This is a genomic window from Peribacillus simplex, from assembly GCF_001578185.1.
In the GTDB taxonomy this organism is placed as follows: domain Bacteria; phylum Bacillota; class Bacilli; order Bacillales; family DSM-1321; genus Peribacillus; species Peribacillus simplex_A.
In genome coordinates, this window is record NZ_CP011008.1 from 433,701 (window position 1) to 491,371 (window position 57,671).

The window sequence follows — 57,671 nt, forward strand, 5'->3', positions numbered from 1 at the left end:
AGAGATCAGTGTCACTGATCTTGTTAACGAATCGTATGAGCGAATTGGACAGGTAGAGGACAAGGTAAAGGCATTTTTGACACTTGATGAAGAAAACGCCCGCAAGCAAGCAAGGCGATTGGATGAACAATTGGTAAAAGGTGAGAACAAAGGCGCTTTGTTTGGTCTGCCAATCGGAGTGAAAGATAATATTGTCACTAAAAATTTACGGACGACTTGCGCGAGTAAAATCTTGGAGAACTTTGATCCGATTTATGATGCAACCGCCGTTCAAAAGTTGCAGCAGGCAGAAACGGTTACGATCGGGAAATTGAATATGGATGAATTTGCAATGGGTTCTTCTAATGAGAACTCCGCATTTCAGGCGACACGCAATCCCTGGAATACGGATTATGTACCAGGCGGTTCTTCGGGTGGTTCAGCTGCCTCTGTCGCTTCCGGTGAAGTCCTATTCTCTTTAGGTTCCGATACGGGTGGATCAATCCGCCAACCAGCGGCATATTGTGGAGTTGTCGGCTTAAAACCTACATATGGACGGGTTTCCCGATTCGGACTTGTAGCTTTTGCGTCTTCTCTTGACCAAATTGGACCGGTTACAAGAACGGTCGAAGATAACGCCTATTTGCTTGAAGCGATTTCAGGTGTAGATCCAATGGATTCGACCTCTGCTAATATTGACGTACCGAATTTTGTTAATTCATTAACAGGCGATGTAAGAGGATTGAAAATAGCGGTACCTAAAGAATATCTTGGTGAAGGCGTTGGCGAAGAAGCACGTAATTCCGTACTTGAAGCATTAAAGGTATTAGAAGGACTTGGGGCTGAATGGGAAGAGGTTTCCTTGCCACATTCCAAATATGCTTTAGCTGCATATTATCTGCTTTCTTCATCTGAAGCTTCAGCTAACCTTTCACGTTTTGATGGAGTGCGTTTCGGCCATCGTACAGATAATGCAGAAACTCTTATAGAAATGTATAAGCAAACTCGTGCAGAAGGATTCGGTGACGAAGTGAAGCGCCGTATCATGCTTGGAACTTTCTCCTTAAGTTCCGGATATTATGATGCATATTATAAAAAGGCTCAAAAAGTACGTACTTTAATCAAAAAAGACTTTGAAGATGTCTTTGAAAAATATGATGTCATCGTTGGGCCGACGACACCTACGCCTGCATTTAAAATTGGTGAAAAAGTCGACGATCCATTAACGATGTATGCGAATGATATCCTGACGATTCCAGTCAATCTTGCTGGCGTACCGGGTATATCCGTGCCATGTGGATTCGCAGCGAATGGGCTTCCGCTTGGACTGCAAATGATTGGAAAGCATTTTGATGAAAGTACGATTTACCGCGCGGCTCACGCATTTGAGCAAGCAACAGATTTTCATAAACAATTTCCTAAGCTGTAAGGGGTGAAAAAAATGGACTTTGAAACGGTAATTGGTCTAGAAGTACACGTAGAATTAAAAACTGATTCTAAAATTTTCTCAGCGAGCCCGAATCATTTTGGTGCCGCTCCAAATAGTAACACGACTGTAATTGACCTAGGCTACCCAGGCGTATTGCCTGTCGTCAATAAAAAGGCTGTTGATTTTGCAATGAAGGCAGCAATTGCTCTGAATTGCGAAGTGGCGGAAATTACGAAATTCGACCGAAAAAACTATTTTTACCCGGACAATCCTAAAGCATACCAAATTTCACAGTTCGATCAACCGATCGGTGAGCATGGTTGGATTGAAATTGAAGTCGATGGCAAGAAAAAGAAAATCGGTATTACCCGCATTCATATGGAAGAGGATGCTGGAAAGCTGACACATAAAGGGAACTATTCACTTTGTGATTATAACCGCCAAGGTACCCCTCTTGTTGAAATCGTATCCGAACCGGATATCACTTCCCCTGAAGAAGCATATGCTTATTTGGAAAAGTTGAAATCCATCATTCAATACACAGGCGTTTCCGATTGTAAAATGGAAGAAGGCTCACTTCGCTGTGATGCTAATATTTCCTTGAAACCTGTCGGGCAAAAAGAATTCGGAACGAAAACTGAATTGAAAAACTTGAACTCATTCAACTTCGTTCGCAAAGGATTGGAGCATGAAGAGATCAGACAAGCGGAAATCTTGAATGAAGGCGGGATAATCGAACAGGAAACCCGCCGGTTTGACGATGCTACAGGCAGAACGGTACTAATGCGAATTAAGGAAGGTTCCGATGATTACCGTTACTTCCCGGAGCCAGACTTATTGACAATCCATATTGATGAAGAATGGAAAGCACGCATTGCTGCTGAGATTCCAGAACTTCCGGATGCCCGGAAAAAACGTTATGTCGAGGAATTTGGCTTACCGGAATATGATGCCGCCGTTTTAACGGTAACGAAAGAAAGTGCTGATTTCTTTGAAGCGACAGTCGCTTCAGGCGCAGATGCAAAACTAGCATCAAATTGGATCATGGGTGAGGTTTCTGCTTTCTTGAATGCAGAAGGAAAAGAGCTGCATGATGTCAAATTGACTGCTGAATCGTTGGCAGGAATGATTAAGCTGATTGAAGATGGTACAATTTCTTCTAAAATCGCTAAAAAAGTTTTCAAAGAATTGATTGAAAACGGTGGGGACGCTGAAACGATCGTCAAGGAGAAGGGACTAGTCCAAATTTCCGATGAAGGCGCGTTGCGTACGGCTGTTGAAGAAGCGTTGAATAATAACCCGCAATCAATTGAAGATTTTAAAGCCGGGAAACAAAAAGCAATTGGCTTCCTTGTCGGGCAAATTATGAAAGCGACAAAAGGACAGGCTAATCCACAACTTGTTAATAAAATTTTGGTTGAAGAAATCAATAAACGTTAATATTGACCGTATCACTTTTAAGGTGGTACGGTTTTCTCATGATTAAGGAAAGCAAAAATGAGAAAAATAATCGGAATTTCAAGCGGGAAAAAAATTTTGATTTTTTGGGAGTTATCTGTAGGGGTAACTCCTTTTTTTGTCGTCTATTACATGGATGCTTAACAGGAAAGGAGGAAGAGAATTGACGGATGAGTTAGTTGAGAAGGTGCTAGAGGGGGTTGAGGAACTTGAAGGACCTGAGGATATCTGGAAGGTGACGGAAGTGAATGAAGAAGAAACAGGTGAAGAAGGCATTGTAAAAAAGAATGGGATATTCAATACTGGAAAAGGGAAGCATACTTTGACGGTCACCGATACATTTAACGTAAATGTTCAATATCAATGATTGAAATCATTTACTAGAATAAAATTGTAAAAAGCATTATAATTTCCCTGATAAGATTTCTAGTAAAGTGGATATAAAGATATGGACCGAAAAGCGGTCCTCTTTTTTCGAATATTGCTTTTCATGTAATGAAGGATTAAGATGTAAATTATGGAATCAATATGTATAAGGATGATGGGAAATGAAGAGAGCAAGGTTGATTTACAACCCGACTTCGGGCCGGGAAGCCATTAAGAAGAGCCTGCCAGGTGTGCTAGCAAAACTTGAAGAAGCTGGTTATGAAGCTTCTGCACATGCGACTACCGGTGCTGGGGATGCGACGAAAGCGGCTAAAATTGCGATTGAACGAGGCTATGATATTGTCATTGCAGCAGGAGGCGACGGAACGATTTATGAGGTTGTTAATGGACTGGCCACTGCAGAGAAACGTCCGAAACTAGGAATCATTCCGACGGGAACGACAAATGATTTCGCGCGGGCACTGCATTTACCGAAGTCAATCGAAGGGGCAGCCGAAATTATTGCCGGAGGGCATACGATGCCGATCGATATTGGTAAAATGAACGATAGGTACTTCATCAATATTGCTGGTGGGGGCCGATTGACTGAATTGACTTACGACGTGCCCATCAAGCTGAAAACGATGCTTGGGCAGCTAGCGTACTATATTAAAGGAATTGAAATGCTTCCTTCAATTAAACCGACGGAAGTCTCTATTGAATATGATGGAAAGCTTTTTGAAGGAGAGATCATGCTTTTCTTGGTGGCTAACACGAATTCGGTCGGCGGCTTCGAGAAACTGGCTCCTGACGCCTCTCTGAATGATGGTATGTTCACGTTGCTCATTTTAAAAAAGGCCAACCTTGCTGATATTGTGCGTGTCGCAACATTGGCAATGCGCGGTGAACATATCCATGATAAAAACGTCATTTATGAAAAAGCCAATCGAATTAAAGTACAGGCCAAAAAGGACATGATGCTTAATTTGGATGGGGAGTTTGGCGGGATGGCCCCAGCTGAATTCGTAAATCAGTACCGCCATTTTGATGTATTCATCCCACAAGGAATACTGCCGGACGATCCGGCAAAATAGGGTGAAAAGGCCACTGAATCTGGTGGCCTTTTCAACTTTAATTAAGCAAGGAGAATGTGAGAACATGTATATCAGGAAAGCGACACCGGAAGATGCGGACAAGGCAGCAATATTGACCCGGTTAGCGATTAAAGAAATTGCAGAGGTATTGACAGGTGAAACGGAAGAAGAAAGAATACTTTACGTTCTTGCCGATTTGTTCAGGAAAAGCGGAAATCGGATTAGCTATGAAAATACGTTCGTAAGTGAACATGATGGACAAGTATCGGGATTGATCATTGCCTACCATGGCAAGGATGCCGAGAGCTTGGATGAACCGATAGTGAAACGATTAAGGACGAAAATGAAAGATCCAAGCGTTACGCTTGATAAGGAAGCAGAAATGAAAGACTTTTATTTGGATACATTATGCGTTGACCCGAATTTTCAAGGAAAAGGGATTGGTAGTGCACTGATTCAATATGTTGAGGGGTACGCTAAACAGAAGGGGTATCCAAGGGTTTCTTTAGTCGTTGAAAATGAAAATGAAGGGGCGAATCGTCTCTATAGCAGATTAGGATATAAAGAAATGAAAACCATTACGATTAGCGACCATGAATTTGGCTATATGGTAAAAGAAATAGAAGAACCTCCTGTTTAAACAGGGGGTCCTTTTTCGGTGTTTTTTGAACTTGGCGCTTGTTGCAACTACATTTGCTGACCATTCATGGCGGCCCAATCGGCGTAAACTCCGGTACCATTACAGCCGGGACAGTCGTGTATATCGGAAAAATGATATTCCGTCGGTACGAAGGAGCTGTATCCTCGTCCGTAACAATCCGGACAGAAGCCTTTTTCCTCCATGCTTGCTCGATGTTTTTCTAGCCTTGTAGCGTTCCAGGCTGATATAGAGTTAAATAAACTCATTTCCTCACCTCGTTTATTTTTCCTTATTTTTCTTTTTTTGTTGAACTTTTATACATGGAACTATGAAAAATCGTAATTCCTTCCCCTATATTTTTATGAAAACTAAGGTAAATTGGTGAGTGGTTTTGTGGCAAGGGCTCGATTGTGGTAAAATACAGGCTAGCATAAAAAAGAAAAGAGAAGATGATATGAAAAAAACAGCACCTGTTGCTAAAAACGATATTATAGAGGTTTTATTTGAAGATTTAACACACGAAGGAGCTGGAGTGGCTAAAGTCGATGGCTATCCTATCTTTGTTCAGAACGCCCTTCCTGGTGAAAAGGCAAAAATTAAAGTGATGAAGGCTAATAAAGGTTATGGCTTCGGACGCTTGATGGAGATTATAGAAAATAGTCCATACCGGGTTGAGGTCACTACTGAAGACTTCCATAAATACGGTGGATGTCAGCTGCAACATATGAGCTATGAAGGACAGTTGGAATTCAAGGAAAAGCAAGTACGTGATGTGATGACACGCATCGGGAAACTTGAGGATGTGAAGGTTCACCCAATCATCGGGATGGAGAATCCAACTCATTATCGCAATAAAGCTCAAGTGCCTGTTGGTGAAAAGGATGGCAGGCTAATAGCTGGATTCTTCAAACCGCGGACACATGAAATTGTTGAAACGAAAGAAAGCATTATCCAAAATCAAGCGATCAGTGAAGCCGTTCAAGTTGTTAAAGAGATTTTCAGTAAACTTGGTATCCCTGCTTATAATGAGGAGGCACATAAAGGTGTATTGCGGCACATCATGGCCCGTTATGGCAAGCAAACAGGGGAATTGATGATTGTTCTTGTTACAAGAACAAATAGTATCCCTTTCATCGAAACTATCGTAAAGGAAGTCGTTGAACGTCTTCCACAAGTGAAATCCATCGTTCAAAACGTGAATTCCAAGAAAACGAATGTTATCTTAGGCGATAAAATGACTTTATTGTGGGGCGACGAAGTGATCCATGATATGATCGGTGATGTTAAATTTGCGATTTCAGCAAAATCATTTTACCAAATAAATCCAGATCAAACGAAAGTCCTTTATGATAAAGCCCTTGACTATGCAGGGCTAACGGGTGAAGAGACGGTGATAGATGCCTATTGCGGCATAGGAACCATTTCTTTATTCTTAGCTAAAAAAGCGAAAAAAGTAATCGGTGTCGAAGTAGTGGAAGAAGCGATAGAAGACGCACGCCGCAACGCTGAATTGAATGAAATCTCAAATGCCGAATTCATTGTTGGCGATGCAGGCAACGTTATTGCTGAATGGTATCAAAAGGGCAACACTGCTGATGTCATCGTAGTGGATCCTCCTCGCAAAGGTTGTGAAGAATCCCTTCTAAATACGATCATCGAGATGAAACCGAATAAAGTCGTATACGTGTCATGCAACCCAGGCACTTTGGCTCGTGATCTTCATATCTTGGAAGAAGGCGGATATAAAGCAATCGATATCCAACCTGTTGATATGTTCCCAATGACGACACATGTTGAAAATGTAGTGTTATTAGAGTTGAAATAATGAGAAGGAGCCCGGTCACTTATGACCGGGCTCCTTTTTAAAGTGGAGGATATGTTTTTTTTCACATGTATATTCTTGACTCCCTAACTTGGACATATATTAGGATTATCAAAAGGGCGGCAGGTGATTTTATTAATTTTCAAAAAGCGGTGGCTGTAAGTGTTGGAAGCTTTATGATGGGTATTGGAATCAATGGTTTTTTAGTTCCTCATCATTTAATAGATGGCGGAGTTATTGGAATTGCACTCATCCTTCATTATTTCTATGGTTTTCAAACGGGGATATCGATGTTGATCCTTAGCTTTCCCCTATTTTTATATGCCTGGCATTATGAACGGCCCTTTTTCTACAGCAGCATTCACGGATTATTATTGACATCCCTTTTTATGGATTGGCTCAATCCATTGAAAAAGGTCTTTTCCATTTCGATACTAGCTAGCTCTTTGATTGGCGGTGCCATCATCGGGGTGGCCATAGGGCTCATGCTTCGATATGAGACTAGCAGCGGAGGAACGGATATGTTAGCCAAAATCATTTCCAAATCTACCTCTATAGACATTGCTTTAGCCATTATCCTCATAGATACATTAATCATTTCCGCCGCCGCCTTCACCTTAGATATAGAAATTTTCCTTTTTTCATGTGTGACGATCTTCACCATTGGGCTAATCACCTCTCTTATGAAAGTGAGGAAATCAATACGGTAATCAGTTTCTTAAAATATGGGCTACGTTATCTATTGCCTTTTGCAGTTTTTCGCTATTTTTGCTATACATCTCTTTAGCTTCGTTTGATTCAGTTCCAAGGGCAAATAATTCTAAGTCTGCTTGGCATTTTTTCAAGGTTGCGAGCATTAAAGGTTTTTCTAGAGGAGATGGCACTTTAATTTTATCATCAAAAAGGTCCACGTTTAATTCTCCATTAGAGTTTGCTTGTCCGAGAAAGACATTCTCGATGGTTACACCTAACTTATCCAGTTCAGTTTTCAGCCAATTTCGGTTTAGGCCAATCGTGGATAGGGGTTCATCTAGAATTTGACCATCCATTATAACAGTCTGAGCCTCCTTGACAGAAGCAACTGTCATTTTTAAATCTTTTGCCGTTAGAGGTTGGTCTTCTTTCTTTAACAGTACGGAAAAATCACCGTTTGCCTCTAATAAGGCAAACTCGACTGTTGATATATCAAAGACATCCTTACTTCGGAGTAACCACAATAATTCATCGGTTGTATACTTTTCCTTTTTTAAATTGTCCTCCATGACTTTTCCATCTTTAATAAAAATTGTTGCTTTCCCTTCGACTAAATCACGAACAATTTTGCTTTTCATGGAAAGTAATCCTGCAATGAAAGGAGCAAATGCAAAAACGAGAATGGAAAGAACACCGTGAACAATATTTCCTTCAACCTTTGTGGCTAACTCTGCGCCAACGTTCCCGATGGTTATGCCAGTGACGTACTCAAAAAAGGAAAGCTGAGATATTTGTTTTTTACCTAACCATTTTGTGATTAAAAAAAGAACAATTAAGAAAAATAGTGACCGTAAAACGATTTCTAACCATTCAGGCATTACTTAGCACCCCCTGCAATTCATAGGTATTTAAAACCCCTTATATTGTGGTTCTTCCCGTTCTAACTCACCCACTCGCTTTTGTACATCCTTCAGTATTTCATTCACCACCAGCATCGTTTCATGCAAGGTGCGTTTGGATTCATCATCTTGAGTCCGGAGTGCTAGGCTCGATAAGCCTGCCTCAACTCCTTTTAGGCTAGAGACACATTGTTTTACATCAGAAGCTATCGTCATGGAGCATCCTCCTTATCCTTTAGGTCTAAAAATAATGGCTCCGATCATACCAAAAATGATGGCAGCTGATATCCCGGCACTGGTTACTTCGAACATGCCAGAAACAACACCGATCAAGCCATGCTTTTCCGCTTCGGCTAACGCTCCGTGTACAAGGGAATTTCCAAAACTGGTAATGGGCACCGTCGCTCCTGCACCCGCAAAATCAATGAAAGGTTCATATAATCCAAAACCATCCAAAAGCGCTCCCGTAACAACAAAAGTACATAAAGTATGGGCAGGCGTGAGTTTAAATACATCAAACATTATCTGCCCGATTACACAAATGGAGCCCCCGACTACAAAAGCCCAAAAGTAAATCATAATTGTGGTTCACCGCCATATTCAATTGATACGGCATGGGCAATGCATGGAATCGTCTCACTTTGTTGAAAGGAAAGGGGAGATAACAAGGCACCGGTAGCCACGACGAGCATTCGTTTTATTTCACCCTTTTTCATGCGATTTAATAAATGACCATACACAACGGTTGCGGAACATCCAGGTCCGCTCGCTCCAGATAGGACCGGTTGATCATTCTTGTATATCATTAAACCGCAATCTTTATATTGATTTTCCTCAATGGGAGTTCCATGTTTTTTAAATAATTCCAATGAAACTTCATGTCCAATTTTTCCTAAATCCCCGGTCACTATTAAATCATAATAAGATGGGGAGAGGTTCCGTTCTCTTAAATGGGCTTCAATCGTATCCACAGCGGCCGGGGCCATGGCACCTCCCATATTGAAAGGATCAGTCAATCCCATGTCGATGACACGGCCTATCGTAGCTGAAGTGACTCTTGGGCCTTCCCCGGCACTGCTTAATAAAGCCACACCTGCCCCCGTAACGGTCCATTGGGCTGTTGGAGGTTTTTGCCCACCGTATTCAGTTGGGTAGCGAAATTGCTTTTCAACTGCTGTGTTATGACTTGATGCTCCTGTCAATAAGTAATCTGCCCCTTTGGTATTGACAAGGTATGCTCCGAGAGCCAGTCCTTCCATAGAGGTTGAGCAAGCTCCAAATAAGCCGAGGTAAGGTGTTCCCAATGTTCGGCAGGCAAAACTCGTAGGGGTTATTTGATTGATAAGGTCGCCTCCGAGGAAAAATTGGATTTGTTCCTTTTGAAGACCCGCCTTTTCGATTGCTTTTGTACTCGCCTCTTCTATGAGGACTTTGTGAGCCTTTTCATAGGAATCTTGATTTAGCCATAAATCGGAATGAAGTAGATCGAAATCATCAGCAAGCAAACCGTTTGCTTCAAATGGACCACCAACGGTTCCGGTTGAGATGATGACAGGCTTTTGATCAAACACCCATGTGCGATGTCCCGTAAGCATTATAAACCACCCCATTGTATGAGTATTGTTTTTATCATTGCTACGATAAAAGCGGAAAATACACCGAATAAGATAACGGATCCAGCTAATTTGAACATATTGCCGCCGACTCCTAAAACGAAACCTTCCGTCCGGTGTTCAATCGCTGCCGATATAACGGCATTCCCGAATCCCGTAAGCGGCACAGCAGAACCAGCACCGCCAAATTGGGCGATTCTGTCATACACCCCAAATCCGGTGAGAAGCATGGCGACGAAAATTAATGTGCCTGCAGTTGGGTTTCCAGCTGTCTGGTCCGTGAAGTCAAAGTAATGGATATAAAAGTTCGAAATGACCTGTCCGATCAGGCAAATTATACCGCCAGTCATAAATGCTTTTACGCAATTCAGCAGTATTGGCCTTTTGGTTTCCAGTTGTTTTTGAAGTTGCTGATATTCCTGTTGGACAGGTGTCAGTTTTTTCTTTTTATTATTTGACATCTTCGTATCACTTCTTTCAATTGTTACGTTTTTTCATTCAATAAGGCTTTTATCCTTTTGAAATCCCTATTTAAGGAGTCCATTTTAGTATGGTCTTTCTCAAGTTCCTGCTCCAGCTGCTCCAGTTCTATAAATATTTTTTGATCTGTCGAGACCAGGACTTTATAATCAGGAAACATGTCTTCCAGTTCTGTTTGCGATTTTTTTTCAATCTTTTTTAAGCGTAGTCGATCGAAGTTTTCCACTTTAATGGCCACTAGCAGTTCCTTATTGGAATTCACGGCTTTTACATCCGCGACTTCGTCCTGATTCATTAGCTTATTTTTAGCTTGATTGGCCGCCATTTGGTCAATTGGCTTGTTGGTATGTACTTTGGATATATTCAAGCCCCGCTCCTTATTACTATCTGTTTGACTGGAATTTGCCGAACATCCTGTCATAAGCAAAACGATTAATATGAAAAAAAAAGGAATGAAACAGTTTAGCTTGTATGGCAAGGTATCGTCTCCTTATAGATGGATTAAAGATATAAAAAAGGTTGGTTGCCTCAACCAACCTTTTTATATGATTTCTTATTGCTTATATTGTGGTTCTTCTTGCTCAATCTGATCAATACGGGGAGAAACGCTGTCAACAATCGATTGTGTTTGTTGAGCAGCTTGTTGATAAAGTTGTTTTGCTTGCTCGTTGTCTGTTGAAAGGGCAAAGGTCTCGAAGCTTGCTTGAGCACTTTTTAGCCCGGCTAAAGTCGTCTTAACATCACTAATTACTGTCATGGTGTTACCTCCTTGGTTTTTCACTGCCTTTTTAGAGTAAGGAAAAAATGATTAAATATACCTTCCAAATTTCTCAAGGTTTTTTTAATACCTTCTTTTCATTAATCAAACGTTTGATTAATGGAAGGTATCAGGCATATGGGGTACGATAGCGATAGGGTTTTTCTCCACTGAAAATGGATTGTTTACAGGAGGGAGATGGCATTTGCTCGGAGTTCAATCATTTGGATTAGCGGTGCTGTGCATATGGGGCTTTTCATTGACATGGTTTCATTTTTAAAGTTGTAAATGTTGGGGTGCCTATAAAATCAACTGTTGAAGAAGAAGAAACATGCATTACCGGAGTTCATCAAGGTGGATGACTACTTAAGCAGGACGAAGAATTGACAAGGTAAGGTCCATAATTATATTAATGGTAGAATCAAGTAAGAGGTGAATTTTAAATGGGAGCATGTAATCTTAACCATTCGCAGCAAGATGTCAGGCAGAAATTTGAGAGTCAAAAGGCATTTTTACCAACCGCATTGAGTCAAACAATAGATTGTTATCTGGAAAAAGGGAATTCACAGGAAACATTGAATGAACTTTTTCATCTATTGAAGAAGTATGACTTGTCTACTCAGGAGGAACAGGAATCAAGAAACGAAAAATTGAAACAGGTCATGTTGTAATCGAGAAAGAACGGGAGCGTAAGGGATGGCTCACGTTCTTTTTTTGTTTTTTCATTATGGAATAAATTTTTTAACTTTAGGAGGACTCACATTATTTAAGGGATTTTTGTGATACTATCGCATGAACTATTGTTGGGGGGCCCTGTTGATAACATTGAAGGATTTGAGGGTAGGAAAAAAGCCGCAGGGATGTGGCTGGCTCCTATTTTTTTTATTGGGAGCATCATTTAAAAAAGAGAGCAGGGCTCAGCCATTTAATATGGCGGTCATCAATTGAAGATTCTTGGAAACAAGGCTCGTCGTTGACAGCTTACAAGATAGGCCACATTTGAATGGGATCTTGACAACGCTGGAGGTCGGCCAAAAAGAGGCTGAAAAGGGCTTATCAGGCGGTATGAAACGGAAACCTAATATCGCGTTAGGTACGTGCCCCTGATATCCTTTTGATGGACGGACCAACCGAGGGCATCGATCTTCAATCCAAACTCGAAATTAATCAATATGTAAAAATACTGGAAAGGCAAGGAAAAACAATTGTGTATATTTCACATGATATGAATGAAATCGTAAAGCTCTATGACCGAGGTGTTCTTCAAAATGGTGTGTTTAAATTCAAGGACACTTAAGGGAACAGCTGAAAGTTTTTCGGAAGAAATGGATATTATAACATATTTAGGTATAAATTGGCACAGGGGCTGCTAAGGGTGACCGAGGATGGTTTTAAGGATTGATTAATCAGTTAAAGTACGCCAGACAAGGGTTTGGTGATCCTTTAAAAATTTAATCAATCGTTTGATTAAATTCATTTATTGGTCTGATTATCAAACCCTTCCGATAAAAGATACAAAAAGCAGGGCCCATAATGAGCCCTGCTTTTTGTATTAAAAGCCATCCTCTGTTGCGGTGAAGGGGATGTTTAGGTTTCTTTCGACGGCACGAAGTCTTTGATTTAGTCGGTTCAGCCTATTCGAATGGCGTTGATCAGTTTGACTTAGCCTGGTTATTTCCTGGTTAACACGGTTCACTTCTCGATTTATCCGTGTGATTTCTTGGTTCTGCCGAGTGAGTTCCCTCGTTTGACGCTCATTTTGACGCTCAAGTTCCCGGACTCTTCTTTCAAGTTGTTGAGGCTCCCTTTCAAAATCGAACTGTTCGGGCACGTGGCTATATGAATTTTCTTGAATCTGCTGAAGGTTCCAATCTTGCTGTGGTGCATATTCAAATCTTTCTGGCTGTTGGAAATAGGGGTTAAAATTAGACTGATAGTACTGTTGATTTCCATTTTGTTGTGGATAAGGATAAAATCCGTATGAATTCATAGTCAACTCTCCTTTTTAAAATCAGGATGGATACGTAATAACTTATGTAAGTTCCGGTGAAGTGTCTAGGCGTTTGCCCATAATAGTGGGAAGAAGAGATAATTTTACCGAAAAAATTTCAATAAATTTGCAGAAACCATGCTGTTCCTATATCGTTTAGTATAGGAGAAAATCTTTCATCCATCTTGAAACCAATCTTAAAGATAATCCGTATATATAGAAAAGAGTGTAAGTCAGGAGTGTAAAGATAATGAATCGATTTCTTGCTGGTTTTGTTCCAATATTGATTGCATTTCCAATGGTTTTGCCGTTTTGGATGATTAGCTATTTTGGATTGAATCAACCGTTTGTCCTATCTGTTGTCATATCCTTAGCAGGAGGAGCGCTTTCCTATTGGTTAAGTTCCGTTTATTTTTCATCAAGATTCCTGAAAAAGCATGAATTGACGAGAAAAGAATACCAATATATAAAGAAAAATTTAATTGAAGCAAAACCGAAAATATGGCGGGTGCAAAAGGCACTAATCTCGGTCAGGCATATCTCTTCTTTTAAACAGAGGAAGGATATGATTAAAATGATCAGGAAAATATATAGTCTCACGAAAAAAGAACCGAAGCGCTTTTACCAGGCGGAGCAATTTTATTACTCGCATCTGGATTCAGCTACGGAGCTCGCCGAGAAATATGTTTTTTTATCACAGCAGCCAAAAAAGAATAAGGAACTTGAACTTTCCTTAACAGAAACTCGTAAAACCTTAAAGGAACTCACTAAAACGATAGAAAAGGATTTATATAAAGTGATTGCCGATGATATCGATAACCTTAACTTCGAATTGGACGTTGCTAAACAATCCATTAAAACTAGAAAAGAGTCACAAGTAATTGATGAAAGCAGGAGGTTAAAATGAATAACAATGATTCAAACCTGTTGAATAAATCGAATAACGCCAGTTTGATCGATGATCTTTTAGCCAATCCATTCGATGGGGTGCAGGAACTTGAGAAAGTATCTTCCCAGGAAGCGAAACCGGTTAAACTGATTGATGTCATTCCTGAAGAGAACAGGGCAAAGGCTTATCAGCTCGCCGAACAAATCGATCCAACGAATCATCAGGCGATGATATCCTATGGTACACCCGCCCAATCAAAGCTCCTGACCTTTTCAAACTCGATGCTTGAGCATGTCCAGAAAAAAGATGTAGGTGAAGTGGGCAACATTATCAGTGATTTAATGAAGAAGTTAAACGAGCTGAGCCCGGATGAGCTTAAACCGGATAAGCCCTCATTTTTTGCACGCATGTTCGGGAAGCTCTCGGGATCTGTACAGGAGGTGCTCTCCAAGTATCAAAAAACAGGGGCCCAAATTGATCGAATCAGTGTAAAACTCGACCGGAGCAAGAATATCCTGTTATCGGATATTGTAATCCTTGAAAAGCTATATGAAACGAATAAAGAATATTTCCAGGCTTTGAATGTTTATATTGCAGCAGGGGAAATTAAACTCGAAGAAATCCATGAGAAAACGATTCCGGAACTAAGGAAGTCCGCTGAATTAAGCAATGATCAAATGAAATTTCAAGAAGTCAATGATATGCGGCAATTTGCTGAACGGTTGGATAAAAGGCTTCATGATTTGAAATTAAGTCGTGAAATCACGATTCAAAGTGCACCGCAAATCAGGCTGATCCAAAACACGAATCAGGCACTAGTCGAGAAAATACAATCTTCGATCATGACGGCCATTCCACTTTGGAAAAATCAGGTTGCGATTGCATTGACCTTAATCAGGCAGAGGCATGCTGTAGAAGCGCAAAAGCAGGTTTCCAAGACTACAAATGACTTGTTATTGAAGAATTCTGAAATGCTGAAAACGAATACCATTGAAACGGCTAAGGAAAATGAGCGGGGACTTGTCGATATCGAAACATTAAAGAATACGCAAGCTAACTTGATTTCCACGCTTGAGGAGACCATGCGGATTCAAGAAGAAGGCAGGCATAAACGCCGACAAGCCGAACAGGAATTGGCGTCAATGGAAAATGAACTGAAACAGAAACTATTAGAAATAAAGGGATAAGGGGAGATAAAATGGAAACTATTGAAGCTATAAAAACGAGAAGAAGCATTGGAATCGTCAAGCAAGATCCGGTACCTAAAGAAATGATCGAGCAAATCATAGAAGCTGGAACATATGCACCTAATCATCACCGAACGGAGCCCTGGCGTTTTTTTGTATTGACAGGAGAAGGAAGAAATGAACTTGGGCAGGTATTCGAAGAAATAACAAGAATTGAAAATGCTGATGATACCCCTGAAAATTTAATCAGTAAGCTTGAAAGGCAAAAAAAGAATCCCTTAAGGGCTCCTGCCATTATCGCAGTGGGCATAGAGCCTAGTGATAAGAAAAATGTCCTCGTTTCCGAGGAATATGCGGCAGTGAACAGTGCCATCCAAAACATGCTTCTTGCTGCACATTCCCTAGGGCTGGGAGCAGTATGGAGAACGGGGAAAATAACTTATCATGAAAAGGTCCGGGAATATTTCAAGCTATCCTCAAAGGGGGAAATACTGGCTTTCATATACTTGGGTTATCCTGACATGGAGCCGAAACCTGCTAAGAAAACACCGATTAATGAATTGACCACTTGGATCGGATGAAAGATTAAGGATTAGGGGCAGCTGCAGCAGTGCAAAATCACTGCTGCAGCTGCTTTTTTGCCTTCAATAAGGCTTCCATATATCTGCTTTAACGAAAGGGATTTGGCCTCATCAGGCTTCGTTTCAAGTGACGATTGATGAATTAGGTTGTACAATACATAGGAAGAATAAACTTTGATGAATTAGGATGTGTCTATAGATGAGAACGATTGATCCATTTGAGATCCTTGATGGAAAAGCGATTAAATATTTGGATGTTTTTGGCGTTGAGGATGGCATTGCTTTAAAGAGTAGGTATGAAGATAAAACGTATTGGATATATGATTATTATTGCATGCATCAGACTTGTGATTGCCAGGAAGTATACCTTGAATTCGTTGAGGAGCGCAAGACCAATAAACAGGCTGGACAGCATTTTGGAGTTAGGGTTTCTTTCAGGGATAATCAATTTGCCCTGGAGGATTATAATATATCCAAGCAAAAGGCGATGGATATCGCGGAAGATACGTTAAAGTACAGTAAAGATGTAATGGAGTTATTTAAACAGCGGTATCAGCAAATGAAGGAAAAAGGCACGCAAATTATCATGGAAAGTGCCAAGGCAGCTAAAATGCCGCACGTCCATGAAAATCCAGTAATTGGAAGAAATGAACCTTGTCCATGCGGAAGCGGGAAAAAATACAAAAAATGCTGTGGCGCAGCTTAACATCCATGGAAGCTGACTCTATTCGGGGTCGCTTCTTTTTTAGTTGCGAAAAGCGCTTAGCTTTAAAATGAAATTTGATAATTGAAAAAAAACATGTAGAATAAACGGAACACTTGTTCTATAATATGAATTACCAGATAATTAAAGAATAAGAAATAAAAAGTAGTTATTTAGACGGAATTTTCCGAAAACTTCTTTTTTATTTTTAAAAATCTGGTATATATAAGGGAGAAGAGTTTTTTGATCTCATCTCTTTCAACGGTAGACGGCAACCAGACGGGATGAAAATCCCCACACTGTTGGCAGTTTAACTTATTGAACGAAGGAAGGGGTAATCAAATGACAAGAGAAAAAAGATTAATACCTTACAAAGTACTAGAAGTAATGGACACGGTGAAAGAGAAGATTCCCGAGGGTGTCGAGCTTGTGAAGGCCCCGGCAATTTGGGAAAAAGGCAATTATGGTGAGGGTGTGGTAGTTGCCGTCATCGATACAGGCATTGATAAAGGACATCCAGATCTTAAAGAAAGAATCATCGGAGGGAAGGATTTCACCAATACCGGGGATTATCAAGATGATAACGGACATGGGACACATGTGAGCGGTACAATTTTGGCTGCCGTTAATAATGCTGGTGTAGTTGGAGTGGCTCCTAAAGCAAGCGTATTAGCGTTAAAGGCCTTAAATGGTCAAGGGCAAGGCGAAATAGATTGGATTAATGGAGCTTTAGAGTATGCAATCAATTGGCGGGGACCTAATGAAGAAAAGGTTTCTGTTATTTCACTTTCACTAGGCGGTCCAGCGGATGAAGCTGAACACAAACTCATTCAAAAGGCTCTTCAGAACGATATCCTTGTCGTTTGCGCCGCTGGAAATAGTGGCGATGGGCGTCATGAAACGGATGAAATGGATTATCCAGGAGCATATCCCGAGGTAGTGGAAGTAGGAGCTGTGGATTTAAACAGAAATTTAGCTGATTTTTCAAATACAAATGATGAAATTGACTTGGTGGCGCCAGGGGTTGGTATTCTTTCTACGTATCCGGGAAATAAATTTGCAAGGCTGAGCGGAACGTCGATGGCTACGCCTCATGTAAGCGGTGCAGCAGCCCTCTTGAAAGTGATTGCGGAAAAGGAATTTGACCGCGAATTAACTGAATCGGAATTATATGCACAGTTAGTGAAAAGTACGGAAGACCTGGGAATAAGCAAAAAGGCACAGGGCAATGGAATGCTTAACCTAACGATAACGGAACAAAGAGTGGAAAATTCCATTAATACTACCATAAAATCAGAAAACCTTCAGTTTCCGAGTAAATCGGTAGTCATGGAAAATTAGAAGTGAAAAAAGGTGCCCCATGATTCTTGGGGCACCTTCCATAATGATTATTTTTTATTTTTCCTAAGAGCTGCAAAAAGCGCTACAATGGAAAGAATTAGTGATATGACAGCCAGAGTGATGATCAGCGTCTGATTGCTATCACCTTCTGTTGTTACGGAATCCTTTGCATTGTCAGTAGTCTTGGAATTATTAGTGTCTGCTTCATTTTTGTGACCATGGTCCGTAGATCCGGCAGCATCCTTGGGAGCTACCGAAATTTCCGTTACAGAATGCGGTAGGTCTGAGCCTTCATCACCGCTCCATTCAACAATTTCACCATCTTCGTAATATTGAAATGCATCCCAGGCCACTTTCGTTTCTTCTTTAGGATTTTGGGCAACGAATGAGAATTGCTGGAATTGTCCAGCGGTTATTCCTTCTTCAGTTGCTGACCAAGTTACCGTTTTTACATGCCCATCTTTGTCAGCCTTGGTTGTCACTTTCCATCCTGGTACAGGCTGATAGCTTTCAAAAGTAACCCCTTCAGGTACTTTTAAAGTCACCTTTGTGGTGGCAGTCTCTTTTTCAACGGGCACTTTGAGTGTATAAGTTTCCCACGCCTCAGGTGCAGATGAGGTTGGCTGGACCGTAACGTGTGCATACGCAGAACTAGAGAAAATGAATAATGCAGCAAATGTGGAAATAAGAAGCTTTGAAATGTTTTTCATTTGTATTTATCCCTCCTGTTATGAATTCCCTATGAAAATTGTAAAATCAGCATTGATTGAATCCAGGCTATCAGTTAATCCGTGAATATGGATATTCCACTTTCCTGGCATGGTTAATATAGACTTTGATGCAAATGTACCTGTGCTTTTTTCCTTCATTTGCAGCTTTATTTCACCGCCTGGCGTATCTACGGGCTGCATAGTGATTGTAAGCTGTTCTATTTCAGCTATCGGCTTGCCTCCATTGGATAGATCTACTTGAATCAGGTTATCCCCGACTTTATTCGGAGTCACCATTAATGTGACCTCATTATTTTCGTCAGTCAGTAACGTTTTCTCTATTGGACCGGGAGAAGACATGGCAGTTTGGACATTTGTCAATAGAGCCGCAACAATGAGTACGACGATTCCTAAACCAAACTCCATTCCCACACTATAACCAAGTTTTTTAACCCGCTTTTTCCCCCTTAAATAATGAAAAGCCCCTAAAACGATCATGACTAACATGAGACCAATTTTCGCAAGTAACAATTGTCCATATGTTGTATTTATCAATGAATAGATAGTCGGTACATGCTGTAAACTGCTATAGATCCCGCTAATGATCAGTATGATTACAAACAGAAACGACCATCTGGAAAACCTTTGAATGATTGACCAGTAAAAGGTTTTCTTATCGTCTGCCTGCCGATTAGCAAGTCCAGGCAAAATAACCAATAAGGTCAAAAGGCCGCCAAGCCATAAAGCCATGGACAATAAGTGGAGGAAATCCATCAAAACGGCCAGAACCTGATTAGGAACAGCTGCCGTATGTCCAGTTAAAGCCTTACAAACCATCAAGATTGCTATTATGATGAAAGAAAGGAAGGGTAGTGATTTAATCAGTGTGTTCTCGAGCATGAAATAAATAACTAAAAACAGAAGGAGCAACAATAGAATTTCTATGATCCAGATGGTACCGAAGCTTGTAGCATTCAATACTTCTTTTATAAAAGTCCCATTAAACGCATCCGCCCAACCTACACCAGCGTCAATCGTCACTTTTAAAGGCAGACTGCAGAAGATGGAAAATGCTAGACCTGCATATGAAAGCCAAAGGTATAGACGAGCCCTGCTGCTGGCTTCAAAAAGACGAGAACCCTTCATTAAAGATAATTGGAAAAAAAGGATTCCGGTAAGGGCCGCGAAGCATATGTATTGAAGACTTTGCAGGAAAACGGTGATGGAATCCGGAAAACCTGCGTTCACTTTGGAAATTTCTTGATTTGGTAGGACCGTTGAATCTCCAAATTGAAAGGGGATTGTCCCTTCAATGGGATGGCCATCGCTGGAAACCACTCTCCATTTTATGTAGTAAATCCCTTCATCAATAGTGCCTTTCCACTTAGCTTCCAGTACTTTTTCACTTTGTTCCGAGATTGCACTATCTTGAATTTGAATTTTGTCCCCATCTTGGCTGAATACCTCAAGCGAATGGAAAGCTGGTTGTATATTCTCACTGAATTGAATGCTGATCTTTTCAGGAAGAGTATCCATCACTTCATTCGGGCTAGGATTAGAGCTTATTACTGTAGCATGACCAGAAGCCATTGCCGGGTATAAAAGCAAACTGAATAGGCTGACTACCAGCCATAAATAATTCTTCATCTTGGTGTGCCATCATCCTTTCATCAGATTATGTAAGCTTATTATAAAGGGGAAATGTGAAAAAACAGTGAAAATAAATTAGTTATCTAAAGGCAGTTTGAGAGGTTCACTAAAAAAGTGATAACAATAAGGTTAGATTTGCCTAGCTTCCACCATTATAGCCAATAAAACATCGGATGGGAAATATTGGTGTAATTCCCTTGCGTAAAAATCAATAGGCCTGTGGCGCAAACCCGATTAAGAAGTAATTTTCAAGGATAAAGCAAAGACGGCTATTTCAGTTACAGTTTCAAAGGATCGGGAGCGACGTAGTCCTTGTTTTTCTGAAAGGATATGGATGTGGAAAAGGATAAGGAAGAGACCGTGGATGATGTCAAAAAAAAGAGGCGGTAATTGAGGCAACGCAAATGGGTACAGCTGGCAAAACAGAGACCGTTACATCCAATAACGCAGGAGGGCAAAGTATACTTAAAGGGGAACCAACCTGATGAGGCTGTGTCATTCTTGAGGGAAATCAAGGATTTCTTTACCTCCCTATTTTAATTTTATCAAGTATGGTCCTAAACCTGCAAAAAAGGACAAGATAAAGGCTTGTCCTCCGATTTATACTTATATGGGCAAAATGATTTGGACCTCGGTTCCATGGTTTAGTTCGCTGTTAAAACGGACCTTCCCCCGGTGCGCTTCAATGATTCGGCAGCTGACTGTCAATCCTAACCCTGTTCCTTTTTCTTTAGAAGAATAGAAAGGTTCACCAAGATGCTTTAACCGTTTTTTTTCTATTCCGCTTCCATTATCTTTGATGGTAATGGAAAGGTTATTGTCCATGCGCTCGAAATCAATCAAAATGTGATCGGCGGATGCCTCCATTGAATTCTTGAGCATGTTTATGAATACTTGTTTTAATTGGTTTGCCTCACATAACAGAAGCGGTATTTCGTTTTTAACAGATATTGATATTTGGGTGGGGTACGAGTCCGCCTCTGGTTTCAACAATGTTTTGACATCATTCATCAGTTCGATGATTTGATGTTTGCTGAATGGAAGTTCCTGTGGTTTTGCCAGAACGAGTAACTCGCTTACAATTAGATTGATCCGGTCCAATTCACTTAACATAATCGTGTAGTATTGTTCATAGGGATGGTCGCTCTTTTTAAGCAGCTGGACGAAGCCCTTTAAAGAAGTCAACGGGTTTCGTACTTCGTGGGCTACACTTGCGGCTAGCTCGCCAACTATCGACAATTTTTCGGTTCTTCTCAAGCGTGCTTCGGTTTCTCGAATTTGAGTGACCTCTTTAGCATAAGTGATGATCCCGACCAAATCTTCGCCAACCATCATCGGGACAAACGTACATGAAAGTAAGATGGACTTCCCGTACTTCGTTATGAATTCTATATCTTTCCCTTTTTTGATCCCCTTATGGTTTTCCATGACATATTGGCAAGATGTACGGATTAAATCCGCATCTTCTGCTGAAAATTTCAAATTAATGAATGAGGCACCATGTATTTCTTCTTTTTGAAAGCCTGTTACCGTTTCAAACCTTGGATTTACGGTCGTAATCAATCCGTTTAAATCAAGCATCAGCATCGGATAAGGATTGTGTTCAAACAATGATTTATAGCGTTGTTCACTATCGAATAATTGTTTCTCCGCGACAACCCTTTCAGAAATATCCCTGCCAATGACGACTAAGCCTTTTCGTGAACCATCCTCATGGAACAGAGGAACTTTGATTGTATCAAAGGTCTTGTGATTGCCGTCGGGAAGAGGGATGATTTCCTCACATCTTGTGATTTCCCCTTTTACCCACGTTTCTTCATCGGAACCTTCACAGTATATCAACGCCTCTTTATAAAATTCGGAGTATTCTGCGAGTTCGCTGTCTTTTTTTCCTTTATAGTCTACATGCTCCAATTGAAATAATTGCAGCCCGAAGGCATTGGATTCAAGCCATCGGCCATCACCATCCTTGAAGTTAACGAAATCCACCATTGAATTGATGAGGGTACGCCGACGTTGTTCCGCTTCTTTTAATTGTTTGAATTCTTCCCTTTTAGCTAAGTAAAGGTATAAGATCAAGCCTATAGATAAAAGGAAAAATATTCCTTCCGCTCTTTGAAGTTGAATGAAGAACTCTTTGTTATGGATGTTTGTAGTTAAAAAATAGTCGAACACGACTAGTGTAAGAATCCCGGATAGGATATAAATTGCTAAAATGGAGCGTTTGGACATGGAGATTCTCCCTGATTTTAAGACATTTCAAAGGTAAAATTACATACACATTTTAACAAACTATCGGAAAAAAATATATGCAGAATCCTAAATAAAAAAACAGGGGCCAATGCGATCACCTGTTTTTTCTGAATAAGGATAGTTTCTTTTTCTTTTTTGCACGCTTATAGATAATGAAAAATAGTAAGAAAAGGAGTGCAAGTGCAGCTAGCGTATATTGGTTCATTTCAACGGATAGGAATCCATATGGGATTAGAGATAGGAAGAAAAAGTATATAAGGTTGCCTAGTGCCGTCGCAAATAAAAAATCCTTGAAAGTGACGGTGCTGACTCCAGCTGCCAAGTTAATTAAACTTGTTGGGATAAGCGGGAAAATCCTGCCGGTAAAAACGTACATGAAACCATGCTCTACAACAGTTTCTTGCCACTTTTTGCCCATCTTCTTTAAAAGAAGTTCCTGAAACCAGTTTCTTGCTGCATAAAAAATAAACCCTGACGCAACAACACTTGTAAACCAACTCCATAGGTAGCCATATATGAATCCGAATATCGTGACATTGATAGTCAGGAGCAATATTAAGGGGATGATTGTAAATGAATTTTGGACAAACATCAATACGAATGTCACAATAAATGTAAGCAATAAGTTTTCCATCAATATGCCAATAACTGAATCCAAGTCACTTTTCCAAATCAAAGTAAATAATTCTGCATTTGAAAAAATAAATAATGCCATTACCAATAGACCGGTTAAAGTCAGGACTTTTTTCAAAGGGTCACCACCATTCTGACTAATAGTTTATCATTTTCAAGTTCATTGGTGAAAAAAGAGCTGTCGCATGATGCAGACAGCTCTGTTTACATTATAGTGGGTTAACGACGCGAAGATTCCTTTATAGCCACTTTTCAAACTGAATTCTTTTGTTCATTCCATAAATAATTGGCGCACCAATCAAGAGGACAACGAACTCACCAACTGCCGTGGTCATCCAGCTTAACCAGAATGGTAAGCCAAAGGCAAGGTTCAGTTCAATTGCAATTAAGAACATTGTGAATGTGAAAAAGATAATCGTGGCAATCATTCGTCCTTTAATGCTTTTTATGAACCGAGATACTAAAATGACAAGCAATAAGGCGAGTACGGATTGCCCTACCCCGAAAATCAAATCAAATGGCACCATCGGCGAAAAAAGCAGATTAGATATGAAGACGCCGCCCACGATACCGTAGATATACTTTTTATTGAATACAATCAGATGATTCAACATTTCCGGTACACGAAATTGGAACATCTCAAAAGCAATTGGTTTAAACACCAATGAGACCGCCACATACAAGGCAGCCAATAACCCGTTTATCACGAGTGTACGAACATTCATTTTACTCTCTCCCTAGTTTTTTATCGTGGGATGGTTACGAACCACGTTAAGGCTTTTGCCCGAAGATTAATAGTATCTCATGTAAGCTTGTTTGGTCAATTTGTAAAGAATGGTTGTATTTATAAGGCAGGGGAAGTCCAAAAGGATTTTGATTTATTGTAATGAAGGATGATATTATTTTTGTATGAACTTCAAAGGAGTGAAAATTATATGTGTATCGAGAGTGTCAAAAGCCATTTTAAACGATGGGACCGGGAAGGCGATGTAATGGAGTTCGAAACATCGAGTGCTACGGTGATTGAGGCAGCAGTTACCATCGGCGTTATCCCAGCACGGATCGCTAAGACTCTTTCCTTTAGGGGGGAAGGTGAACATGCTATTTTGGTTGTAGCGGCAGGGGACGCAAAAGTGGATAATAAGAAATTTCGTCAGGTGTTCGGATTCAAGGCACGAATGTTATCACCTGAGGAAGTGCTCGAACAAACAGGCCATGCCATCGGAGGAGTTTGCCCATTTGGACTTGCAAACGATCTAGATGTTTTTCTTGATGTATCAATGAAGCGCTTTGAGTCATTGTTCCCGGCATGCGGCAGTACGAACTCTGCAATAGAACTTACACTCGCTGAATTATTTGAATATTCAGGAGCAAAGGGTTGGGTGGATGTTTGTAAGGCTTGGGAAGGAGAGGGGAATGAGGAAACGGCGGTAGGCAATGCTGTTGATGGCATTTGATTTATGGTGCCAAAAAGATCCAGATGAATGGGATTGAGTCCACTTGGGTGGACTTTATTTATTGATGACATGGACATTTTATTAGTCAGTTAGCGGTTAAAGCCTTATAAACTTGTTCGAATGCGATTGCTCCAAAAATTTTGAAGAGGCAATCGCTCTTAAAGTGGTTCGTGATTGGTAAAACGTGCAGAAAGTTCATAAGCGGAGGATGAAAGATGTTAATTGGAAGCCATGGAAAAAGCAATAGCAGCTATCTTAGTCTTAAAACTCTTTATGAAGAAAATATCACGGTAAAGAGCATAGCCCAGGAGCTTGAGTTTTGCCATAAAAACGATCTGGCGCTGGATATCCAGAAAGCTCTGGAAAAAAAGAATTTTGATATATTGGCAGTGCAAGATCAAGGAGAAATCATCGGATATATAGATAGGGAAGAACTAGGTGAAGGGAGCGTTTCGGAATATTTAAGAAATTTTTCACCAAGGGAAATGGTTTCGGATTCAACCCCTTTGATCCAGCTTCTCCATATTTTTAAGAATAAAACAAGGGTGTTCGTATTGGAGAATAATTCAATTAAAAAGTTGATCACCCATGCCGACCTTCAAAAGCCTCCAATCAGGATGCTCATATTCGGATATATTACCTTATTGGAAATGAGGATGAGCGATATCATCATGGATAGATTTGGCGATGGCACCTGGCATCCAATGATCAGCGAAGACCGTTTAGAAAAAGCAACCGAATTATATAGGAGGAGAATCGATAAAAATGAAGATATCAATTTAATAGAGTGCCTGCAAATCAGTGATAAATTCGACATCATACATAAGGATAAACAACTGAGGTGTTTCTTCCAAATCCCTTCAAAAAGTAAAGGGAGAAAGGATGCAAATGCCATCCGGAAATTACGTGATAAGATTTCCCATGCTAATGAACTGGGTCTGGACATGTCGTGGATGGAAATCATTGAGGTTGTCGAGTCCTGTGGCCAACTGCTCGAAATCTCTGAATCCTATCAATATGAAAAATAAGGATCCGGCTATCATGCTGGTTCTTTTTTATCGTTTAGATCCAGACAGAAAAAAACTGCCCATATCAGGCAGTTTCCCCGTAAACTCAAAACTCCGGTAGTTGATCCAGGTTATTTTCTTTTATCCCATCGGGCTCACTCCGCAATATGTCACGGCCATATTTATGAAAGACGTCAACATTGGCCAGGTTGCCTGCTTTGGCTTCCGAAAGGGCAGTGGGGTAGTCGAGCTCGCGGCCGGAGTCCGTCTTGATGGCGATAATATTGTCCTCTTCATTTTTCCTTACGGCGATGATTTCTTCTTTTCCAGCTGAATCAAGTTGGTTTGCTTGCGGTGTTCCTTGCTGTTTATAGGATTCATAGGCTTTTTCAAATTGGTCCATGTTTTAGACACCTCCTATTTATAGGGTGAGCTATTTGGTCTGCAATATACAAACCGGATTTCGTCCGACTTGAGCCGTTAATTCGTCCAGAAGTGCCGACTTTTCGGCACTTTTTTTAAGTGAATGCTATTGTCTTGGCCTTTTGAAGTGGCATGGCACTTGCATCTTGTATGTGTGGTAGTAAGAAAAAATATCCACTTAATTAAGGGAGGAATATGAATCATGAATGTAAAACAAGGGGAAAGCACTTTCAATGCAAAACAACAGGTTAGGACAATGAAGGCAGCGGTCGTCAATGAATTTAACCAAGAACTTGAGATTAAAGAAGTACCCATCCCAGACTTGGTTTATGGTGAGATATTAGTGAAAATTAAAGCATGCGGCGTGTGTCATACCGATTTACATGCGGTGCATGGCGATTGGCCGGTTAAACCTAAACTTCCGCTTATCCCTGGACATGAGGGTGTAGGCATTATAGAAAAGGTGGCAGAAGGCGTAACTTCCTTGAAAGTAGGTGACCGTGTTGGGATCCCATGGCTTTACTCGGCCTGTGGCGATTGTGAGTATTGTCTGACTGGAAGGGAAACGCTTTGCTTGGATCAACTGAATGCAGGCTATTCCGTGGATGGGGGATATGCGGAATACTGTAAAGCACCTGCCAAATATGTGGTGAAGGTTCCTGAAGGGCTTGACTTTGCGGAAGTTTCACCGATTTTCTGTGCGGGTGTAACGACTTATAAAGCACTTAAAGTATCAGAAGCGAAACCTGGCGATTGGGTAGCGATCTATGGAATTGGCGGATTGGGACATGTTGCCCTTCAATATGCGAAAGCGATGGGCTTTAATGTCATTGCTGTCGATATTCAAGATGATAAGCTTGATCTGGCAACGGAACTGGGGGCGGATTTCACTGTTAATGGGCTTAAGACTGATCCTGTACAAGCCATAAAGGATAAAGTTGGTGGTGTGCAGGCAGCCATTTCTGTAGCGGTTACGAAAAAGGCATTCGAACAGGCTTACAGTTCAGTCAAGAGGGGTGGGACACTAGTCGTAGTTGGACTGCCGAATGATGAACTTCCAATCCCGATTTTTGATACAGTACTAAATGGGGTAACAGTAAAAGGGTCAATCGTAGGCACGAGAAAAGACTTACAGGAAGCTGTTCAATTTGCGGCAGAGGGAAAAGTCAGAACAAATATTGAAACAAGAACACTTGATGAAATCAACGACGTGTTTTCGATGATGGAAAAAGGAGAAATCAATGGGCGCATCGTATTGACTTTAGAATAAGAACAAAAGGAGGATGCCATAGAATAGGGCATCCTCCTTTTTTGCATTCTTGTCTTATGTCTGGTTCTTCTCATTTAATATATAGCGCAGTTTCCTTATTGATATCTGCAAGCGTTTGGCAGCTTCATTCCGGTTGCCGTATGTTTTTTGCAGCGCTTGCAAGACGAGTTCCTTTCCAATTGTGGATTGAAGCTGTTTGATTTCTGTAAGGATTTCTTCAAGCATCAGTTCATCTTTCTCATTAAAGTCGGCCACCAGCTTTTTTCGCCACTCTTCAAGAAGGTTTTCAGTTGTCTCAGTCTCATTCGGAGGCTCTTTCTTGTGAGTGAACTGGCTGTTAGTTAGTGAGAGATCATTGGCGGTTATTTCCGACTTATGGTCTGCGAGAGTCAGCGTCCGCATGACCACATTAGATAGTTCGCGTATGTTGCCTGGCCAGTTGTGTTGCTGTAACTTTTCAATGGCTACATTGGAAAAAGAGATATCTCCCTGACCATTTCTCTCAATCAAATGCCGGACAAGCAGGGGGATATCCTCTTTACGTTTCCTTAACGGAGGGATTTCTAGAGTCACAACGTTCAGTCGATAAAATAGATCTTCCCGGAATTTTTTTTTGTCGACTGCCTGCTGCAGGTTTTCATTGGAGGCCGCCACTAAACGGGCGTTCGTCCGTAATGTCCCGCTGCTACCAACCCGCATGAATTCCCGCGTTTCCAAAACTCGAAGTAATTTGACTTGAATGGCCGGACTTGCATCAGCAATTTCATCAAGGAAAAGCGTACCGTTCCCTGCAATTTCGAAAAAACCCTTTCGCAGCTGGGTCGCTCCGGTGAAAGCCCCCTTTTCATGACCGAATAATTCGCTTTCAAGCAGGGATTCAGAGATCGCTCCACAATTGATGCCGATAAAAGGGCCATGGTTTCGGGGGCTGGCTAAGTGGATGAAGCGTGAAAGCACTTCTTTGCCGCTTCCGGTTTCTCCTTCGATTAATACATTGACTGATTTTTGGGCAACCTTGAAAGCCGTTTCAATCAAACTCTTCATTAAAGGACTTTCACCGACAATGAGTCCTGATTCCTCGGCTAGCTTATGGATGAAGTGTTGATTCAAATATTCATTCTCATTCAATAGGTTGTCAATCTGCCTTTCCAATACTTCAATATCCACAAAGGGTTTTTCCATAAAATCACTCGCGCCAAGTTTCATTGCATCAACAGCGGTCTTGACGGTGCTGTATCCGGTCATGATCAGTACCTTGCAACGCGGCTGTTGTTGTTTTAGATGCTGCAGGAGGGAAAGGCCATCACAATCCGGAAGCTTCAGGTCTATCATTGCGACATCAAAACGCTGCTGATTCCAATCGATTTCATGAAAATCCTTCCCGCTGTTCACAACTTGTACGAGGTAACCTTTCATCGTAAAAAGGCGGGAAAGAAAAGTCCCAACTTCTTTCTCATCGTCTACCACAAGTAACTGAATCACCTTATCATCCCCTTTCCTTTTCTGCTTGTAAGGGAAGCCTCAGGAAAAAAGTGCTTCCTTTTCCTGGCGTGCTTAAAACGTCGATCTTGCCTCCATGGTCTTTGGCGATGCCAAGGCTTACAGACAGACCTAAACCTGTACCTTTTTCCCGATCTTTAGTCGTATGAAAGGGATGGAATATGAAGGGCAGGCGTTCTTTTTCAATCCCTGTTCCGTTATCAGTCACCTGAATCACCATGAACTCGTCTTCTGAATAGGTAGTGATCGCAATCGATTTTTCAGTTAGAGCGGACTCGTCCAATGCGTCCTTTGCATTCAATAGCAAGTTGATGATGATCTGTTCTATCTGCGGCTGGCTGCCCTTTATGAACGGAAGGTCTTCCTGAAGGGAAAGATGGAGGGAAATTTGTTTCTTCCCAAGTTGAAACTTCAAAAGGTTCAGAACCTGGTGAATTGCTTCGTTAACAGAGTAATAGTGGAATCTATACTCATCCTGCCTTGAAAAGGTAAGCAGGCTTTTCACTATTTGCCTGCATCGGTCACCGCAAATCTTAATATCGTTCAATAGCATATAGTCCAGATTGTCCTGTGGGGTTTTCCGTAATAAAATCTGCGAGTTACCAAGAATGGCCGTTAATGGGCTATTCAATTCATGGGCAATCCCTGCTGCCATTTCACCAATCGCCCCAAGTTTACCGGCATGTAATAGCTGGACTTCCATCTGTCTTCTTTCAGTGACATTTTTATAATAAGCAATGACCCCATATACTTGATGCTCCTTATTCTGAATCGGGTAGGCATGCATTTCCAAGATGGTATCATGCTGAAGGAGAATTTCCTGGAATCCTGGCATATTAAATGAAAAGGTATCTTGAATAAGAGATTGGGATGCTTCAATTAAAGGAACCAGGTCGGAAAAGTCCCGGGCAGAATCATTGGATTGATAGACAGATCCTTTGTGATCAAAGACGATGATCATATCTTCAACTGCCTTGAACGTATCCTCCCACTCCTGTTTGGAATGAAGAACTTCCTTATAAAGCTGGGCATTCTCCAAAGTCAGTGCAAGCTGATTGGATAGTTGCTCAAGAAAATCCAGTTCATCTTTATGCCATGTTTTCTTTTTCTTCCTGCCGAAAGTCCAGATTCCGATTTTTTTACTTTTTCCGTACAAAGGCACTAATAGAAGTGTTTCAATTTCAAGGGATATTAGACGTTCTTTTTCTGGGAAGTCCGGTAACCGTGTAACTTCCACCTGAATGGGCTGCTTGTCTTTCAAGACGGACGAGAAATCCTGAAAAGGGTGTAACAGGTTATTGGAATCCATTTCAAGTTCGCAGTGACCATTGGGGCAGATATGAAGCAGGGCAGGTTCTTCCTCATACAATATGACAAAATGACTGTCATCGAATGTAATGAGCTGCTTGAGTTTAGCAATGACATTTCGGAGAATTTCCTGGATGTCGATTTCAATATTCATATTTTTAGTGATGTCATTCATAATTTCAAGCTGCATATTTTTCTTCTTCAACTGATCCACGGTTTTCTTAAGTTCCGTGTAATACGTTTTTTTTGAAGATTTCACACCTGTCATTAAATCTATCAATTCAAGTTTATTCATGCCTTTCACCTCTTAAAGGGCTGTAAGAAGCAGCTGATTAATCTGTTCTAATGACATATCACGAGGATTTGTGATCATGCAGGCATCCTCAAGAGCGGTCATCCCTATGGGTTCTATCATTTCTTTCGTAATGCCGACATCACTTAAACTCTTGGGAGCCCCTATATCCTGGGATAATTCCCTTACGAAGTGAATGGCTGCCATTCCAGCTTGCTGCTCGGTCAATGCCCGTGTATCGATGCCCATGATGTCTGCCATCTCGCTGAATCGCCTTGGTGAGGCAATTCGATTGAAATCCATGACATGGGGAAGCAGTATGGCATTGATTTCACCATGCGGAAGAAGGTATTTTCCGCCAATTGCATGTGAAATGGCATGGGCCGCTCCCAAAATGGCATTGGAAAAAGCTAGTCCAGCTTGCAGACTTGCCATCGCCATCGCTTTTTTTGCTTCCTCATTATGCCTGGATGCTACAGAGGGGCGTAAGTGACGGGAAACGATGGACAACGCGTTTTTAGCCTGTACATCGGTCAACGGTGTCGCAGCGATAGAAACGTAGGATTCAATGGCGTGGGTTAAAACATCCATTCCAGTAGCCGCGGTCAAATCCGGTCCCAAGGTGGTTAAGGTACCAGGATCGACTATTGCAATATCGGGGACGAGTGATTTTGAAATGATCGTCATTTTTTTCTCGCGGAATGAATCGACGATCACCGAAAACTGAGAGACCTCTGATCCTGATCCTGCCGTAGTCATAATCATCACCATGGGTGGGAGGGGAGAGTGGACTTTATCAACACCTTCATAATCACTGATGATGCCACCATTCGTAGCTAAAAGGGCTACCCCTTTGGCGACATCCAAAGCACTGCCTCCTCCCAAACCAATGATGGCATCGCATTCTTGGTCATTAAATGCCAAACAGCCAGCTTCAATCTCCGTGTCTTTCGGGTTGGTCGTCATTTCAATGAAGGTAGCAAAGGCTAGACCCACTTCTTGGCAGGATCCAATGACTTTATCTAACCAGCCAGCATTGGAAACACCGGAGTCGCTGACTATCAACGCCTTTTTGGCACCCAACCGCAAGCAGGCCTCGCCAGCTTGTTCTATGGAACCTTTTCCAAAAATCACTTCCGGCATCACGAATTTAGTTATCGACATCTTTGCGCCTTCTCCCTATAAAATTCAATTTCTCTTGTATTATTTTCCCGAAAAAGAACGAAAATCCTGTTTGGATACCAGGTATTTTTATATAATATGACAAAATATCAAATGATTGAGGACTTTTGTTGTGCGCTAAATCACCTAATCATTTCTTTTATTTGTAGATTCGTTACTTTAGACATGGATTAATAGGGATAAACCTACCTAGTTAGAATTTTCTGTATATTGTAAAATAATGGAGGGAATCTATTAAAATAGGAGGCAGGCAATCTATGAAAAAACAATTTCTATCCGTATCATTAGTCGCGGTATTAACAATCGGAGCAGCCGGGACTACTACTACCGCTTTAGCAACACCGAGTTCTTCTCCAGTACATCATGCGCCATCCACAGACAAGCAAATCGTTAAAAGGATCGATGTCGACAAAATCTACAAGAATATTGAATACCTCTCACAAACACCCCGAGTTGCCGGTACTGATTCGGAGTATAAGGCCGTCCAATTCATCAAAAAGCAGTTCGAATCTTATGGCTATAAAGCCGATATTGACGAGTTCAGTTTTTTATCCTATACAGACCCAAATCTGGTCAAGCTGTCCGTTGACGGGTTTGATGGGGAAATCCAAGCGAACCATTTAAGTTATTCAGTAAATGGTGATCTATCCGGTGAAATGGTATATGCCGGCTTAGGAACGAAGGAAGAGCTTGAAAAAGCGGGTGTTACAGGGAAGATCGCCCTTATTCAAAGAGGCAGCTTCACTTTTGCAGAGAAAGTATTGAATGCAGCAGAAAAAGGGGCAGCAGGTGTCATCCTATTCAATAATGCAGATGGGGAATTAAATGGGACCCTTGGAGGGGCTAATGATCAGTATATTCCATCTGTTACGATAACGAAAAAGGATGGAGAAGCACTGCTTGAAAAATTGAATGCCGGAGTTAAACTGACAGCATCATTAAAGATTGAAGGAGCTTATACCGGAGAGAAAACCTCTTATAACGTGGTGGCAACAAAAAAAGCAACAAAGACCATTAAAGCTAAGAAGAGCGATATCATCTATATCACTGGACATCATGATTCCGTCGCTGGGGCACCTGGAGCGAATGATGATGCATCAGGCACGTCCGTCACACTTGAACTTGCACGTGCACTGAAGAATCTTCCTACAGATACGGAACTTCGCTTCGTCACCTTTGGGGCCGAGGAAAATGGATTGCTTGGTTCACAGAATTATGTGGAGAACCTCTCTGATGATGAGATCAAGCGGACGATTGCAAACTTCAACCTGGATATGGTGGGAAGCAAGGACGCTGGAGATTTGGTCATTTTGACTAATGATGGAGAGTTGAATCTTGTGACCGAGCTGGCTCAGGCATCAAGTACAAGGCTGAATGGCGAGCCTACTCCATATGGACAAGGCGGACGCAGTGACCATGTATCTTTCGCTGAGGCTGGGATTCCCGCTGCTTTATTCATCCACAGTCCATCAGAACCTTGGTATCATACCCCTGATGATTCCATTGATAAAATCTCAAAAGAAAAGCTTCAAGATGTTGCTGGAATTGTCGGAACCGCTGTCTATGACCAAGCTAAAATCGAAGCTAAAGAGCCAAATCCAAATCATAAAAAAGGGGAAAAGGTGAAAGCTCCGCATTTATTTGACGAAAAGGAAATCAGATAATGCATTAAAAAAGTATGAATTTCAGAGGGTGCAGCTGCACTCTTTTTTTATGTTAAAAAATGAAAAAACGGGGAAAGTCTAATTCATAATCCTTCCAAATGGGATGGATTCCCTATGTAAATGAAGTTAATGAATTATTTTCTATTAATCCCTATGCTGAATATAAGGGAGAGTTGTTTCCAGTATCAGAAGAAAGAACAACAGGAAAAGTATTATTGGATACAACCAACACTGAACTTGCTATAAAGATGGGGTTTGAACGAACAGATAAATATATATATCCAAATATGTGGAATAGGATTAAGTGGGAATTACCAAGGAGAGGAGGCCTTATTCAATTGATTAATTTTTTCATTTAAATAGCCTTTAAGGTTAAGGGCCTATTTTTATACCCACTATTATACAAACTGGTTCACCAAGTTGTTTACATAAAGTAAAAGAGGATTATTTTTTCCGGAATTGGGTAAAAAGTATTAAGCTGTCTTTCATTTAATATCTAGCACTAAGGTTTCTTTATTCTTTTGAATAAGGAGGGTTTGGTGGGAGGTGATTAAATGAGAAAGGCCTATGGTATAAAAAGTTTAATAATTTACTTAGAATCGGTAAATTATCCAATTACCGAAAAGGAAATCGATGATCTAATATTAAATAAGAAGATACCTCATCTAAGACCCATAAATAATTTACTGATTTTTAATTTAGATCATATTGATGGCTGGCTTAGTGATCAATTAAAACCTTAGTTAATTGAAGCCCTGCTTTAAGCGGGGCTTTGATCTGCTATCTAAGTCTATTTATAAAACCCCGTTAATATGAAAAGTAACCAGATGGAAAAAGGCGGCCAAGGTGTTCATGAAGACCTTGGCCGCCTTTTTGTTTATCTTCTTTTTTTTGCCTATTAGTGGCAAACTAATTTATAAGGAACTGGAGTTGGAATGAGTATTTGTTGTTTTACAGGTTTAATTATTGCTATTGTATGTGTAGCTAGAGCTATAAAAGAAGTGGAGATGTGGTTTCTATGATACATATATTAATTGCGGATGATGATCGGCATATTCGGGAATTGCTTAAATTTCATTTGGAAAAGGAAGGATACATGGTATCGGAAGCGAAGGACGGGAATGAAGCTTCCTTGAAACTGGAGAGGGAACGGATCCATCTGGCGGTTGTTGATATTATGATGCCGTTTAAAAACGGACTGGATCTTTGTAAGGAAATCCGGGATCAATATGATCTGCCTGTCATTTTATTGACTGCCAAAGATCAACTTATCGATAAGGAAAAGGGATACTTTGCGGGTACGGATGATTACCTCGTCAAGCCATTTGAGCCACGGGAACTTCTATTTCGGATAAAAGCGCTATTGCGAAGGTACCGTATGGTGAATTCTGAATCCATATCATTGAATCAAACGATTATTGACCGGAAAAGTTATGAAGTGAGAATAAAGGGGAATACGTTGCTCCTGCCGCTTAAGGAATTTGAGCTGCTGGCTCAGCTGGGGAGTTTTCCTGATCAGGTCTTTACGCGTGAACAGCTTATTGAATTGGTGTGGGGTGCTGATTTTGAAGGGGATGATCGGACGGTTGATGTCCATATTAAACGGTTAAGGGAACGTTTTGCCGGGCGTACGGATGATTTTGTTATAACGACTGTCCGTGGCTTAGGTTATAAACTGGAGGTCAATAGGAAGTGAAAACACTCTATTTCAGGATAGTTATTCAAACCATTTTGATCATGGTGCTTGCCAGTGTCATCGCTTTTTTGATTTCCAATATCTATTATCATAAGGTTCAGAAACCTTACAATGGCGAGAAGATAAGCAAAGTGGCAAGTGAGATTGTCTCCTTATATGAGGAAAACCCAGATCAGGATATTGATGACTATTTAAATCATATAGCAGGATTGCACTATCAAATGTATCTTTTTAATGAGCAGGGTGAAGGAACTTTATATGGGGAGCCGTTTCGGGAAACGGCTTTGGATCCAGACACGATTTCCGGAGTTTTGAACGGAAAAACGTATCAAGGGATCGCCAATTATAATAATGGGCTATTTATTACCGGTTTTTTTGAGGATGTATTAATCAATAGCATTGGCGTTCCCATGAACGTGAATGGGGAAAGGCATGCATTGTTTGTAAGGCCGAATATAGAACTGCAGTTTGGAGAGTTCCGTTTTTACCTTTCTGTTTTGCTCGTACTTACGCTCCTACTCAGTTTTTTATTTGTTATTATTAACACGCGTTTCATCGTTAAGCCAATTACGAAATTAACAGAAGCTACAAAGAGAATCGCTGATGGGGATTATAGTAGTAAATTGAATGTTACCCGGAGTGATGAAATTGGGGATTTGGCACAACATTTCGCGAAAATGACTCAAAGCATACAGCGGTTAGATGATATGAGACAGGAATTCGTTTCAAATGTTTCTCATGAAATTCAATCTCCGCTCGCATCTATACAAGGTTTTTCTCAGACCCTTCAATCGGAGGAATTAACAAAGGAACAAAGAAATAATTACTTGTCTATTATTGAAAATGAGAGCCGGCGCATGTCCTTGTTGAGTAAACAGCTCCTAATGCTTGCTTCCTTGGATAAAGAGGATGACCCGCTGCAACGTTCCAATTTCGATTTAGCACAACAAATAAGGCAAGTGATGTTTATGCTGGAATGGAATTGGCGTGAAAAAAATATGGTGATTGAAATGGATTTACCATCAACCGTCGTTACTGCAGATGAGAAACTTTTAAATCAAGTATGGACGAATTTGATAACCAACAGCATTAAATACTCCGAAAGCGGCAGTTCGATCGTTATTCGACTCAAAAAAATGGGTAACTTTGTTGAAGTGATGATTTCAGACACGGGTATGGGAATTCCAGAAGAAGACCTCCCTTATATTCTTGAGCGCTTTTATAAAGTCGATAAAGTGAGAAATCGCAGTGAAACAGGCAGTGGCTTAGGACTTTCGATAACGAAGAAGACCGTTGAACTACATGGCGGAACGATTGAGGTTCAAAGCGAACTTGGCAAAGGGACCACTTTTTATATCCGTTTGCCCCTTATGTAATCATTCGTTCATCTTCCATTCATATTGATTGATTACAATCAATTCATACCGGTTGAAGTACGTCTGGATCGGTAACAAAAGGAATGGGAGATGAAATAATGTTTTTAGCAATACGTGAACTAAAGCATTCGAAGTTACGTTATCTGCTGATTGGACTGATCATGGTATTGGTCGCTTTGCTTGTCTTTATCATTTCAGGATTAGCAAATGGACTTTCTTCAGATAATGCTTCATCCATACAAAATATGAAGGCCGACTATTTTGTCATGAAGCATGACTCTAAAAATAAATTGAACCGATCGATCATATCCATGGAAAAACTAGATGAAATCCGTGCTTCCTCGGATGTTAAAGCAGCCGAGGGTCTTGGGCAAATGATGACCACATTGAATAAAATCGGGTCAACGGAAAAAACGGATGTCACGATTTTTGCGACCAATGCTAATGGTATTTTAGCACCGAAGGTCATAGAAGGAAGGAACTATGACAATAAGAAACAAGGTGAAGTAGTTGCTGATCGTTCTTTAAAAGAGGTTGGCTATAAATTAGGTGATTCACTCAAAGATGACCTATCAGGTAAGGTTTTCACCATTGTTGGTTTTACAGAAAAGCAGTCTTACAGCCATTCACCTGTTGTTTACATGAATGTTAAGGGATGGCAGGAGATTAATCCTGCATTGAAAAACCAAGGGGAAGATTCAATCAGCACCATAGCAGTGCAAATGGATTCGAAGGCAGAAGAGAATGTACGTGAATCATTGCCTGAGGATGTAACGCTCATTTCTAAAGATGAATCCCTTCAGAGTATACCAGGGTTCAAAGAGGAACAGGGTACATTGACGATGATGATCGCTTTCTTGTTTGTCATAGCAGCATTCGTATTGGCTGTATTCTTTTATGTGATTACCTTGCAAAAAACGAATCAATTCGGAGTTCTTAAAGCACTCGGGGCCAATACGGGCTACCTGGCAAAAAGTATTATTGGTCAAGTAATGCTGCTTGCAGTGACATGCATAGCCATCAGTGTTGCCCTGACATATGGCGTCACGTTAATCATGCCAGAGGGAATGCCATTCGTATTGAGTACCGATTTGGTCATTAAATATTCCGTGTTACTTTTGGTTGTATCCCTATTGGGTTCGCTGCTATCACTATACCGAGTAGCGAAGATAGACGCGATCGAAGCAATAGGGAGGGTATCATGATGAGGGATAAACTATTATTTGAAAACGTAAGTAAGATTTATGGGGAAGGCGTTAATAAGGTGACAGCCCTTGATAATATTTCCCTGAATGTGAAAGCGGGGGAATTCGTCGCGATCGTGGGTCCTTCAGGCTCAGGAAAAAGTACTTTTCTTTCAATAGCGGGTGCGTTACTATCTCCGAGCGAAGGTCGCTTACTGCTGAATGATGAGGATATTACATCACTATCCTCAAAGGAATTGACTCGGGTGCGCCTTGAAAAGATCGGGTTTGTATTCCAGTCATCGAATCTTGTTCCATATTTAACTGTACGAGATCAGCTGCTGCTCATTTCCGAACTGATTGGCAAGCGGGATAAAAAAACTGTGAAAAAAGCGGACGAATTGCTTAGCCATCTTGGACTTGGAAATCGGGCAGATCACCTGCCTGAAGCACTGTCGGGCGGAGAGCGGCAGCGTGTAGCCATCGCCCGTTCGCTGATGAATGATCCTGAAATCATTTTAGCGGATGAACCAACGGCAAGTCTTGATTCCAAAAGAGGCAGGGATGTTGTTGAAATGCTTGCACATGAGGTGAAGTCAAGAAATAAAGCGGCCATCATGGTAACGCACGATGAAAGAATGCTAGATTTATGTGATCGAGTGGTCAATATTACAGATGGCAAGGTATTTGGATGAGTTATACCTAAAACACACGCCCCCTTGAGTTGAATCAAGGGGTAACTAGGCCGCCGCCTCTCCAAAGGAATTAGGAGAGGCGGCGGCCTGAATTCTCTGAAATACTAGATGGAACCGTTAAAAATAATTTTATAGGAACGGGCTGCAAATATGTAAGCAAAGGCAAAGGCATATTTTATATACGGCTATAAGAAAAGGATATTATGCTGGTATCCCAGACCGTTCTCTTCGGATTAATTATGTTTTTTAATTTTAAAGAACAAACAGTGATAAGTTGCTTTCACACCTGGTTCTTCTCGGTATTCTGTGTCGTATATGTTGATTAACTCTCGAAAAAAAGCGGGGCGTTGGCAGTAGTTTTCTTTGTTGCTGTTAGCTGCACCAATCTTTTTGATTGAAGTGAAAAATTCACGTACTGTCTGAAAGTACTCTGGTTCAAGCGTTTCCATTTTTGTCATCTCTATTGGAAATGCTGATGAAAAAGGGATTGCTTCTTCACAAACTTGCGATAATTCTTCTAGAGTATAAAACATTTGGCCAGGTGAACTATCAATGGTAAGTTGAAGCTTTTCTTTCGCATGTTCATATGACATATGAAGCTCTTGAAAGGTTTTAGTTCCGAACGTTGAAAATATCAGGCATCCTTCAGGCGTTAAACGCGCAGACAATTTTTCAAGGGTTGCAGGAAGGTTATTCAGCCATTGAAACGTTGCATTGGAAATAACTAAGTCATAGTCTTCATTAAGTTCCATTTCTTCGATGTCAGCACATAAAACAGTAACACGGTCTTCCTTTGTCAGTCCTTTCGCCACTTCAACCATTCCTGGTGCTAAATCAACAGCCGTAATAACAGCATTAGGAAATGTTTTAACGAGTAACCTGGTCAAGTAACCAGTGCCGCAGCCAATTTCAAGAATATTAATTCTTTGACTGGGGTTTTTTTGAGGAAGTAGATCAACCAATTGTCTCGCCATATTTTTTTGAACATTTGCATACGCATCATATGTTTTCGCATGTTCACTGAACCGCTTACTTAACAATCGTTTATCAATCATGAATGTACTCCTTTTTGAATGAATGTTTTCATGAGCTGCACACATTCCTGTGGTTTTGTGAAAAATGGAATATGACCAGTTCCTTCCATAATGTGGAATTCAGTTTCCCCACCCAGATTTTCTTTAATGAAAGTTGAGGCTTCGAGTGGGCAAATTTTGTCTTCCATTCCATGAATCAATAAAAAGGGGGTTTTAACCTGAGCGAGCTTTACTCTTACGTCTTTCTGAAGTAAATAATCCAAACCTATAAGAAGCGAAAACACATCATCTCCATGAAACTCGCGTTGAATTGTCGCATTGAATTGATGATAAAAACCTTCTTTTTTTTCTGCTTCGGAAAACATTGCTTCATAAAATGAAATCAAAGTCTTCTCTTTATTACGCTGTAGTTGTTTCTTCATGCGCTCGACAATAAGTGGATTCCAACCAAATGAATAGTTTTCATCCGTGGTAAACCGACTCGTTGCACCAATTAGTATAAAACCTTTTATTTTTTCTCGATATGAGCTTATAAGTTCAAGTGATACGAGTGCCCCTAATGACCAGCCAAGTAAAAAAATAGGACCATCGATGGAAGCGATTGTGTCGATGACTCGTTCTTCAAAGTCATTGAGTGTTTTCGTATCTCTCCATTCTATAAATGAAAGGTTAAATGCTTCAGACAGCGGTTTGATTAACGGTTTAAATGCTCCTTCTTCCATTCCCCAGCCAGGAAGCATGATTAAATTCGGCTTTTTCATTCAATAACACCCATTTCTTTTCCAATAATAGAAACCTTTTTAACTGCCCAATCAAGATCTTCTTTATTGTGGAGAGCTGTCACGGTAAACCGGATTCTCGCCTCATTTTCTGGAACGGTCGGCGGTCTGACAGCAATGGCCGCAACTCCTTCTTTCTGCAAACGTTTGGCAAATTTCATCGTTTTTTCGTTTTCTCCGATGACAATAGGAACAATCTGTGATTGACTCCCACAAATATTAAACCCGTAATATGTGAGTTCATTTCTAAAGTATTCCGAATGTGTTTGGAGCAGTGCACGGCGCTCTGGTTCTTCTTGCACAAGGTCAATCGCTGTTTTTATAGCACCGAGTATGGCAGGGGGAAGTGCAGTTGAATAAATGAATCCGCGCATGCGATTCTTTAAATAGTCAATAAGCCATTTTTTTCCGACAACATAGGCTCCGAATGAACCAAGCGCTTTACTGAATGTTCCCATTTGGATATCAATTTTATTTTGAAGATGGAGATGACAGGCATAACCTTCACCGTTTTTACCGTAGATGCCGCTTCCATGTGCATCATCTGTCATTAAAATTGCGTTATAACGTTCTTTTAATCGAACAAGGTCTTCAAGATAAGCAAAGTCACCGTCCATGCTGAAGACCGTATCCGTCACGATTAATTTACGTGCTTCAATTGATGGTTTTTTCAATAATGCTTCTAAATGATCTAAATCATTATGTCGATATCGCATATGCTTCGCACGGCTCAAAAGAGCTCCGTCGACAATGCTTGCATGATTCAATTTATCACTATAAATAAAATCGTTACGGGACAGCAGGGTGGAGATAATTCCTAGGTTTGCGTTATATCCACTGTTGATAATGAGACCTGCTTCTGCTTTCTTCCAATTGACAAGAGCTTGTTCTGCTTGATCGTAAAGAGGATGATTGCCAATGATTAAACGTGAAGCCGTTGCTCCTGCACCATATGTATGTACTGCATCAACCATAGCCTTTTTCAACCGTTCATCTCCTGCATATCCTAAATAGTTATTGGAAGCAAGGTTTAGCATCCTATGGCCGTTAATCAAAAGCCATGGCTTCTCGGCAAATACAGTTGTGACGAGTTCACGTTTTTGCGATATCTCTTCTAAATAAGCCAGTTCTTTCTTTATTTTATCTTCCCAAGGTAATTGTTTTTCACTGTGCATGGACATTCTCCTTTTGTTATATGTTAACTTAAATTTATTTCAGTTAACATATAAGACATTCTAATCATGACTCTATAAAACTGTCAAGCTTTGAAAAGGAACCCGATTATAAAATAATTATCCATAAATCAGGGAGATAACGAGGGGCGAAAGAGGAGAACTATTATCAGCATTCTGATTAGAATTTGTCCTTTGAACCATGTAGTGGAGCAGTAGAGTTTGACCATAACAATAAGTTGAAAGGGGGATTATGATGGCTGCTGTTTTCCATGGGCAGCAGCTTTGTTAAGCTAATGTCTAAAAGAGCTTAGAAAAAATTAGTGCCCTTATACGTATTAAGCTTATTCATTGAAGATAATCTAACTACCAAGGTAGTCTTTTTGTTAAACCTTCAAATCTTTGAAGGATTAAATGGAATTCCATGTTACTATAGAGCAGTGAAATTAAGCTATTTCTTTTCACATTAACAATTACATAAAGGAAGGTAATTAAATATGAAAAAGATTTCTTTAGATGTTTTATTTATATTAATAGGAGCTTTTATTTTCGCTTTGGCAATAAATCTTTTCGTTATTCCCAATGAACTTGGTGAGGGAGGAGTCACGGGGATAACCATCATTTTATTTTATCTTTTTGAGTGGTCACCAGGGCTGTTAAGTTTGATCATTAATGCTTTCCTGCTCATTGTCGGTTATAAATATCTGTCGAAAATGACAACGATTTATACCATCATCGCCGTTGCATTCAACTCGCTTTTCCTTCATTTAACCGAAAGTTGGAATATATCTTCCGATGAAATTGTCATCAATGCGATATTTGGCGGGGTTTTTGCCGGAGCAGGGATTGGAATAATCATTCGAGTTGGAGGTACGACTGCCGGTACAACGATCCTAGCCCGAATTACGAATAAATATTTGGGATGGAGCTTAAGTTATGGACTTCTGTTTTTCGATTTAATCGTTGCGTTCTCATCTTATTTCATCATTGGCGCAGAAGGTCTGATGCTTACTATCCTAATGCTTTATATTGGAACAAAAACGATGGAATTCATCATTGAGGGATTGAACCCGAAAAAAGCGATTACCATCATATCAAATGAAGCGGACCAGATTGCAAAACAAGTGACGGTATTGATGGACCGAGGGGTAACCGTTTTTAGCGGTCATGGATACTATACAAAAGCATCCAAGGATATTTTATATATCGTTATAAGTAAGCAAGAGGTGCTCAAGTTAAAGAGAATTGTGCAGTCAACGGATAGCAATGCTTTTATAGCCATACATGACGTTCGGGATGTATTTGGTGAAGGATTCTTGGATATCTCGAAGTCCTGAAGCGATTGGTTAGTTCGAAATGAAAAGGCCTAATAGGCTTTTTTATTTTGCAATGTAAAAAAATCTGTAAATTCCGAATAATTTGTTATATTATGTAAGTAAGAAACCACACACCCTGAGGAATGCAGCCATTAAATATGGAGGTGTCTAAGATGATCCTTTTAAAAGTGGATGACAGAAAGTTTGGGAAAAGCAATATCAAGTACAGTGTAGTTGATAAGGAAACGAATGAATTGATCATTAGTGGTGTGTTTAAAGAATTTGGACAGGCAAGCGATAAATATTATGAACTGAAAGATGAATATGGTTCATCCAATGTACAGATGGTATTGAAGTGAAAAGAGGGGGACCGTTGGGTTTCCCTTTTTGGGTACTAATGTCAGAGGTGAAAATGGCCCGTACAAAAAAATAGTTTTTATAATCGTTTAAAGGAATAATCAATGGTTTCTGAATCATATAATTAGATTGAGAAGGTTTTAAACATCCTTTTTTTACAATATACTACAATTTAATTGTAAAGTATGGAATTTGGTGGTAATATAAAGCGCATAAATGTAAACGTTTGCAAAAAAGTTTGTGAGGAGGTGATGTAAAAGAAGTACGATAGACTATTCATATCGTAGAACGAAAGGTTTTTATTTTACTATTTTATGCAAACGTTTTCTTAAAATTGCATGAATATTATGAAAAAAGGGAGAGTCGGTAGGCATGAATCGTAAAAAATGGTACGGGGGAATCTTTTCTGTTTTATTAATTTTTAGTGTAATTTTGGCTGGATGCTCTTCTTCTACTGGTGGAAACAGCGACTCTAAGGATAAAGTGACTCTGGATATTTTTCAATTCAAGGTAGAATTCAAGTCGCAATTCGAGGCATTGGTGAAACAATATGAAAAAGAAAATCCAGATGTGAAGATCAAGATATCGACAGTTGGCGGTGGAAATGATTATAAATCAGCCATTACGGCAAAGTTCGCTTCAGGTGAGGAGCCAGCGGTTTTTAACATTGGCGGACCGGTAGATGTCAAACAATATAAAGATAGATTATTAGATTTAAAGGACACGAAGGCAGCGGCAGCAGCACTTGATGGCACTTTGGATGGCGTGGAAGAGGACGGGCAAGTTCTTGGACTTCCATTTAACCAGGAAGGATATGGCTTGATTTATAACAAACGGATATTTAAGGAAGCCGGAATCAATCCTGAAGAAATTACAAGTTATGCAGCACTAGAGGCGGCAGTTAAGAAAATGGATTCACAGAAAGACAAATTGAAAATCGATGCAGTTTTCGCTTACCCGGTTAAAGAGAAGTGGGTGACAGGAAACCATTTATCCAATGTATTCTTAGCGCCGGAGTTTGATGGGAATGTGTTAAAAGCAAGCAAGTCTCCAACTGTTAAATTCACGGATGGTGACAAGTTTAAACAAATGGTCGATATCCAAAATAAATATTCCGTCCAGCCGACAACAAGTCTTGATTACTCCCAACAAGTGGAAGAGTTGTTCTCACTTGAAAAGGTTGCAATCATTCAGCAAGGTAACTGGGTGTATAACACAGTATATGATATGGACCCGGAATTAGCGGAAAAAGGCATTGGTATCATTCCGATTCCTAATGGAGACAAAGCAGGAATGCCGGTCGGCGTACCGAACTATTGGGCAGTGAACAAGAAATCGGATGAAAAGGTACAGGAAGAAGCGAAGAAGTTCCTCGACTGGATGTATACATCTGAAGAAGGGAAAAAAGCCGTTTTGGAAGATTTTAAATTCATTCCTGCTTATGAAGGATATGATGTAGAAAAAATAGCCGATCCAATTTCAAAAGAAATTTATAAATACTCCCAAGATGGAAACACGATTGGGTGGGTGTTTAATGGATATCCGGTTGGTTGGAATGATGACCTTGGTGCAAGTGTCCAAAAGTACGTAACTGGTAAATTGACGTGGGATGAACTTGTCCAACAGAACATTGAAAATTGGGAGAAGATTCATAGCAAGTAAGTGTTCGGAATGGCAAATGACCAATCGGCATGAAAAGGGTGTCGATTGGTTGTTCCTGTTACAAGAAAGTAGCTAAGGGAAATTGCGTAAATAAGGTATACATCATTTACTAACTAGTCATGATCGATGATTTTTAATATTTTTTGAAATCCGTTATCTATTAAATCATTTCAAGGAGGTCGGTTTCGTTGAGGAATCGGGATGCCGCATATTGGCTGTTTTTGACACCTGTTCTTGCTGCACTCATTTTGGTGGTGATCGTGCCACTCATCTACGGATTTTATTATTCCTTTACGAATTGGAACGGTCTAGGGACGCCAGCTTTCATCGGTCTTAAGAATTATATGGATTTGTTTACGGATAGAGGGTTTCTGGATACATTTTGGTTCACCATTAAATTTTCCGTAGCGGCAATTGTTGTAATCAATGTCATCGGTTTAAGTTTGGCTCTTATCGTGACATCGAAAATCAAATCAAGCAACATACTGCGGACAGTTTTCTTTATGCCCAATTTAATTGGCGGCTTGATCCTAGGCTTTATTTGGCAGTTCATTTTCATTAAGGTCTTTGGCGCGATTGGTGACTTGACTGGGATCGAGGCATTTAATGGATGGTTATCAACGACAGAAACAGGTTTTTGGGGATTGATCATATTAACGTCTTGGCAAATGGCCGGGTATATCATGATCATTTATATTGCATATCTGCAGGCTGTTCCTGAAGACTTGATCGAAGCGGCAAAAATTGATGGGGCTAACAGCTTCCAGCGTTTTCGCCATATCACCTTCCCGCTTGTGGCACCTGCTTTTACCGTCAGTTTGTTTTTGACGCTGTCCCACTCGTTCAAGATTTATGATCAAAATCTTTCTTTGACGAACGGAGCTCCCTATAATTCAACCGAAATGGTCGCGATGAACATTGTAAAATCCGCTTTCACCGAAAATGATATGGCATATGCACAGGCAAAAGCCGTAATCTTTTTCGTAATTGTGGCAGCAGTTTCTTTAACACAAGTTTATATCAATAAGAAAAGGGAGGTTGAGCTGTAATGAGAAAAAAATGGAAGCTATGGCTGGTTGGATTCATCGGTTTCATTTTAGCCGTAATATGGCTCACTCCGTTTTATTTAATGATTGTCAATGCTTTTAAAATGAAGCGGGATATATTTGCCGATACACTGGGACTGCCTGAAACCTGGACATTCGAAAACTTCATTCAAGCTTTCGAGCAATTGGATTTCCTTCGGACTTTATTCAATTCTTTATTGATATCGGGCGTCAGTGTAGTCATTATTATCATCTTTTCTGCGATGGCCGCATATGCACTTTCCCGAAACAAAAGTAAAATAAGTTCCTTGCTTTTCTTTGTGTTTGTAGCAGCCATGTTGATTCCGTTTCAGTCTGTGATGATACCGCTTGTTGCCCAATTTGGTCAGCTGGGGATGTTGAATAAGGCCGGACTGATTTTCATGTATTTAGGTTTTGGCTGCAGTCTTTCCATATTCCTATACCATGGTACATTAAAAGGGATTCCCATCTCTCTTGATGAAGCAGCTAAAATTGATGGTGCTAACCGGTTTCAAGTATTTTGGCATATCATCTTTCCATTATTAAAACCGATGTCCATTACAGTTGGGATCTTAAATGTCATTTGGATATGGAATGACTATTTGTTGCCATCCCTTGTTATTGGTGGCGAGGGATCGGAGACCATTCCGCTTAAATTGTTCTTCTTTTTCGGGCAATATACGAAACAATGGCATCTTGCCTTGGCTGGACTTACTTTATCCATCATTCCAGTCATCATTGCGTATTTTTTTGCTCAAAGGCAAATTATCAAAGGAATTGCAGATGGAGCCGTTAAATAACTATTTAAATATAGGGAATATTAAACCATATGCGGTGAACGGGGAGTGGTGATGAATATGTCTGTTACAATAAAGGACGTTGCCAAAAAAGCGAATGTCGCTCCATCAACGGTATCGCGTGTAATTCATAACAGCCCGACAATAAGTGAAAAGACAAAGCGTAAGGTACGCAAGGTATTAAAAGAAATGGGCTATCATATGAATGAAAATGCCCGCAACTTAGTCACGAAGTCCACAAAAGCCATTGGAATCGTCATGAAAAGTTCCGCAAGGGAATCACTTTATAATCCCTTTTTTCCAGAAGTGATCCGAGGCATCGGGGATTTCTGCAATAAAGAGGGGTACAGCCTTTCTCTGACAACCGGCGAGACGGAGGATGCCATCTTTGAGGATGTCGTGAAAATGGTTCAGGGCAGAAGAGTGGATGGCATGATTGTTTTATACTCTAAAAAGGACGATAAAGTAGTGCCGTATTTAATAAAGCAAGGCTTTCCATTTGTTTTGATAGGGAAGCCAAGTACGAACTTCGGCGGCATCACATTCATTGATAACGATAATGTTCAAGCGGCCAGGGAAGTTTCGGAGTTTGTAATCAGCCTTGGACATGAGCGAATCGCCTTTTTAGGAGGCAGTCCAGAGTTTGAAGTGATTCAAGCCCGCTTGACAGGGTTTCAACAAGCGATGGAGCAGGCTGGATTAGATGTGCCACAGGAATATATCAAATTGATCCCTTTAAATCGAACAGATGGAATAAAGGCGATTGATGAATTGCTGGAATTAAGTAAGGCTCCAACCGCTTTTTTGGTTATGGATCTTTTATTGGGAGTTCTTTTGCTTGGAGTTTTAGCTGAAAAGAACTTGAAAGTGCCAGAGCAAATTAGTGTCGTCTGTTTTAATCACTCAGAATTCATAGAATTTTTAAGTACGCCGCTTACAACGGTTGATATCCATACGTATCAGTTAGGGTATGAGGCGGCAAAATGCGTGTTCGATCTCATTGCAAATCCTGAAATGATGGAAAAAAGTATAAGGATCCCTACCAAAATCATAAAGCGGGAGTCGCATTTTGTTGCCAAAAAGGAAATTAAATGAAAAATGTAGAAATGTTTTACTAATTAAAGCTTGATTTTTGCTAACATAAATTTACAATATAGATTATCACTATTATTTTTGAAAATTCAACTTTCTATAAGCCAATAAGTATGATCTGATAATCGACTAAGGTTTGATCACATTTAACGCAAACGTTTGCGTTAAGAATAAAGAGGTAATAGTTAACATACGAGCAAGAGCTAGATGCCGACAAATTGATATGGAGGAGATTGTTCATGAGAGTCCTAGTATGGAATGAGTTTCGCCACGAGAAAACAAAGCCTGAAGTAGCCGAAGTATATCCAGATGGAATCCATGGGGCAATTTCCGGCTTTTTACAAAGTGAGCAGGTCGAAGTGAGGACGGCCACTCTCGATGAAGAAGAGCATGGATTAACCGAAGAAGCACTGAAACGAACGGATGTACTTCTATGGTGGGGACATGTAGCACATGATGAAGTTCAGGATGAAATCGTTATGAGGGTTCAGAAGCGGGTTCTCGAGGGAATGGGTCTCATCGTCCTTCATTCCGGTCATTTCTCTAAAATCTTCAAACAGTTAATGGGCACGACTTGCGATTTGAAATGGCGGGTGGCGGATGAGAGGGAAAGGCTCTGGGTTGTCGATCCCAGTCATCCGATCGTTAATGGAATCGGAGAATATATAGAGCTTGAGAAGGAAGAGATGTATGGGGAACATTTTGATATTCCTGCACCAGATCAATTAATATTCGTCAGTTGGTTTGAAGGCGGGGAGATCTTCAGAAGCGGTTGCACGTATCAGCGGGGAAAAGGAAGGATTTTCTATTTCCGTCCAGGTCATGAAACATATCCGACTTACCATAATCCAGAGATTCAACGGGTAATTAAGAATGCCGTTGATTGGGTCAAGCCAGAATTTGGAATGGTAACGAATTATGGGAAAGCCGAACCGTTGGAATCCATATCAACAAAGAGCTGAAGTGAAGGAGAGAACAGAATGGGCAAAGTGAAGGTAGGAGTCATTGGATGCGGGAGTATCGCAAAAAATAGGCATTTTCCGGAGTATGATGCACATAAGGAAACTGAAATCATTGCCGTTTGTGATATTGTGCCAGACCGGGCGAATGCAGCAGCACAAAGGTATGGCGCCCAAGCATATACTGATTATATAGAACTTTTGAAAAATGAGGAGATTGAAGCGATCAGTGTATGTACACCGAATTACCTGCATGCAGGCATCACAGTTGCGGCCTTGGAAGCAGGTAAGCATGTCCTTTGTGAAAAACCAATGGCCACTTCTTTAGATGAAGCTGAAAAAATGAATGAAGCATCAGCGAAAAGCGGAAAAATACTAATGATTGGTCATAATCAGCGTTTTGTTCCTTCGCATCAAAAAGCGAAACAGCTTATTGAGAGTGGGGAGCTAGGAAAAGTCTATAGCTTCCGGACGGCCTTTGGACATTCCGGGCCAGAAACCTGGAGCGTGGACGGACGGGAAAGCTGGTTTTTTAAAAAGGATCAGGCAGTCATTGGTGCAATGGGCGACTTAGGCGTCCATAAAGCTGATTTATTAAGGTATCTCCTTGGAGAGGAATTTGTTGAAGTGGGAGCCTTTGTGGAAACGACTGCCAAGAAGAACACAGACGTTGATGACAGTGCGGCCTGTATTCTCCGGACGGAGAGCGGTATCATCGGTACTCTTACCGCCAGCTGGTCTTATGCAAAAGAAGACAATGCGACGGTCATTTATACGGAAAAAGCGGTATTGCGCCTTGAAGACGATCCGAAATACTCACTGATCATCCATCATGATGATGGAAAGACAGAAACCATCCAATTAGGAAGCATCCAGACAAATGATTCTGATGGACAGCATGATTCCGAAGTGATCAGCCACTTTGTAAAATGTGTGGTGTACAATGAGGAGCCTCTTGTCTCCGGAGTTGAAGGGTTAAAATCATTAAAAGTCATTCTTGGCGCGATGGAATCAAATGCATCCCGAAAAATCATCCGCTTATAAAGGGGTTTATAGTCATCATGTACAAATTAAAAATGGGTATTATCGGTGCTGGCGGAATTGCCCAAAAAAGGCATATCCCAGCTTTTCAAAAATTTCAAGATAAGGTAGTTTTATACGCCATCCATGATATAGATGAAATGAAGGCGCGAGAAGTGGCACGTGAATTTCATATCGAGAAGGTTTTCACCAATTATGAAGAAATGTTTGCTGAAGTGGATGCTGTTACGATTGCAACGCCAAATAAGTTCCATGCGGAGATTTCAATTGCTGCCCTGCAAGCGGGTGTACATGTGTTATGCGAAAAGCCGATGGCCATTACAACTGAGGAATGTAAGGCAATAACCGAGGCTGCAAACATATCGGGTAAAGTGTTATCGACTGCTTATCATTACCGCTTCATGAAGGAAGCCCAGGCTGCAAAGAAAATGATTCAGGCCGGTGAAATCGGTGAGCCATATGTAGCGCGTGTACAGGCAATCAGACGCCGAAAAGTCCCTGGGTGGGGAGTATTTACAAGCAAAGAATTGCAAGGCGGGGGAAGCGTAATCGACTATGGCTGCCATTTGCTTGATTTGGCTTTATGGCTGATGGATGACCCAGAACCGATTGAAATCGTAGGTTCGACATATAATTATGTCAGTAAGGGTGTCGATCAGGTCAATCTATGGGGGAATTTCGATGCATCGGTATTTGAAGTGGATGACCATGCCACGGCTTATATCAAATTTGCCAACGGAGCATCTTTATTATTCGAAACTTCTTGGGCCGCGAATATCCGTGAAGAAGCAACTGTTTTGAGCTTATCCGGAACACAGGGCGGACTTGATGTGTTCCCATTAGTCTTGAATCAGGCTAAGCACGGCATGCTATTAAATAGTGAGGCAGTATGGATGCCAGGGGAGGATACACCAGACCTGCAGCAGGCAGAGAACTTTATTGACAGCTGCCTAGGATTGGTGGAACCATTGGTAAAACCATCGGAAGCCATGAAAGTTTCAAAAATAATCGAAGCCATTTATCAAAGCTCGGCAAGTGGGAAGGTCATGAGCATAAACTAAAGAAAAGGTGAGGTGGGGCTTGTGAAATTAGGGGTTTTTACCGTGCTATTTGCTCAAAAATCATTCGAGGATATGCTTGATTATGTTGCGGATTCCGGATTAAAAACAGTTGAAATCGGTACAGGCGGGTATCCAGGCAATATCCATTGTCCACTCGATGAACTGCTGGATAGTGAAGAAAAGCGCCAAAAATACCTGGAATCCGTTCAAACAAGAGGATTAACGATCAGTGCATTCAGCTGCCACGGCAATCCGATCTCTCCAGATAAAGCGTTCGCCAAAGAAAGTGATGAAACACTGATTAAAACAATCAAGCTTGCATCCTTACTAAATGTCCCGGTCGTCAATACCTTTTCTGGTACAGCTGGTGATCACGAAGGAGCTAAATATCCAAACTGGCCTGTCGCCCCATGGCCCAATGAGTATACAGATGTGCTGAAATGGCAATGGGAAGAAAAATTGATCCCCTATTGGAAAAAAGTAGCCGCCATTGCCGATGAACACAATATAAAAATTGGACTTGAACTGCACGGTGGTTTTCTCGTTCACACACCCTACACCTTGTTAAAACTGCGGGAAGCTACATCGGATGCAATAGGAGCCAACCTTGATCCAAGCCATCTTTGGTGGCAGGGCATCGAGCCAGTCGGAGCCATCAAAATTCTAGGGAAAGCGGGGGCAATCTACCACTTCCACGCAAAAGACACATACTTGGATCAGGATAATATCAATATGTATGGATTAACCGACATGCAGCCATATGGAAATGTCCAAAGCCGCGCCTGGAACTTTCGCTCAGTAGGATGCGGACACAGCCTGCAAGATTGGTCCGACATCATGAGCGCCCTTCGCACATACGGTTACGATTACGTCGTCAGCATCGAACACGAAGATCCGCTGATGTCAGTCGAAGAAGGATTTCAACGGGCGGTAACCAATTTAAAAACTGTCCTCATCAACGAAAGTCCAACTGATTTATGGTGGGTATAATTTTATAGCCGATTACGAGCAGCCTATTAGAGGTTGCTTTTTATTGTGGCCATTAAAAGTGGAATTCACGAATAAAATTGCGGAATTCACGAGTAAAAGTGCGAAATTCACGAGTAAAAGTACCCAAAAAGAACAAAATAGCAATTTTATTGCTGAAAAATCTTCTGAAATTAAAAAACGATGCCCCCTGAATTCTGGGACATCTCAATAGTTATCTCTGCCTAGGGGTATAATCCAACTCCTTGAATAGTTCCGATAATTCATCTTTGGTCAGGTCACGCCATTGTCCGAGCGCCAGTCCGTCCAAATGGATATTCATGATTCGGATTCGATGTAAATCACGGACCTCATAACCGAGTGCTGAGCACATACGGCGGATTTGTCTGTTCAATCCTTGCATCAAGGTGATGTTGAATGTATATTTGGTCAATTGCTTAACCTTACATGGAAGTGTTTTCGTATCCAAAATCTCCACGCCGGATGACATATCTTGAATGAAGGAAGCGGTAAGTGGCTTATCCACGGTTACGATATATTCCTTTTCATGTTTGTTTTCTGCACGAAGGATTTCATTTACGATATCTCCATCATTCGTAAGCAGGATCAGTCCACTAGAGTCTTTGTCCAGCCGTCCGATATGAAAAATGCGAAGCGGATGATTTACAAAATCAACAATATTTCCTTTAATGTGTTTTTCCGTCGTACTTGTAATCCCTATCGGTTTATTCAGTGCAATATAGACATTTTGCTGTTCCACTTTTATTGGCTTGCCATCTACACGAACATCATCCCCGGGTTCAGCTTGACTGCCAAGCTCAGCAACTGTGCCATTAATCGTCACACGGCCATCGGCTATCCATTTATCTGCGCCTCGTCTCGAGGTAATTCCGGATTCACTGATATATTTATTGATCCTCAACTAAAGCACACCTTTGCATTCAGATTTTCTTCTTTAAAGGATAACGTAAATCATGCTGGGTAGACAAGGGGAAAAGACAAGAAAGCGTTAGGAGGTTTGAAATTCTGTGCATTTTTTACAAGTTCTTCATGACGGCAGCCGGGTATTCTTTTTTCTTTTTACTTGTCAGATAGACACCAATGAAGGCAAGGAGACCGTCCAGGAGTTGGACCAAAGTAATCGGTTGACCTAAAAGTAGGTTAAGAATGGCGGTAAAAACAGCAATCAGATTTAGATAAATTCCAGCCTGGCTTGCATTGATATGACGAAGGGAAATATTCCAGAAAATAAAGGGGCCAACAGACGGGAAGATTCAAATGTATATGAGTCCTGTGCTTGTTTTACTGGGTTAAATCAAGATTCAATCCCGAGCCAATGGCAAATGGAGCGACGAGAATCAATCCAAGAAATACGGAAAGTGGCTGAGGCGAGCTGGAAAATATCCAGAAGGTGTCAATAAAGAAATGATAAGGCCGAGTGCATGGTGGGATGAAATTTTCTCCTTTAACAGCAATCTCCATTCTTTCCATACACTCCTCCAATATGGCTTTTGAATCCATTGCCGAAAATGTAATTACCAGCCCAGAACAGATTGGCCAAGATGAGAAAAAATAAAATAACAATAGATTTTTTCATCAGGCTGCCTCTTCCTTAATTGGTGTAATATTCACTAAATATGGCGAAATAGAAGATCCTAATCATCTAGTAATGTAAGACGTTCAATTAATAGGGAGCTTGGAACCACAGGTTAGGAATGAAGATGGGATAAATCAAGAAAAGTCTGCTCAACAGTGCTGAACAGCCTTACCTTCTATATACTAAGCGAAAATGGCACTGATTTCGGCGATTTCATCCATGGTTAGATTGACATCCAATGCTTTTAAATTGCGTGTGACCTGTTCTGGCTTTTTCGCTCCGGGAATCAGGACATCTACCGAGTGCCGAGTTAAATACCAAGCTAGTACCACATCGGCGACATCGGCATGCTTCCTGTTGGCGATCGCCCGTATCTCTTCCACTTTTTGCAGGTTGCTTACAAAGGCTTGTCCTTGGAAAAGCGGACTTTTTGCCCGGCCGTCCTCGAATGTTGATTCTTGATTATATTTGCCGCCGAGAAGACCGGAAGCAAGGGGGAAATAAGGAATGAAGGAGATATTATTTTCGGCTGTATATGGCAGTAGGTCTTGTTCTGCCTCCCGTTTGAATAGATTGTACTCGGATTGCAGGACATCGACATAGCCGTCTTTATTCGCTTCCTTCAATTGTTCGAACGAAAAGTTCGAGACTCCGATTGACTTGATTTTGCCTTCATCCTTCAATTCCTTTAAGGCACCTACTGCTTCATCTTTAGGAGTACCCTCATCAGGGAAATGGATATAGAATAAGTCGATGTAGTCTGTTTGGAGCCTTTTTAGACTCGAATCCACGGCATTTTTCAGAAAAGCCGGAGAGTTATCAAAGACGATATTGCCATCGGAAAATTTATGTGCCCCTTTAGTGGCAAGTACGATATCCTCGCGTTTGCGACTCTCTTTAAGGATTTCACCGATAAGTTCTTCTGAGCGCTCCGGACCGTAAATGTAAGCTGTATCCCAAAAGTTAATTCCTTCATCAAGCGCCGTTCTCAAGACGTCCCTTCCTGTATCCTCGCTTAGATTAGGGAATAGGTTATGTCCGCCAATGGCATTCGTTCCAAGGCCAATCGGATTTACATACAAATCTGTTTTACCAATACGGGTTTGTTTAGACATATTACTTATCATCTCCTTTAACCCCATCATAACAAAAAGTGGATGGTGTTTTCCAAAATAAAGCAATGCAGGCCGTCCAAAAAATAAGCAGATGATCTATAAAATCATCTGCTTCCCTCATTATAATAATGTTTTGATTTCCAACTCCTCAGCTGGAGCTGTTTGTCCGATTTGACTGAGCAGAATGCCAAGTGCTGTACCGACGAGAGCAGGGATGACCCACTCCATGCCGTAAGCGGAAAGGGGAAGGACATCAGTCAAGGTTTGCACGGGTCCTAATTGTAAGCCGAAAGCATTCAGCCCATCCATCAAGGCGAAAACTCCTGTGAAAGTCATTGCACTGCGATAAACCTTCTTCGGGTTTTTAAAATGACGGCTGAAGAATGTCAGGACAATCAGGACGATCGTTAACGGATAAGCCATCACAAGGAATGGTACCGATACTTTCAGAATTTGATTCAGACCCATATTTGAAAGGATGAAACCGACGATTGTTACAATCAGAATGACGCTTTTGTAGTTCAGCTTGGGAAAAAGTTTCGAGAAGTACTGTCCGCAAGCGGTCGTCAATCCGACGACGGTGGTGAAACATGCTAAAGTGAAAATGATGCCGAGAAGGGCCTTCCCGCCAGTTCCAAGTAAAAGGGTGGATGCGACTGTGAGGATATCCGTTCCGTTTTCGAATGACCCATCGGCTGCCATGCGTGCTCCCATTATACCTAAGGAGATATAGACTAATGAAAGCAATACACCAGCGATGAGACCCGCTTTTACTGTATATCTCGTCAATTGTTTTCGATCGGAAATCCCTCTTTGCTGGATTGAAGTAAGGATGACGATCCCAAATGCCAGGGCAGCTAAAGCATCCATAGTGTTGTACCCTTCAATGAACCCTTTCGAAAATGCTCCTGCTGCATATGCGTCTGTTGGAGCTTTGAATGGAGCATCAAGCTTTACGAATCCGACAACACAGAGAATGACCATGGACAAAAGCAGAATAGGTGTAATCCAGCGTCCCATGAAGGTTTCCATTTTTTTTGGATTCAATGAAATGGCATAAACGATGATGAAAAATATGGTTGTGAATATGAATAGGAATAGGGATTGATTCATTGAGTCACCAAGATATGGCTTGAAGCCCATTTCATAGGCGACATTCGCATTCCGTGGAATGGCTAGAAAAGGTCCGATGCTTAAATAAATGACAACCATGAACAACGTGCTGAATAGAGGATGTACACGTGCCCCGATAGTTTGTGCCCCGCCTTTAACTAGTGAGACGGCGAGAAGCACTAAAATTGGCAGGCCGACTCCAGTGGCGATAAAACCGGTAATGGCTGGCCAAAAAGAAGTTCCCGAAGACGCCCCTAAAAATGGGGGGAATATAAGATTCCCGGCTCCGAAGAACATTGAGAAAAGCATTAGGCCGATAAATAATGTGTCTGTTTTTTTCATGGTGATTCTCCTTTTTTAAAAATGATAACTCCCGCCGACTGGCCTGAAAAAGGCTATTTTAAGTGTTTTGTGCAAATAAAAAACTCGCCCCTGAAAATCAGGGACGAGTTTGTGCTCGCGTTACCACCCATATTCCGCACTTCATAAGAAGCTGCGGCACTCAGTCAACGTACGAATTCATACGTGATCCATTGTAACGGCGGAAACCCGTCAAAGCCTACTGCATTTTCAGCTTTGCATCTCAGAGATGATTTTCGGATAGGCCTTGGACATCGACTTCCACCAAATGTCGACTCTCTGTGGAACAGGGTACTAATCTTACTCTTTCTCTTCATAGATTTTATAATATAAAGATAATTTAGCAAATTCTGATTATGAAGTCAACATAATTTATCATTTCATTATTCCTTTTAAGCAGGGAATTAGTCCTCCGTTGGCGAAACTTCCTTTATCGAGGGGGATTTTTTGCAAAAAGAATCGGATATAACTCCCTATTATCTTTCTAACCGCAACTATATTATAATAGAAGGCAGAACACTAAAGGAGACAACATTATGTCTGAAAATAAAAAGTTAAGCCTGGCGGATGCAGTCAAACAAAAACTGGCTCAAAAGCAAGCAGGGTCAAGTAAAGATAAACTGGAAACCGGGGTAGTGAAGAAAACGAAACAGCTTAAAAGCCAGTTGACCAAAAAGCCGAATAACCAACGTAAGCGTACAGGGGTATAATCCTAATTTGTCAAAGGACAATGACTGTTCGGAGCTTATCAGAGAGCAGTTACCTTTCACGAATGAGGGTGCTGCTTTTTTATATGAACGATAAAATGGGATATTAGTAATGAGTGGGGTAGAGGATTTGTCTTATTACCGTTTTTAGTTTTAGGTAGTTAAAGGGCTGGACTTCTGGTAATTTAGATGTATAAAGAATGGTTCACTAAACTTTTCAGAGACCGGTTAAACTAGAAAAAACATAATTTCTCGAATATGGAAATGACATCTCTGTATCGGTTCATTAAAATCATTACAGTTCCATTCGTTTCTGTTTTAAAATTGTAAGAGTGGTGACATGTTGTTACCATATTGTTTTGTTAAAATAATATTTTAAGGTTTAACAAATGATTTTCTTAACTAAAGGAACCTATTAATTGCATGTTAGGGCTTCTTGACTGCTTTTCAAATTAGTGATTATCCTTTAATTGAAAATATGAAATATATCGGGGGAATAAAGATGGACGAACGGCTGATCGGGAAAAAATATTATGAAACGATGATTGAGGATACAAGGAAACACCCCATTCAAGCTTTGGGTGAAATGTTTCTCGTGGAACAAAAAAAAGAAAGAGCGGATTTAACGGCAGTTCGATTCGCTCAAGGTGAAGTATACTTTCAGCACCATGACTTTGAAGCAGCCATTTTTAAATGGGAAAACATAGAAGGTGAACTTGGTTCATGGGCGAAGAAAAACATCGCTGATGCTTATTTTGAACTGGAAATGTATTCAACTGCAGAGGATATTTATAAATCCGTCGATACGAATGAAGCGGTTTTGAAAACGGAGGTTCTTTTGCAACTGTTTTCCCTGTACATAGTTGAATCTAGAAATGATTTGGCTTCCAAAGTCGTGAAAGAAGCAGTAGAGTTTCAACCTGACTATCCGAATGTCACGGAAATCGCACGAGCCTTTTTTGAAGAACAAAAGGATTGGAACAGTGCGGTGGTATTAGCGGCGAATGAAAGTATCCGTACAGAATCAATGGGCTGGTTCGATGTGCTGAAAACGTATATCCAGCAGGGGGTTGCCCAATCGATGGATCCGGACTACTTTTCAACTGTCCTTGGTTCGCTATACACACTTGACCAGGGGCGTTTCGAAAAGGTGACGGTTGCCCTCTGGAAAAATTATAAATATACCGATTCTTATTTTGAATGGCTAAGAGTGATTAATAACTTGATAGATACC

Annotated in this window: 60 protein-coding genes, 1 riboswitch and 1 other annotated feature (2 of these 62 cut by a window edge); of the genes, 35 read left to right on the forward strand and 25 right to left on the reverse strand. The window is 40.8% G+C overall.

The features are described 5' to 3' along the window. The 7 genes from gatA to UP17_RS02090 all read left to right on the forward strand — a co-directional run. Positions 1 to 1,408, forward strand: the 3' portion of a protein-coding gene (gene gatA / locus UP17_RS02055; RefSeq protein ID WP_061461285.1) for an Asp-tRNA(Asn)/Glu-tRNA(Gln) amidotransferase subunit GatA. It extends 53 nt beyond the left edge of the window; only the last 1,408 of its 1,461 coding nucleotides appear in the window; its start codon lies beyond the left edge, outside the window; its stop codon occupies positions 1,406 to 1,408. 12 nt (positions 1,409 to 1,420) lie between these two features. Next, positions 1,421 to 2,848: an Asp-tRNA(Asn)/Glu-tRNA(Gln) amidotransferase subunit GatB gene (gene gatB / locus UP17_RS02060; RefSeq protein ID WP_061461286.1), complete on the forward strand. Its 1,428-nt coding sequence runs from the start codon at positions 1,421 to 1,423 to the stop codon at positions 2,846 to 2,848. A gap of 181 nt (positions 2,849 to 3,029) precedes the next feature. Next, positions 3,030 to 3,233, forward strand: a complete 204-nt coding sequence (locus tag UP17_RS02065; protein WP_061461287.1) for a hypothetical protein — start codon at positions 3,030 to 3,032, stop codon at positions 3,231 to 3,233. Positions 3,234 to 3,414: 181 nt separating this feature from the next. Next, complete coding sequence (locus tag UP17_RS02070; protein WP_061461288.1) at positions 3,415 to 4,326, forward strand: diacylglycerol kinase; 912 nt, start codon at positions 3,415 to 3,417, stop codon at positions 4,324 to 4,326. A gap of 64 nt (positions 4,327 to 4,390) precedes the next feature. Beyond that, a complete protein-coding gene (locus UP17_RS02075) occupies positions 4,391 to 4,966 on the forward strand; it encodes a GNAT family N-acetyltransferase (protein WP_061461289.1) in 576 nt (191 codons plus the stop codon). Positions 4,967 to 5,420: 454 nt separating this feature from the next. Further along, a complete protein-coding gene (rlmD, locus tag UP17_RS02085) occupies positions 5,421 to 6,791 on the forward strand; it encodes a 23S rRNA (uracil(1939)-C(5))-methyltransferase RlmD (RefSeq protein ID WP_061465941.1) in 1,371 nt (456 codons plus the stop codon). Between the two features lie 65 nt (positions 6,792 to 6,856). Further along, a complete protein-coding gene (locus UP17_RS02090; protein ID WP_081108669.1) occupies positions 6,857 to 7,498 on the forward strand; it encodes a YitT family protein in 642 nt (213 codons plus the stop codon). On the opposite strand, the gene UP17_RS02095 is transcribed toward UP17_RS02090, so the two are convergent. The 7 genes from UP17_RS02095 to UP17_RS02125 form a co-directional block, all read right to left on the reverse strand. Continuing rightward, entirely contained in the window at positions 7,499 to 8,359 is an 861-nt protein-coding gene (locus UP17_RS02095; RefSeq protein WP_061461291.1) for a DUF421 domain-containing protein, read from the reverse strand. A 30-nt stretch (positions 8,360 to 8,389) separates the two neighbouring features. Continuing rightward, positions 8,390 to 8,596: a DUF1657 domain-containing protein gene (locus UP17_RS02100; RefSeq protein WP_061461292.1), complete on the reverse strand. Its 207-nt coding sequence runs from the start codon at positions 8,594 to 8,596 to the stop codon at positions 8,390 to 8,392. A 12-nt stretch (positions 8,597 to 8,608) separates the two neighbouring features. Beyond that, complete coding sequence (spoVAE, locus tag UP17_RS02105) at positions 8,609 to 8,959, reverse strand: stage V sporulation protein AE (protein WP_061461293.1); 351 nt, start codon at positions 8,957 to 8,959, stop codon at positions 8,609 to 8,611. Beyond that, entirely contained in the window at positions 8,956 to 9,975 is a 1,020-nt protein-coding gene (spoVAD, locus tag UP17_RS02110; RefSeq protein ID WP_061461294.1) for a stage V sporulation protein AD, read from the reverse strand. Before spoVAD ends, spoVAE begins: the two co-directional genes overlap by 4 nt. Beyond that, on the reverse strand, positions 9,975 to 10,454 hold the full coding sequence (spoVAC, locus tag UP17_RS02115) for a stage V sporulation protein AC (protein ID WP_061461295.1): 480 nt from the start codon (positions 10,452 to 10,454) through the stop codon (positions 9,975 to 9,977). Before spoVAC ends, spoVAD begins: the two co-directional genes overlap by 1 nt. A 23-nt stretch (positions 10,455 to 10,477) precedes the next feature. Continuing rightward, positions 10,478 to 10,951, reverse strand: a complete 474-nt coding sequence (locus UP17_RS02120; RefSeq protein WP_250211741.1) for a YhcN/YlaJ family sporulation lipoprotein — start codon at positions 10,949 to 10,951, stop codon at positions 10,478 to 10,480. 75 nt (positions 10,952 to 11,026) lie between these two features. Then, complete coding sequence (locus UP17_RS02125) at positions 11,027 to 11,230, reverse strand: DUF1657 domain-containing protein (protein WP_053344237.1); 204 nt, start codon at positions 11,228 to 11,230, stop codon at positions 11,027 to 11,029. 443 nt (positions 11,231 to 11,673) lie between these two features. Here UP17_RS02125 and UP17_RS02130 point away from each other — a divergent pair, with 443 nt between their 5' ends. Both UP17_RS02130 and UP17_RS29130 read left to right on the forward strand, forming a co-directional pair. Then, positions 11,674 to 11,901: a hypothetical protein gene (locus tag UP17_RS02130; protein WP_061461296.1), complete on the forward strand. Its 228-nt coding sequence runs from the start codon at positions 11,674 to 11,676 to the stop codon at positions 11,899 to 11,901. Positions 11,902 to 12,046: 145 nt separating this feature from the next. Beyond that, the gene (locus UP17_RS29130; RefSeq protein WP_284149552.1) at positions 12,047 to 12,178 is read left to right on the forward strand and encodes a hypothetical protein; all 132 of its coding nucleotides are present in this window, start codon (positions 12,047 to 12,049) and stop codon (positions 12,176 to 12,178) included. A 604-nt stretch (positions 12,179 to 12,782) separates the two neighbouring features. On the opposite strand, the gene UP17_RS25935 is transcribed toward UP17_RS29130, so the two are convergent. Beyond that, the gene (locus UP17_RS25935; protein WP_081108670.1) at positions 12,783 to 13,220 is read right to left on the reverse strand and encodes a hypothetical protein; all 438 of its coding nucleotides are present in this window, start codon (positions 13,218 to 13,220) and stop codon (positions 12,783 to 12,785) included. A 250-nt stretch (positions 13,221 to 13,470) separates the two neighbouring features. Between UP17_RS25935 and UP17_RS02145 the strand changes: the two genes are divergently transcribed. The 5 genes from UP17_RS02145 (at position 13,471) to UP17_RS02165 (ending at position 17,921) form a co-directional block, all read left to right on the forward strand. Continuing rightward, complete coding sequence (locus tag UP17_RS02145; protein WP_061461298.1) at positions 13,471 to 14,127, forward strand: 5-bromo-4-chloroindolyl phosphate hydrolysis family protein; 657 nt, start codon at positions 13,471 to 13,473, stop codon at positions 14,125 to 14,127. Next, complete coding sequence (locus UP17_RS02150; RefSeq protein WP_061461299.1) at positions 14,124 to 15,296, forward strand: toxic anion resistance protein; 1,173 nt, start codon at positions 14,124 to 14,126, stop codon at positions 15,294 to 15,296. Before UP17_RS02145 ends, UP17_RS02150 begins: the two co-directional genes overlap by 4 nt. Positions 15,297 to 15,307: 11 nt before the next feature. Continuing rightward, a complete protein-coding gene (locus UP17_RS02155; protein ID WP_061461300.1) occupies positions 15,308 to 15,877 on the forward strand; it encodes a nitroreductase family protein in 570 nt (189 codons plus the stop codon). A gap of 199 nt (positions 15,878 to 16,076) precedes the next feature. Beyond that, positions 16,077 to 16,583, forward strand: a complete 507-nt coding sequence (locus UP17_RS28520; RefSeq protein WP_061461301.1) for an SEC-C metal-binding domain-containing protein — start codon at positions 16,077 to 16,079, stop codon at positions 16,581 to 16,583. Between the two features lie 339 nt (positions 16,584 to 16,922). Further along, entirely contained in the window at positions 16,923 to 17,921 is a 999-nt protein-coding gene (locus tag UP17_RS02165) for a S8 family peptidase (RefSeq protein WP_061461302.1), read from the forward strand. A 47-nt stretch (positions 17,922 to 17,968) separates the two neighbouring features. Here UP17_RS02165 and UP17_RS02170 read toward each other — a convergent pair whose 3' ends face one another. From UP17_RS02170 to UP17_RS02190, 5 genes are all read right to left on the reverse strand, one after another. Then, positions 17,969 to 18,631, reverse strand: coding sequence for a YcnI family copper-binding membrane protein (locus UP17_RS02170; RefSeq protein WP_061461303.1), 663 nt, complete (start codon positions 18,629 to 18,631; stop codon positions 17,969 to 17,971). An 18-nt stretch (positions 18,632 to 18,649) separates the two neighbouring features. Further along, a complete protein-coding gene (locus UP17_RS02175; RefSeq protein ID WP_061461304.1) occupies positions 18,650 to 20,278 on the reverse strand; it encodes a copper resistance CopC/CopD family protein in 1,629 nt (542 codons plus the stop codon). Positions 20,279 to 20,887: 609 nt separating this feature from the next. Continuing rightward, the gene (locus UP17_RS02180; protein WP_061461305.1) at positions 20,888 to 22,513 is read right to left on the reverse strand and encodes a PAS domain-containing sensor histidine kinase; all 1,626 of its coding nucleotides are present in this window, start codon (positions 22,511 to 22,513) and stop codon (positions 20,888 to 20,890) included. Positions 22,514 to 22,628: 115 nt separating this feature from the next. After that, positions 22,629 to 23,285 (reverse strand): TVP38/TMEM64 family protein, encoded by a 657-nt coding sequence (locus tag UP17_RS02185; RefSeq protein WP_061461306.1) that lies wholly within the window; start codon positions 23,283 to 23,285, stop codon positions 22,629 to 22,631. 121 nt (positions 23,286 to 23,406) lie between these two features. After that, positions 23,407 to 23,892, reverse strand: a complete 486-nt coding sequence (locus tag UP17_RS02190; protein WP_061461307.1) for a QueT transporter family protein — start codon at positions 23,890 to 23,892, stop codon at positions 23,407 to 23,409. A gap of 6 nt (positions 23,893 to 23,898) precedes the next feature. Next, positions 23,899 to 23,943, reverse strand: a riboswitch (PreQ1 riboswitch). Positions 23,944 to 24,102: 159 nt separating this feature from the next. Here UP17_RS02190 and UP17_RS02195 point away from each other — a divergent pair. Both UP17_RS02195 and UP17_RS02200 read left to right on the forward strand, forming a co-directional pair. Next, on the forward strand, positions 24,103 to 24,624 hold the full coding sequence (locus tag UP17_RS02195) for a YbaK/EbsC family protein (RefSeq protein ID WP_061461308.1): 522 nt from the start codon (positions 24,103 to 24,105) through the stop codon (positions 24,622 to 24,624). Between the two features lie 215 nt (positions 24,625 to 24,839). Then, complete coding sequence (locus tag UP17_RS02200) at positions 24,840 to 25,652, forward strand: hypothetical protein (protein WP_061461309.1); 813 nt, start codon at positions 24,840 to 24,842, stop codon at positions 25,650 to 25,652. Positions 25,653 to 25,737: 85 nt separating this feature from the next. Here UP17_RS02200 and UP17_RS02205 read toward each other — a convergent pair whose 3' ends face one another. After that, positions 25,738 to 26,034: a DUF3892 domain-containing protein gene (locus tag UP17_RS02205; RefSeq protein WP_061461310.1), complete on the reverse strand. Its 297-nt coding sequence runs from the start codon at positions 26,032 to 26,034 to the stop codon at positions 25,738 to 25,740. 276 nt (positions 26,035 to 26,310) lie between these two features. On the opposite strand from UP17_RS02205, the gene adhP reads away from it, so the two are divergent. Then, on the forward strand, positions 26,311 to 27,324 hold the full coding sequence (gene adhP / locus UP17_RS02210; RefSeq protein WP_061465944.1) for an alcohol dehydrogenase AdhP: 1,014 nt from the start codon (positions 26,311 to 26,313) through the stop codon (positions 27,322 to 27,324). Positions 27,325 to 27,378: 54 nt separating this feature from the next. Here adhP and UP17_RS02215 read toward each other — a convergent pair whose 3' ends face one another. From UP17_RS02215 to UP17_RS02225, 3 genes are read right to left on the reverse strand one after another with little or no spacing between them, the layout of a single operon-like run. Then, positions 27,379 to 28,806 (reverse strand): sigma-54-dependent transcriptional regulator, encoded by a 1,428-nt coding sequence (locus tag UP17_RS02215; protein WP_061461311.1) that lies wholly within the window; start codon positions 28,804 to 28,806, stop codon positions 27,379 to 27,381. 4 nt (positions 28,807 to 28,810) lie between these two features. After that, positions 28,811 to 30,427 carry a sensor histidine kinase gene (locus tag UP17_RS02220; protein ID WP_061461312.1) on the reverse strand — a complete coding sequence of 539 codons (1,617 nt, stop codon included), beginning with the start codon at positions 30,425 to 30,427 and terminating at the stop codon, positions 28,811 to 28,813. Between the two features lie 12 nt (positions 30,428 to 30,439). Continuing rightward, positions 30,440 to 31,588 (reverse strand): iron-containing alcohol dehydrogenase, encoded by a 1,149-nt coding sequence (locus UP17_RS02225; RefSeq protein ID WP_061461313.1) that lies wholly within the window; start codon positions 31,586 to 31,588, stop codon positions 30,440 to 30,442. A 275-nt stretch (positions 31,589 to 31,863) separates the two neighbouring features. Here UP17_RS02225 and UP17_RS02230 point away from each other — a divergent pair, with 275 nt between their 5' ends. The 6 genes from UP17_RS02230 to UP17_RS02260 all read left to right on the forward strand — a co-directional run bounded on the left by UP17_RS02230 (position 31,864) and on the right by UP17_RS02260 (position 38,221). Beyond that, positions 31,864 to 33,270 (forward strand): M28 family peptidase, encoded by a 1,407-nt coding sequence (locus tag UP17_RS02230; protein ID WP_061461314.1) that lies wholly within the window; start codon positions 31,864 to 31,866, stop codon positions 33,268 to 33,270. 554 nt (positions 33,271 to 33,824) lie between these two features. Continuing rightward, on the forward strand, positions 33,825 to 34,013 hold the full coding sequence (locus UP17_RS02240; RefSeq protein WP_061461318.1) for a hypothetical protein: 189 nt from the start codon (positions 33,825 to 33,827) through the stop codon (positions 34,011 to 34,013). A 275-nt stretch (positions 34,014 to 34,288) separates the two neighbouring features. Beyond that, positions 34,289 to 34,966, forward strand: a complete 678-nt coding sequence (locus UP17_RS02245) for a response regulator transcription factor (RefSeq protein WP_061461320.1) — start codon at positions 34,289 to 34,291, stop codon at positions 34,964 to 34,966. Beyond that, positions 34,963 to 36,342 carry a sensor histidine kinase gene (locus UP17_RS02250; protein WP_061461324.1) on the forward strand — a complete coding sequence of 460 codons (1,380 nt, stop codon included), beginning with the start codon at positions 34,963 to 34,965 and terminating at the stop codon, positions 36,340 to 36,342. Before UP17_RS02245 ends, UP17_RS02250 begins: the two co-directional genes overlap by 4 nt. A 98-nt stretch (positions 36,343 to 36,440) precedes the next feature. Further along, a complete protein-coding gene (locus UP17_RS02255; protein ID WP_061461325.1) occupies positions 36,441 to 37,547 on the forward strand; it encodes an ABC transporter permease in 1,107 nt (368 codons plus the stop codon). After that, the gene (locus tag UP17_RS02260; protein WP_061461327.1) at positions 37,544 to 38,221 is read left to right on the forward strand and encodes an ABC transporter ATP-binding protein; all 678 of its coding nucleotides are present in this window, start codon (positions 37,544 to 37,546) and stop codon (positions 38,219 to 38,221) included. The genes UP17_RS02255 and UP17_RS02260 overlap by 4 nt, the downstream gene beginning before the upstream one ends. A 233-nt stretch (positions 38,222 to 38,454) precedes the next feature. Here the strand turns inward: UP17_RS02260 and bioC are convergent, their stop codons facing one another. The 3 genes from bioC to bioF are packed head-to-tail and all read right to left on the reverse strand — an operon-like array spanning position 38,455 to position 41,209. Next, positions 38,455 to 39,276 (reverse strand): malonyl-ACP O-methyltransferase BioC, encoded by an 822-nt coding sequence (gene bioC / locus UP17_RS02265; protein WP_061461329.1) that lies wholly within the window; start codon positions 39,274 to 39,276, stop codon positions 38,455 to 38,457. After that, the gene (locus tag UP17_RS02270; protein ID WP_061461332.1) at positions 39,273 to 40,016 is read right to left on the reverse strand and encodes an alpha/beta fold hydrolase; all 744 of its coding nucleotides are present in this window, start codon (positions 40,014 to 40,016) and stop codon (positions 39,273 to 39,275) included. The genes bioC and UP17_RS02270 overlap by 4 nt, the downstream gene beginning before the upstream one ends. After that, positions 40,013 to 41,209 (reverse strand): 8-amino-7-oxononanoate synthase, encoded by a 1,197-nt coding sequence (bioF, locus tag UP17_RS02275; RefSeq protein ID WP_061461334.1) that lies wholly within the window; start codon positions 41,207 to 41,209, stop codon positions 40,013 to 40,015. The genes UP17_RS02270 and bioF overlap by 4 nt, the downstream gene beginning before the upstream one ends. A gap of 494 nt (positions 41,210 to 41,703) precedes the next feature. Here bioF and UP17_RS02280 point away from each other — a divergent pair, with 494 nt between their 5' ends. The 10 genes from UP17_RS02280 to UP17_RS02325 all read left to right on the forward strand — a co-directional run bounded on the left by UP17_RS02280 (position 41,704) and on the right by UP17_RS02325 (position 51,548). Further along, complete coding sequence (locus UP17_RS02280) at positions 41,704 to 42,543, forward strand: YitT family protein (RefSeq protein ID WP_061461337.1); 840 nt, start codon at positions 41,704 to 41,706, stop codon at positions 42,541 to 42,543. Positions 42,544 to 42,695: 152 nt separating this feature from the next. Further along, positions 42,696 to 42,881: a hypothetical protein gene (locus UP17_RS02285; RefSeq protein WP_061461339.1), complete on the forward strand. Its 186-nt coding sequence runs from the start codon at positions 42,696 to 42,698 to the stop codon at positions 42,879 to 42,881. Between the two features lie 370 nt (positions 42,882 to 43,251). Continuing rightward, positions 43,252 to 44,541 (forward strand): ABC transporter substrate-binding protein, encoded by a 1,290-nt coding sequence (locus UP17_RS02290; RefSeq protein WP_061461341.1) that lies wholly within the window; start codon positions 43,252 to 43,254, stop codon positions 44,539 to 44,541. Between the two features lie 188 nt (positions 44,542 to 44,729). Continuing rightward, complete coding sequence (locus tag UP17_RS02295) at positions 44,730 to 45,590, forward strand: carbohydrate ABC transporter permease (RefSeq protein WP_061461343.1); 861 nt, start codon at positions 44,730 to 44,732, stop codon at positions 45,588 to 45,590. Beyond that, positions 45,590 to 46,408 carry a carbohydrate ABC transporter permease gene (locus UP17_RS02300; protein WP_061461345.1) on the forward strand — a complete coding sequence of 273 codons (819 nt, stop codon included), beginning with the start codon at positions 45,590 to 45,592 and terminating at the stop codon, positions 46,406 to 46,408. Before UP17_RS02295 ends, UP17_RS02300 begins: the two co-directional genes overlap by 1 nt. 57 nt (positions 46,409 to 46,465) lie before the next feature. Continuing rightward, positions 46,466 to 47,500: a LacI family DNA-binding transcriptional regulator gene (locus tag UP17_RS02305; protein WP_061461347.1), complete on the forward strand. Its 1,035-nt coding sequence runs from the start codon at positions 46,466 to 46,468 to the stop codon at positions 47,498 to 47,500. A 236-nt stretch (positions 47,501 to 47,736) separates the two neighbouring features. Further along, positions 47,737 to 48,459, forward strand: coding sequence for a ThuA domain-containing protein (locus UP17_RS02310; RefSeq protein WP_061461349.1), 723 nt, complete (start codon positions 47,737 to 47,739; stop codon positions 48,457 to 48,459). Between the two features lie 18 nt (positions 48,460 to 48,477). After that, the gene (locus tag UP17_RS02315; RefSeq protein ID WP_061461351.1) at positions 48,478 to 49,500 is read left to right on the forward strand and encodes a Gfo/Idh/MocA family protein; all 1,023 of its coding nucleotides are present in this window, start codon (positions 48,478 to 48,480) and stop codon (positions 49,498 to 49,500) included. Between the two features lie 17 nt (positions 49,501 to 49,517). Continuing rightward, complete coding sequence (locus tag UP17_RS02320; protein WP_061461353.1) at positions 49,518 to 50,558, forward strand: Gfo/Idh/MocA family protein; 1,041 nt, start codon at positions 49,518 to 49,520, stop codon at positions 50,556 to 50,558. Positions 50,559 to 50,579: 21 nt separating this feature from the next. Further along, a complete protein-coding gene (locus UP17_RS02325) occupies positions 50,580 to 51,548 on the forward strand; it encodes a sugar phosphate isomerase/epimerase family protein (RefSeq protein WP_061461355.1) in 969 nt (322 codons plus the stop codon). Positions 51,549 to 51,759: 211 nt separating this feature from the next. Here the strand turns inward: UP17_RS02325 and rluF are convergent, their stop codons facing one another. From rluF to brnQ, 5 genes are all read right to left on the reverse strand, one after another. Continuing rightward, on the reverse strand, positions 51,760 to 52,467 hold the full coding sequence (rluF, locus tag UP17_RS02330) for a 23S rRNA pseudouridine(2604) synthase RluF (protein ID WP_061461357.1): 708 nt from the start codon (positions 52,465 to 52,467) through the stop codon (positions 51,760 to 51,762). A gap of 115 nt (positions 52,468 to 52,582) precedes the next feature. Beyond that, on the reverse strand, positions 52,583 to 52,819 hold the full coding sequence (locus UP17_RS29405; protein ID WP_081108671.1) for a DMT family transporter: 237 nt from the start codon (positions 52,817 to 52,819) through the stop codon (positions 52,583 to 52,585). Between the two features lie 28 nt (positions 52,820 to 52,847). Next, entirely contained in the window at positions 52,848 to 53,036 is a 189-nt protein-coding gene (locus tag UP17_RS02335; protein WP_061461359.1) for a hypothetical protein, read from the reverse strand. Positions 53,037 to 53,324: 288 nt separating this feature from the next. Then, positions 53,325 to 54,257 (reverse strand): aldo/keto reductase, encoded by a 933-nt coding sequence (locus tag UP17_RS02340; protein WP_061461361.1) that lies wholly within the window; start codon positions 54,255 to 54,257, stop codon positions 53,325 to 53,327. 120 nt (positions 54,258 to 54,377) lie between these two features. After that, positions 54,378 to 55,712, reverse strand: coding sequence for a branched-chain amino acid transport system II carrier protein (gene brnQ / locus UP17_RS02345; RefSeq protein WP_061461363.1), 1,335 nt, complete (start codon positions 55,710 to 55,712; stop codon positions 54,378 to 54,380). A gap of 96 nt (positions 55,713 to 55,808) precedes the next feature. Continuing rightward, positions 55,809 to 56,056: a binding site (T-box leader), on the reverse strand. A gap of 210 nt (positions 56,057 to 56,266) precedes the next feature. Between brnQ and UP17_RS28170 the strand changes: the two genes are divergently transcribed. Together UP17_RS28170 and UP17_RS02350 are read left to right on the forward strand one after the other, a co-directional pair. Continuing rightward, positions 56,267 to 56,440, forward strand: a complete 174-nt coding sequence (locus tag UP17_RS28170; protein WP_164468807.1) for a hypothetical protein — start codon at positions 56,267 to 56,269, stop codon at positions 56,438 to 56,440. Between the two features lie 499 nt (positions 56,441 to 56,939). Further along, positions 56,940 to 57,671 carry the 5' end (the start) of a GTPase domain-containing protein gene (locus UP17_RS02350; RefSeq protein WP_250211742.1) on the forward strand. 2,010 nt of this gene lie beyond the right edge of the window, so only the first 732 of its 2,742 coding nucleotides appear in the window; it begins with the start codon at positions 56,940 to 56,942; the stop codon falls past the right edge of the window.

Excerpts from the sequence above, each read along its gene's own strand:
- gatB (WP_061461286.1), top strand. The coding sequence starts at position 1,421 with ATGGACTTTGAAACGGTAATTGGTCTAGAAGTACACGTAGAATTAAAA.
- UP17_RS02070 (WP_061461288.1), top strand. The coding sequence starts at position 3,415 with ATGAAGAGAGCAAGGTTGATTTACAACCCGACTTCGGGCCGGGAAGCC.
- UP17_RS02075 (WP_061461289.1), top strand. The coding sequence starts at position 4,391 with ATGTATATCAGGAAAGCGACACCGGAAGATGCGGACAAGGCAGCAATA.
- rlmD (WP_061465941.1), top strand. The coding sequence starts at position 5,421 with ATGAAAAAAACAGCACCTGTTGCTAAAAACGATATTATAGAGGTTTTA.
- UP17_RS02090 (WP_081108669.1), top strand. The coding sequence starts at position 6,857 with ATGTATATTCTTGACTCCCTAACTTGGACATATATTAGGATTATCAAA.
- UP17_RS02095 (WP_061461291.1), bottom strand. The coding sequence starts at position 8,359 with ATGCCTGAATGGTTAGAAATCGTTTTACGGTCACTATTTTTCTTAATT.
- UP17_RS02100 (WP_061461292.1), bottom strand. The coding sequence starts at position 8,596 with ATGACGATAGCTTCTGATGTAAAACAATGTGTCTCTAGCCTAAAAGGA.
- spoVAE (WP_061461293.1), bottom strand. The coding sequence starts at position 8,959 with ATGATTTACTTTTGGGCTTTTGTAGTCGGGGGCTCCATTTGTGTAATC.
- spoVAD (WP_061461294.1), bottom strand. The coding sequence starts at position 9,975 with ATGCTTACGGGACATCGCACATGGGTGTTTGATCAAAAGCCTGTCATC.
- spoVAC (WP_061461295.1), bottom strand. The coding sequence starts at position 10,454 with ATGTCAAATAATAAAAAGAAAAAACTGACACCTGTCCAACAGGAATAT.
- UP17_RS02125 (WP_053344237.1), bottom strand. The coding sequence starts at position 11,230 with ATGACAGTAATTAGTGATGTTAAGACGACTTTAGCCGGGCTAAAAAGT.
- UP17_RS02130 (WP_061461296.1), top strand. The coding sequence starts at position 11,674 with ATGGGAGCATGTAATCTTAACCATTCGCAGCAAGATGTCAGGCAGAAA.
- UP17_RS25935 (WP_081108670.1), bottom strand. The coding sequence starts at position 13,220 with ATGAATTCATACGGATTTTATCCTTATCCACAACAAAATGGAAATCAA.
- UP17_RS02145 (WP_061461298.1), top strand. The coding sequence starts at position 13,471 with ATGAATCGATTTCTTGCTGGTTTTGTTCCAATATTGATTGCATTTCCA.
- UP17_RS02150 (WP_061461299.1), top strand. The coding sequence starts at position 14,124 with ATGAATAACAATGATTCAAACCTGTTGAATAAATCGAATAACGCCAGT.
- UP17_RS02155 (WP_061461300.1), top strand. The coding sequence starts at position 15,308 with ATGGAAACTATTGAAGCTATAAAAACGAGAAGAAGCATTGGAATCGTC.
- UP17_RS28520 (WP_061461301.1), top strand. The coding sequence starts at position 16,077 with ATGAGAACGATTGATCCATTTGAGATCCTTGATGGAAAAGCGATTAAA.
- UP17_RS02165 (WP_061461302.1), top strand. The coding sequence starts at position 16,923 with ATGACAAGAGAAAAAAGATTAATACCTTACAAAGTACTAGAAGTAATG.
- UP17_RS02170 (WP_061461303.1), bottom strand. The coding sequence starts at position 18,631 with ATGAAAAACATTTCAAAGCTTCTTATTTCCACATTTGCTGCATTATTC.
- UP17_RS02175 (WP_061461304.1), bottom strand. The coding sequence starts at position 20,278 with ATGAAGAATTATTTATGGCTGGTAGTCAGCCTATTCAGTTTGCTTTTA.
- UP17_RS02180 (WP_061461305.1), bottom strand. The coding sequence starts at position 22,513 with ATGTCCAAACGCTCCATTTTAGCAATTTATATCCTATCCGGGATTCTT.
- UP17_RS02190 (WP_061461307.1), bottom strand. The coding sequence starts at position 23,892 with ATGAATGTTCGTACACTCGTGATAAACGGGTTATTGGCTGCCTTGTAT.
- UP17_RS02195 (WP_061461308.1), top strand. The coding sequence starts at position 24,103 with ATGTGTATCGAGAGTGTCAAAAGCCATTTTAAACGATGGGACCGGGAA.
- UP17_RS02200 (WP_061461309.1), top strand. The coding sequence starts at position 24,840 with ATGTTAATTGGAAGCCATGGAAAAAGCAATAGCAGCTATCTTAGTCTT.
- UP17_RS02205 (WP_061461310.1), bottom strand. The coding sequence starts at position 26,034 with ATGGACCAATTTGAAAAAGCCTATGAATCCTATAAACAGCAAGGAACA.
- adhP (WP_061465944.1), top strand. The coding sequence starts at position 26,311 with ATGAAGGCAGCGGTCGTCAATGAATTTAACCAAGAACTTGAGATTAAA.
- UP17_RS02220 (WP_061461312.1), bottom strand. The coding sequence starts at position 30,427 with ATGAATAAACTTGAATTGATAGATTTAATGACAGGTGTGAAATCTTCA.
- UP17_RS02225 (WP_061461313.1), bottom strand. The coding sequence starts at position 31,588 with ATGTCGATAACTAAATTCGTGATGCCGGAAGTGATTTTTGGAAAAGGT.
- UP17_RS02230 (WP_061461314.1), top strand. The coding sequence starts at position 31,864 with ATGAAAAAACAATTTCTATCCGTATCATTAGTCGCGGTATTAACAATC.
- UP17_RS02240 (WP_061461318.1), top strand. The coding sequence starts at position 33,825 with ATGAGAAAGGCCTATGGTATAAAAAGTTTAATAATTTACTTAGAATCG.
- UP17_RS02245 (WP_061461320.1), top strand. The coding sequence starts at position 34,289 with ATGATACATATATTAATTGCGGATGATGATCGGCATATTCGGGAATTG.
- UP17_RS02255 (WP_061461325.1), top strand. The coding sequence starts at position 36,441 with ATGTTTTTAGCAATACGTGAACTAAAGCATTCGAAGTTACGTTATCTG.
- UP17_RS02260 (WP_061461327.1), top strand. The coding sequence starts at position 37,544 with ATGATGAGGGATAAACTATTATTTGAAAACGTAAGTAAGATTTATGGG.
- bioC (WP_061461329.1), bottom strand. The coding sequence starts at position 39,276 with ATGATTGATAAACGATTGTTAAGTAAGCGGTTCAGTGAACATGCGAAA.
- UP17_RS02270 (WP_061461332.1), bottom strand. The coding sequence starts at position 40,016 with ATGAAAAAGCCGAATTTAATCATGCTTCCTGGCTGGGGAATGGAAGAA.
- bioF (WP_061461334.1), bottom strand. The coding sequence starts at position 41,209 with ATGCACAGTGAAAAACAATTACCTTGGGAAGATAAAATAAAGAAAGAA.
- UP17_RS02280 (WP_061461337.1), top strand. The coding sequence starts at position 41,704 with ATGAAAAAGATTTCTTTAGATGTTTTATTTATATTAATAGGAGCTTTT.
- UP17_RS02285 (WP_061461339.1), top strand. The coding sequence starts at position 42,696 with ATGATCCTTTTAAAAGTGGATGACAGAAAGTTTGGGAAAAGCAATATC.
- UP17_RS02290 (WP_061461341.1), top strand. The coding sequence starts at position 43,252 with ATGAATCGTAAAAAATGGTACGGGGGAATCTTTTCTGTTTTATTAATT.
- UP17_RS02300 (WP_061461345.1), top strand. The coding sequence starts at position 45,590 with ATGAGAAAAAAATGGAAGCTATGGCTGGTTGGATTCATCGGTTTCATT.
- UP17_RS02305 (WP_061461347.1), top strand. The coding sequence starts at position 46,466 with ATGTCTGTTACAATAAAGGACGTTGCCAAAAAAGCGAATGTCGCTCCA.
- UP17_RS02310 (WP_061461349.1), top strand. The coding sequence starts at position 47,737 with ATGAGAGTCCTAGTATGGAATGAGTTTCGCCACGAGAAAACAAAGCCT.
- UP17_RS02315 (WP_061461351.1), top strand. The coding sequence starts at position 48,478 with ATGGGCAAAGTGAAGGTAGGAGTCATTGGATGCGGGAGTATCGCAAAA.
- UP17_RS02320 (WP_061461353.1), top strand. The coding sequence starts at position 49,518 with ATGTACAAATTAAAAATGGGTATTATCGGTGCTGGCGGAATTGCCCAA.
- UP17_RS02335 (WP_061461359.1), bottom strand. The coding sequence starts at position 53,036 with ATGGAAAGAATGGAGATTGCTGTTAAAGGAGAAAATTTCATCCCACCA.
- UP17_RS02340 (WP_061461361.1), bottom strand. The coding sequence starts at position 54,257 with ATGTCTAAACAAACCCGTATTGGTAAAACAGATTTGTATGTAAATCCG.
- brnQ (WP_061461363.1), bottom strand. The coding sequence starts at position 55,712 with ATGAAAAAAACAGACACATTATTTATCGGCCTAATGCTTTTCTCAATG.
- UP17_RS28170 (WP_164468807.1), top strand. The coding sequence starts at position 56,267 with ATGTCTGAAAATAAAAAGTTAAGCCTGGCGGATGCAGTCAAACAAAAA.